This is a genomic window from Nocardia terpenica, assembly GCF_013186535.1.
Lineage (GTDB): Bacteria > Actinomycetota > Actinomycetes > Mycobacteriales > Mycobacteriaceae > Nocardia > Nocardia terpenica.
Genome location: NZ_JABMCZ010000005.1, coordinates 1,145,389 through 1,199,738, shown reverse-complemented (window position 1 = coordinate 1,199,738; position 54,350 = coordinate 1,145,389). Strand labels below are relative to the sequence as shown.

General features: G+C 65.4%; 65 protein-coding genes and 1 pseudogene (2 of these 66 only partly in view). 37 read left to right on the top strand and 29 right to left on the bottom strand.

Translation table 11 applies throughout. From position 1 onward, the window contains the following. Positions 1-1,093, bottom strand: the 5' portion of a protein-coding gene (locus HPY32_RS46405) for a thiamine pyrophosphate-dependent enzyme (RefSeq protein ID WP_197696472.1). The gene continues 749 nt to the left of window position 1, outside the view; the window shows 1,093 of its 1,842 coding nt (coding positions 1-1,093); it begins with the start codon at positions 1,091-1,093; its stop codon lies beyond the left edge, outside the window. Next, positions 1,090-1,560 (bottom strand): (Fe-S)-binding protein, encoded by a 471-nt coding sequence (locus tag HPY32_RS41300; RefSeq protein ID WP_067586930.1) that lies wholly within the window; start codon positions 1,558-1,560, stop codon positions 1,090-1,092. The genes HPY32_RS46405 and HPY32_RS41300 overlap by 4 nt, the downstream gene beginning before the upstream one ends. A gap of 188 nt (positions 1,561-1,748) precedes the next feature. Here HPY32_RS41300 and HPY32_RS45985 point away from each other — a divergent pair, with 188 nt between their 5' ends. Next, positions 1,749-1,883 carry a hypothetical protein gene (locus tag HPY32_RS45985; protein WP_269456505.1) on the top strand — a complete coding sequence of 45 codons (135 nt, stop codon included), beginning with the start codon at positions 1,749-1,751 and terminating at the stop codon, positions 1,881-1,883. A gap of 146 nt (positions 1,884-2,029) precedes the next feature. Here HPY32_RS45985 and HPY32_RS41295 read toward each other — a convergent pair whose 3' ends face one another. Then, a complete protein-coding gene (locus HPY32_RS41295; protein WP_067586933.1) occupies positions 2,030-2,677 on the bottom strand; it encodes a TetR/AcrR family transcriptional regulator in 648 nt (215 codons plus the stop codon). Between the two features lie 89 nt (positions 2,678-2,766). Between HPY32_RS41295 and HPY32_RS41290 the strand changes: the two genes are divergently transcribed. Next, positions 2,767-3,570 carry a class I SAM-dependent methyltransferase gene (locus HPY32_RS41290; RefSeq protein ID WP_067586935.1) on the top strand — a complete coding sequence of 268 codons (804 nt, stop codon included), beginning with the start codon at positions 2,767-2,769 and terminating at the stop codon, positions 3,568-3,570. Between the two features lie 123 nt (positions 3,571-3,693). Here HPY32_RS41290 and HPY32_RS41285 read toward each other — a convergent pair whose 3' ends face one another. Both HPY32_RS41285 and HPY32_RS41280 read right to left on the bottom strand, forming a co-directional pair. Beyond that, positions 3,694-4,299, bottom strand: coding sequence for a dihydrofolate reductase family protein (locus HPY32_RS41285; RefSeq protein WP_067586938.1), 606 nt, complete (start codon positions 4,297-4,299; stop codon positions 3,694-3,696). A 22-nt stretch (positions 4,300-4,321) separates the two neighbouring features. Further along, the gene (locus tag HPY32_RS41280) at positions 4,322-5,299 is read right to left on the bottom strand and encodes an acetoacetate decarboxylase family protein (protein WP_067586940.1); all 978 of its coding nucleotides are present in this window, start codon (positions 5,297-5,299) and stop codon (positions 4,322-4,324) included. 149 nt (positions 5,300-5,448) lie between these two features. Between HPY32_RS41280 and HPY32_RS41275 the strand changes: the two genes are divergently transcribed. The 3 genes from HPY32_RS41275 to HPY32_RS41265 all read left to right on the top strand — a co-directional run bounded on the left by HPY32_RS41275 (position 5,449) and on the right by HPY32_RS41265 (position 6,879). After that, on the top strand, positions 5,449-6,039 hold the full coding sequence (locus tag HPY32_RS41275; RefSeq protein WP_171983290.1) for a TetR/AcrR family transcriptional regulator: 591 nt from the start codon (positions 5,449-5,451) through the stop codon (positions 6,037-6,039). Positions 6,040-6,378: 339 nt separating this feature from the next. Further along, the gene (locus HPY32_RS41270) at positions 6,379-6,648 is read left to right on the top strand and encodes a hypothetical protein (RefSeq protein WP_171983289.1); all 270 of its coding nucleotides are present in this window, start codon (positions 6,379-6,381) and stop codon (positions 6,646-6,648) included. Positions 6,649-6,654: 6 nt separating this feature from the next. Beyond that, positions 6,655-6,879 (top strand): hypothetical protein, encoded by a 225-nt coding sequence (locus tag HPY32_RS41265; RefSeq protein WP_067586955.1) that lies wholly within the window; start codon positions 6,655-6,657, stop codon positions 6,877-6,879. Positions 6,880-6,957: 78 nt separating this feature from the next. On the opposite strand, the gene HPY32_RS41260 is transcribed toward HPY32_RS41265, so the two are convergent. After that, entirely contained in the window at positions 6,958-7,245 is a 288-nt protein-coding gene (locus tag HPY32_RS41260) for a hypothetical protein (RefSeq protein WP_067586960.1), read from the bottom strand. Between the two features lie 393 nt (positions 7,246-7,638). Here HPY32_RS41260 and HPY32_RS45980 point away from each other — a divergent pair, with 393 nt between their 5' ends. Together HPY32_RS45980 and HPY32_RS41255 are read left to right on the top strand one after the other, a co-directional pair. Further along, on the top strand, positions 7,639-7,770 hold the full coding sequence (locus HPY32_RS45980) for a hypothetical protein (RefSeq protein ID WP_267466726.1): 132 nt from the start codon (positions 7,639-7,641) through the stop codon (positions 7,768-7,770). A gap of 407 nt (positions 7,771-8,177) precedes the next feature. Then, positions 8,178-9,113: an alpha/beta hydrolase family protein gene (locus tag HPY32_RS41255; protein ID WP_067586962.1), complete on the top strand. Its 936-nt coding sequence runs from the start codon at positions 8,178-8,180 to the stop codon at positions 9,111-9,113. 152 nt (positions 9,114-9,265) lie between these two features. On the opposite strand, the gene HPY32_RS46400 is transcribed toward HPY32_RS41255, so the two are convergent. Further along, on the bottom strand, positions 9,266-9,937 hold the full coding sequence (locus HPY32_RS46400; protein ID WP_216676726.1) for a transcriptional regulator: 672 nt from the start codon (positions 9,935-9,937) through the stop codon (positions 9,266-9,268). Positions 9,938-10,202: 265 nt separating this feature from the next. Between HPY32_RS46400 and HPY32_RS41245 the strand changes: the two genes are divergently transcribed. From HPY32_RS41245 to HPY32_RS41235, 3 genes are read left to right on the top strand one after another with little or no spacing between them, the layout of a single operon-like run. Beyond that, entirely contained in the window at positions 10,203-10,850 is a 648-nt protein-coding gene (locus tag HPY32_RS41245; protein ID WP_067586967.1) for a DedA family protein, read from the top strand. Between the two features lie 20 nt (positions 10,851-10,870). Further along, the gene (locus tag HPY32_RS46395) at positions 10,871-12,016 is read left to right on the top strand and encodes a sensor histidine kinase (RefSeq protein ID WP_067595622.1); all 1,146 of its coding nucleotides are present in this window, start codon (positions 10,871-10,873) and stop codon (positions 12,014-12,016) included. Then, positions 12,007-12,651: a response regulator transcription factor gene (locus tag HPY32_RS41235; RefSeq protein ID WP_067586974.1), complete on the top strand. Its 645-nt coding sequence runs from the start codon at positions 12,007-12,009 to the stop codon at positions 12,649-12,651. Before HPY32_RS46395 ends, HPY32_RS41235 begins: the two co-directional genes overlap by 10 nt. 76 nt (positions 12,652-12,727) lie before the next feature. On the opposite strand, the gene HPY32_RS45405 is transcribed toward HPY32_RS41235, so the two are convergent. Beyond that, entirely contained in the window at positions 12,728-12,865 is a 138-nt protein-coding gene (locus tag HPY32_RS45405; RefSeq protein WP_231951605.1) for a hypothetical protein, read from the bottom strand. Positions 12,866-13,065: 200 nt separating this feature from the next. Between HPY32_RS45405 and HPY32_RS41225 the strand changes: the two genes are divergently transcribed. Further along, on the top strand, positions 13,066-13,467 hold the full coding sequence (locus HPY32_RS41225) for a hypothetical protein (RefSeq protein WP_216676724.1): 402 nt from the start codon (positions 13,066-13,068) through the stop codon (positions 13,465-13,467). Between the two features lie 18 nt (positions 13,468-13,485). Next, positions 13,486-14,025, top strand: coding sequence for a DEAD/DEAH box helicase family protein (locus HPY32_RS41220; RefSeq protein WP_067586979.1), 540 nt, complete (start codon positions 13,486-13,488; stop codon positions 14,023-14,025). Here the strand turns inward: HPY32_RS41220 and HPY32_RS41215 are convergent. The 3 genes from HPY32_RS41215 to HPY32_RS41205 are packed head-to-tail and all read right to left on the bottom strand — an operon-like array spanning position 14,015 to position 16,541. After that, complete coding sequence (locus HPY32_RS41215) at positions 14,015-14,923, bottom strand: alpha/beta fold hydrolase (RefSeq protein WP_082871279.1); 909 nt, start codon at positions 14,921-14,923, stop codon at positions 14,015-14,017. The two genes, HPY32_RS41220 and HPY32_RS41215, sit on opposite strands and share 11 nt — an antisense overlap. After that, positions 14,920-15,876 carry an MBL fold metallo-hydrolase gene (locus HPY32_RS41210; protein ID WP_067586981.1) on the bottom strand — a complete coding sequence of 319 codons (957 nt, stop codon included), beginning with the start codon at positions 15,874-15,876 and terminating at the stop codon, positions 14,920-14,922. The genes HPY32_RS41215 and HPY32_RS41210 overlap by 4 nt, the downstream gene beginning before the upstream one ends. After that, positions 15,876-16,541 carry a TetR/AcrR family transcriptional regulator gene (locus HPY32_RS41205; protein WP_067586983.1) on the bottom strand — a complete coding sequence of 222 codons (666 nt, stop codon included), beginning with the start codon at positions 16,539-16,541 and terminating at the stop codon, positions 15,876-15,878. The genes HPY32_RS41210 and HPY32_RS41205 overlap by 1 nt, the downstream gene beginning before the upstream one ends. Positions 16,542-16,949: 408 nt before the next feature. Here HPY32_RS41205 and HPY32_RS41200 point away from each other — a divergent pair, with 408 nt between their 5' ends. From HPY32_RS41200 to HPY32_RS41180, 5 genes are all read left to right on the top strand, one after another. Next, positions 16,950-17,306 (top strand): alcohol dehydrogenase catalytic domain-containing protein, encoded by a 357-nt coding sequence (locus HPY32_RS41200; protein WP_156674398.1) that lies wholly within the window; start codon positions 16,950-16,952, stop codon positions 17,304-17,306. Positions 17,307-18,363: 1,057 nt separating this feature from the next. Continuing rightward, complete coding sequence (locus tag HPY32_RS41195) at positions 18,364-18,645, top strand: hypothetical protein (RefSeq protein ID WP_082871280.1); 282 nt, start codon at positions 18,364-18,366, stop codon at positions 18,643-18,645. Positions 18,646-18,650: 5 nt separating this feature from the next. Further along, a complete protein-coding gene (locus tag HPY32_RS41190; RefSeq protein ID WP_067586995.1) occupies positions 18,651-20,291 on the top strand; it encodes an alpha/beta hydrolase in 1,641 nt (546 codons plus the stop codon). 8 nt (positions 20,292-20,299) lie between these two features. Next, positions 20,300-20,854 carry a hypothetical protein gene (locus HPY32_RS41185; RefSeq protein ID WP_156674399.1) on the top strand — a complete coding sequence of 185 codons (555 nt, stop codon included), beginning with the start codon at positions 20,300-20,302 and terminating at the stop codon, positions 20,852-20,854. 39 nt (positions 20,855-20,893) lie between these two features. Beyond that, on the top strand, positions 20,894-21,280 hold the full coding sequence (locus HPY32_RS41180) for a hypothetical protein (protein ID WP_067587003.1): 387 nt from the start codon (positions 20,894-20,896) through the stop codon (positions 21,278-21,280). A gap of 3 nt (positions 21,281-21,283) precedes the next feature. Here HPY32_RS41180 and HPY32_RS41175 read toward each other — a convergent pair whose 3' ends face one another. The 3 genes from HPY32_RS41175 to HPY32_RS41165 form a co-directional block, all read right to left on the bottom strand. Continuing rightward, positions 21,284-21,733 (bottom strand): DUF3558 family protein, encoded by a 450-nt coding sequence (locus HPY32_RS41175; protein WP_067587006.1) that lies wholly within the window; start codon positions 21,731-21,733, stop codon positions 21,284-21,286. A 53-nt stretch (positions 21,734-21,786) separates the two neighbouring features. Beyond that, positions 21,787-22,230, bottom strand: a complete 444-nt coding sequence (locus HPY32_RS41170; RefSeq protein ID WP_082871281.1) for a hypothetical protein — start codon at positions 22,228-22,230, stop codon at positions 21,787-21,789. Positions 22,231-22,318: 88 nt separating this feature from the next. Beyond that, the gene (locus HPY32_RS41165; protein ID WP_067587013.1) at positions 22,319-22,528 is read right to left on the bottom strand and encodes a hypothetical protein; all 210 of its coding nucleotides are present in this window, start codon (positions 22,526-22,528) and stop codon (positions 22,319-22,321) included. Between the two features lie 399 nt (positions 22,529-22,927). Between HPY32_RS41165 and HPY32_RS41160 the strand changes: the two genes are divergently transcribed. Next, complete coding sequence (locus tag HPY32_RS41160) at positions 22,928-23,908, top strand: helix-turn-helix domain-containing protein (protein WP_269456506.1); 981 nt, start codon at positions 22,928-22,930, stop codon at positions 23,906-23,908. Then, positions 23,905-24,117 (top strand): DUF397 domain-containing protein, encoded by a 213-nt coding sequence (locus tag HPY32_RS41155; protein WP_082871283.1) that lies wholly within the window; start codon positions 23,905-23,907, stop codon positions 24,115-24,117. The genes HPY32_RS41160 and HPY32_RS41155 overlap by 4 nt, the downstream gene beginning before the upstream one ends. Before the next feature lie 728 nt (positions 24,118-24,845). On the opposite strand, the gene HPY32_RS41150 is transcribed toward HPY32_RS41155, so the two are convergent. The 5 genes from HPY32_RS41150 to HPY32_RS41130 form a co-directional block, all read right to left on the bottom strand. Further along, the gene (locus HPY32_RS41150) at positions 24,846-25,418 is read right to left on the bottom strand and encodes an AAA family ATPase (protein WP_197696475.1); all 573 of its coding nucleotides are present in this window, start codon (positions 25,416-25,418) and stop codon (positions 24,846-24,848) included. 497 nt (positions 25,419-25,915) lie between these two features. Further along, positions 25,916-26,575 (bottom strand): arsenate reductase ArsC, encoded by a 660-nt coding sequence (locus HPY32_RS41145; protein ID WP_067587018.1) that lies wholly within the window; start codon positions 26,573-26,575, stop codon positions 25,916-25,918. Positions 26,576-26,590: 15 nt separating this feature from the next. Next, positions 26,591-27,664, bottom strand: a complete 1,074-nt coding sequence (gene arsB / locus HPY32_RS41140; RefSeq protein WP_067587020.1) for an ACR3 family arsenite efflux transporter — start codon at positions 27,662-27,664, stop codon at positions 26,591-26,593. Next, positions 27,661-27,930 (bottom strand): ArsR/SmtB family transcription factor, encoded by a 270-nt coding sequence (locus HPY32_RS41135; protein ID WP_228787241.1) that lies wholly within the window; start codon positions 27,928-27,930, stop codon positions 27,661-27,663. Before HPY32_RS41135 ends, arsB begins: the two co-directional genes overlap by 4 nt. Positions 27,931-28,108: 178 nt before the next feature. Beyond that, a complete protein-coding gene (locus HPY32_RS41130; protein ID WP_067595631.1) occupies positions 28,109-28,582 on the bottom strand; it encodes an ArsI/CadI family heavy metal resistance metalloenzyme in 474 nt (157 codons plus the stop codon). Between the two features lie 100 nt (positions 28,583-28,682). Here HPY32_RS41130 and HPY32_RS41125 point away from each other — a divergent pair, with 100 nt between their 5' ends. Beyond that, the gene (locus HPY32_RS41125) at positions 28,683-29,042 is read left to right on the top strand and encodes an Rv2640c family ArsR-like transcriptional regulator (RefSeq protein ID WP_067587028.1); all 360 of its coding nucleotides are present in this window, start codon (positions 28,683-28,685) and stop codon (positions 29,040-29,042) included. Positions 29,043-29,282: 240 nt separating this feature from the next. After that, on the top strand, positions 29,283-30,227 hold the full coding sequence (locus HPY32_RS41120) for a class I SAM-dependent methyltransferase (RefSeq protein WP_231951607.1): 945 nt from the start codon (positions 29,283-29,285) through the stop codon (positions 30,225-30,227). Positions 30,228-30,359: 132 nt separating this feature from the next. On the opposite strand, the gene HPY32_RS44225 is transcribed toward HPY32_RS41120, so the two are convergent. Further along, on the bottom strand, positions 30,360-31,007 hold the full coding sequence (locus HPY32_RS44225; RefSeq protein WP_197696476.1) for an MFS transporter: 648 nt from the start codon (positions 31,005-31,007) through the stop codon (positions 30,360-30,362). A gap of 63 nt (positions 31,008-31,070) precedes the next feature. After that, on the bottom strand, positions 31,071-31,535 hold the full coding sequence (locus HPY32_RS44220; protein ID WP_197696477.1) for an MFS transporter: 465 nt from the start codon (positions 31,533-31,535) through the stop codon (positions 31,071-31,073). Positions 31,536-31,648: 113 nt separating this feature from the next. On the opposite strand from HPY32_RS44220, the gene HPY32_RS41110 reads away from it, so the two are divergent. After that, entirely contained in the window at positions 31,649-31,969 is a 321-nt protein-coding gene (locus tag HPY32_RS41110; RefSeq protein ID WP_067587032.1) for an ArsR/SmtB family transcription factor, read from the top strand. Further along, positions 31,966-32,176 (top strand): annotated as a pseudogene (locus HPY32_RS45400) (MerR family transcriptional regulator). The gene HPY32_RS41110 and the pseudogene HPY32_RS45400 overlap by 4 nt, the downstream one beginning before the upstream one ends. 215 nt (positions 32,177-32,391) lie before the next feature. Here the strand turns inward: HPY32_RS45400 and HPY32_RS41105 are convergent. Together HPY32_RS41105 and HPY32_RS41100 are read right to left on the bottom strand one after the other, a co-directional pair. Beyond that, positions 32,392-32,802 carry a VOC family protein gene (locus tag HPY32_RS41105; protein ID WP_067587034.1) on the bottom strand — a complete coding sequence of 137 codons (411 nt, stop codon included), beginning with the start codon at positions 32,800-32,802 and terminating at the stop codon, positions 32,392-32,394. Between the two features lie 37 nt (positions 32,803-32,839). Further along, entirely contained in the window at positions 32,840-33,193 is a 354-nt protein-coding gene (locus HPY32_RS41100; RefSeq protein ID WP_067587036.1) for a TfoX/Sxy family protein, read from the bottom strand. Positions 33,194-33,292: 99 nt separating this feature from the next. On the opposite strand from HPY32_RS41100, the gene HPY32_RS41095 reads away from it, so the two are divergent. Together HPY32_RS41095 and HPY32_RS41090 are read left to right on the top strand one after the other, a co-directional pair. After that, positions 33,293-34,309, top strand: a complete 1,017-nt coding sequence (locus HPY32_RS41095) for a helix-turn-helix transcriptional regulator (RefSeq protein ID WP_067587038.1) — start codon at positions 33,293-33,295, stop codon at positions 34,307-34,309. Positions 34,310-34,546: 237 nt separating this feature from the next. Then, positions 34,547-35,716, top strand: a complete 1,170-nt coding sequence (locus HPY32_RS41090; protein WP_156674401.1) for an IS110 family RNA-guided transposase — start codon at positions 34,547-34,549, stop codon at positions 35,714-35,716. Between the two features lie 968 nt (positions 35,717-36,684). On the opposite strand, the gene HPY32_RS41085 is transcribed toward HPY32_RS41090, so the two are convergent. The 3 genes from HPY32_RS41085 to HPY32_RS41075 all read right to left on the bottom strand — a co-directional run bounded on the left by HPY32_RS41085 (position 36,685) and on the right by HPY32_RS41075 (position 39,101). Beyond that, entirely contained in the window at positions 36,685-37,278 is a 594-nt protein-coding gene (locus HPY32_RS41085; RefSeq protein ID WP_067587043.1) for a hypothetical protein, read from the bottom strand. Positions 37,279-37,786: 508 nt separating this feature from the next. Then, complete coding sequence (locus tag HPY32_RS46705; protein WP_216676847.1) at positions 37,787-38,308, bottom strand: polysaccharide pyruvyl transferase family protein; 522 nt, start codon at positions 38,306-38,308, stop codon at positions 37,787-37,789. A 292-nt stretch (positions 38,309-38,600) separates the two neighbouring features. Next, complete coding sequence (locus HPY32_RS41075) at positions 38,601-39,101, bottom strand: RICIN domain-containing protein (RefSeq protein WP_067587045.1); 501 nt, start codon at positions 39,099-39,101, stop codon at positions 38,601-38,603. Positions 39,102-39,457: 356 nt separating this feature from the next. Between HPY32_RS41075 and HPY32_RS41070 the strand changes: the two genes are divergently transcribed. Together HPY32_RS41070 and HPY32_RS41065 are read left to right on the top strand one after the other, a co-directional pair. Then, positions 39,458-39,820, top strand: a complete 363-nt coding sequence (locus HPY32_RS41070) for a hypothetical protein (protein WP_156674402.1) — start codon at positions 39,458-39,460, stop codon at positions 39,818-39,820. A gap of 175 nt (positions 39,821-39,995) precedes the next feature. Further along, positions 39,996-40,424: a VOC family protein gene (locus tag HPY32_RS41065; RefSeq protein WP_067587052.1), complete on the top strand. Its 429-nt coding sequence runs from the start codon at positions 39,996-39,998 to the stop codon at positions 40,422-40,424. 329 nt (positions 40,425-40,753) lie between these two features. Here the strand turns inward: HPY32_RS41065 and HPY32_RS41060 are convergent, their stop codons facing one another. After that, positions 40,754-41,125 carry a MerR family transcriptional regulator gene (locus tag HPY32_RS41060; RefSeq protein ID WP_067587054.1) on the bottom strand — a complete coding sequence of 124 codons (372 nt, stop codon included), beginning with the start codon at positions 41,123-41,125 and terminating at the stop codon, positions 40,754-40,756. Positions 41,126-41,174: 49 nt separating this feature from the next. Here HPY32_RS41060 and HPY32_RS41055 point away from each other — a divergent pair, with 49 nt between their 5' ends. The 3 genes from HPY32_RS41055 to HPY32_RS41045 all read left to right on the top strand — a co-directional run bounded on the left by HPY32_RS41055 (position 41,175) and on the right by HPY32_RS41045 (position 43,960). Further along, on the top strand, positions 41,175-41,840 hold the full coding sequence (locus HPY32_RS41055) for an NAD(P)H-dependent oxidoreductase (RefSeq protein ID WP_067587056.1): 666 nt from the start codon (positions 41,175-41,177) through the stop codon (positions 41,838-41,840). A 445-nt stretch (positions 41,841-42,285) separates the two neighbouring features. Continuing rightward, complete coding sequence (locus tag HPY32_RS41050) at positions 42,286-43,266, top strand: zinc-binding dehydrogenase (RefSeq protein ID WP_309247578.1); 981 nt, start codon at positions 42,286-42,288, stop codon at positions 43,264-43,266. Between the two features lies 1 nt (position 43,267). After that, the gene (locus HPY32_RS41045; protein WP_067587062.1) at positions 43,268-43,960 is read left to right on the top strand and encodes an LLM class flavin-dependent oxidoreductase; all 693 of its coding nucleotides are present in this window, start codon (positions 43,268-43,270) and stop codon (positions 43,958-43,960) included. Between the two features lie 726 nt (positions 43,961-44,686). Here HPY32_RS41045 and HPY32_RS41040 read toward each other — a convergent pair. After that, the gene (locus tag HPY32_RS41040) at positions 44,687-45,286 is read right to left on the bottom strand and encodes a TetR-like C-terminal domain-containing protein (RefSeq protein WP_067595633.1); all 600 of its coding nucleotides are present in this window, start codon (positions 45,284-45,286) and stop codon (positions 44,687-44,689) included. A gap of 113 nt (positions 45,287-45,399) precedes the next feature. On the opposite strand from HPY32_RS41040, the gene HPY32_RS41035 reads away from it, so the two are divergent. From HPY32_RS41035 to HPY32_RS41005, 7 genes are all read left to right on the top strand, one after another. After that, on the top strand, positions 45,400-46,506 hold the full coding sequence (locus tag HPY32_RS41035) for an alkene reductase (RefSeq protein ID WP_067587065.1): 1,107 nt from the start codon (positions 45,400-45,402) through the stop codon (positions 46,504-46,506). 409 nt (positions 46,507-46,915) lie between these two features. After that, a complete protein-coding gene (locus HPY32_RS44215) occupies positions 46,916-47,236 on the top strand; it encodes a tyrosine-type recombinase/integrase (protein WP_067587068.1) in 321 nt (106 codons plus the stop codon). Between the two features lie 89 nt (positions 47,237-47,325). Further along, positions 47,326-48,798, top strand: coding sequence for a tyrosine-type recombinase/integrase (locus HPY32_RS41025; protein ID WP_067587071.1), 1,473 nt, complete (start codon positions 47,326-47,328; stop codon positions 48,796-48,798). Further along, positions 48,798-50,519 carry a hypothetical protein gene (locus tag HPY32_RS41020; RefSeq protein ID WP_067587074.1) on the top strand — a complete coding sequence of 574 codons (1,722 nt, stop codon included), beginning with the start codon at positions 48,798-48,800 and terminating at the stop codon, positions 50,517-50,519. Before HPY32_RS41025 ends, HPY32_RS41020 begins: the two co-directional genes overlap by 1 nt. Next, complete coding sequence (locus HPY32_RS41015) at positions 50,516-52,702, top strand: site-specific integrase (protein ID WP_067587077.1); 2,187 nt, start codon at positions 50,516-50,518, stop codon at positions 52,700-52,702. The genes HPY32_RS41020 and HPY32_RS41015 overlap by 4 nt, the downstream gene beginning before the upstream one ends. After that, entirely contained in the window at positions 52,699-53,157 is a 459-nt protein-coding gene (locus HPY32_RS41010) for a PilN family protein (RefSeq protein ID WP_067587080.1), read from the top strand. The genes HPY32_RS41015 and HPY32_RS41010 overlap by 4 nt, the downstream gene beginning before the upstream one ends. Positions 53,158-53,319: 162 nt before the next feature. After that, on the top strand, positions 53,320-53,469 hold the full coding sequence (locus HPY32_RS41005; protein WP_082871287.1) for a hypothetical protein: 150 nt from the start codon (positions 53,320-53,322) through the stop codon (positions 53,467-53,469). A gap of 79 nt (positions 53,470-53,548) precedes the next feature. Here the strand turns inward: HPY32_RS41005 and HPY32_RS46890 are convergent. Continuing rightward, a protein-coding gene (locus HPY32_RS46890; RefSeq protein WP_444939652.1) for an IS630 family transposase occupies positions 53,549-54,350 on the bottom strand; the annotation gives its coding sequence in 2 pieces (ribosomal slippage) (positions 53,549-54,084 and positions 54,084-54,350; 1,074 coding nt in all) (it continues 271 nt past the right edge of the window).

The window sequence follows — 54,350 nt, the reverse complement described above, 5'->3', positions numbered from 1 at the left end:
TGCGTGTCCCGCGTTCTTCCATCAGCTCCCACCAGTCGCGCATGCCGCGCCGGGCCTCCGCCAGGAAGCTGCGATCCTCGTTGCGGGGCAACAGCATCGCCAGCTCCGCGAGGGTCGCCCGAGCATCGCCGCACAACGCGACGTCCACCGGGTGCCGTAGTCCCATGCGCTCGGGCTTGTCATCGATCTGCACGCAGACCGCCTGCCCCGGAGCCGGATAGAACTCGGTGTAGGGCATGGTGCTGCCGACGATCAGCAACGCATCGCAGTTCTGCAGAGCGTCCTCGCTGGGTCGGCTGCCGACCAGTGCGATCGGACCGGTGGTGTACGGGCTGTCGTCGGGCACGCAGTCCTTGCCCAACTGGCCCTTGATGATCGGGGCGCCCAGCTTCTCGGCCACCTGCTCCAGTTCGGCGCCGGCGCCGCGGGCACCGGCCCCGGCCAGGATCGCGACCTTGGTCCGGCCGGTCAGCGCCCCGGCGGCCCGCCGCACCAGCTCTCGCTCCGGAACCCGCACCGGCGGTTGGTAAGTCGCCGAGGTGTGTCCGGGCACGTTGCGCTGGAAGCGGGTACCGGAGTCGGCGTCGGCGGCCTGGAAGTCGATCGGGAAGGTCAGATGTGCCGGACCACGGTGGGTCAGTGCCGTGCGGCAGGCGTAGTCGGTCACGTTGAGCACGTGCTGCGGACCCATGATGCGGGCGTTGTAGATGGCCAGATCGTTCATCACGTAGTCGGTGTTGATGTCCTGCAGGTAGGACGTGCCGACCAGGTCGTGATAGGTCATGCCGGTGATCGCCAGCAGCGGCGCCTGCTCCACCTTCGCATCGAGCATCCCGTTCATCAAGTGGATCGCCCCCGGGCCGGAGGTGGAGAAGCAGACACCCAGTTTGCCGGTGAACTTCGCGTAGCCGACCGCCGCCATCGCGGCGACCTCCTCGTGACGCACGTGAATGTAGCGAATATCGTTGTGCCGCTTGCGTAATGCGTCCATCAGGCCGTTGATGCCGTCGCCCGGCAGGCCGAAGATGGTATCGACGCCCCAGTCGATCAGCCGATCTACCATGACATCGGCGGCGGTGTGCTGTTCGGTCACGGATACTTCCCCTTCTCCTCATGGATGGCCAGTCGAATCGCCTCGGCCAGGTGCCAGGGCCGCCGGCCGGTTGCCTGGGTGATCTGCTCGCGGCAACTGAAACCGTTGGCGATTACGCATGTTTCGGGCCCGGCCCGACGCACCTCGGGCAGGATCACCCGCTCACCGGCCGCCATCGACACCCGGTAACGCTCCCCGCTCTCGAACCCGAAACTGCCTGCCATTCCGCAACATCCGGAGTCCGGGTAGCGGGCGTTCATACCCATCGCGGTGAGCAGGACGCGATCGGCGTCCGGACGCAACACCGCATGGTCGTGACAGTGGGTCTGTACCAGCGCTTCTCGTGGCAGTGCCGGCGGGCGGTAGTCGCGTTCGGTGAGGAATTCGCCGAGGGTGCGAGCGGCTCGGGCGAGCCGAAGGGCGTCGAGGTCGTCGGGAAACAGGTTGCCCAGCTCGTCGCGGAACACGCACTTCCCCCGCTACACATTCCCGCAGTGCGTCGACCAGCCGCCTTCGCTCAACCTCCCGCATTCGCCACTCCTTCGCCGCCGGGCTCGGTGACAGTGGCGCGATACCCGCGGTCGGGGCAGCGAAACGAAGCCGCCCGAACCAGCAGCCCGGCGGCCGCCAGGCCGTCTCGGATCTGGATGCCGCAGTGGCCGAAATCGGTTCGCGCGGTGTCGATCCGGGGCCGTTTGTGCTCGTCGGTCCGGAAGGTGCGGCGCGCCGCAGGGCCCCGTTCACCGATCCGGACGGCAACTCGGTGTTCGTCATCGAGATCGCGGAGTGACGCCTGGGACGGGTCACCAACCCGCGTTCGCTCCCGCAGCGGTGTCATCGCAACACTTCATCGCTCGAGGTGGGCGGGAAGGTTTTTGGGGGTCGGTGAGTCAGGGCGCGGGCCGGATGATGGCGTGGAGGGGATGCGTTGCCGGGCTACGTGTTCGAGGTGGCTGGCTCTGCTGTCGCCCGTTGTCTGTCGGTGGGGGCCGCCGGGTTGCACAGGCGCATTGTGCTGTCCCGGAGCAGGGTTGCCGCCTCGGTGGCGGTGAGTTGTCCGGCGGTGACTTGGTCGGCGGCGGTGCGGCAGAGTCCGAGGATGGCGGCGACGAGCCAGGTGGTGGGGAGGGTGCGGTCGAAGTCGCCCGTGTGTTGGCCACGCTGGATCAGCCGTTCGAGCCGTATAGCCACGTCTCGGTCGGCGGCGGTGTCGATCGATCGGGAGATTCGGGTCAGGGCCGGATCGAGGAGGAAGGGGTATCGATCGAGAATTTGCCAGCAGATGTCGAGGAATCGGACCAGCGCGTCGGCGGGCGGGCGGTCATCGAGATCGGCGGCGGCGATCGCGACGAGGGCTTCGGCTGCGGCGGCCTCGACAACGGCGAGGATCAGCGCATCGCGGGAGGGGAAGTGGGCGTAGACGGTCTGACGGGTGACACCGGCCGCGGTGGCGAGGTCGTCCATGCTGGCGTCGGGGCGCTCGCCGAGCACGGTGCGGGCCGCTTCGACAATCGCCTCGATACTGCGCCGGGCATCGGACCGGCGGCGACGGGTCGGCGTAGCGGGATCGAGCGTGTCTGCCATCAGCGCAAAGATAGCTGCCGCATCGGAACATTGACAAGCTGTAAGAAATCGCTAACCCTTACAGCATGTCAAAGATTCGGGACAGTGAGATGGCTCGTCGCGACACGATCGTGCGGACGCTTCGTCGGCACAACGCCGATTACGGGATCGACGGGGACTTCAATGCCGTGTCGGCGCGGGTGCAAGCGGCGGGTATCGCAACCGGGTGCGCGGCCCTGCTGGTGTCGACGTGGGTGTGCCTGGCCAGAGGTAAGCCGCGTATCGCGGCGGGGTTGAGCGTGGCGAACGCGTTGATCATCGAGACGGTGGCGTTCTACGTGCACACCTCCCGGGCCGGGAAATTCGCCGCGTGGGCGCGGATCCTGGCTGGGCTGGGGCTGTCTGGTGACGAGAGGCTGCTCGACCTCGGCTGCGGGCGTGGCGCGGTGCTGCTGGCGGCGGCGAAGCTGCTGCCGCGGGGGCGTGCGATCGGCGTGGATGTGTGGCGCGCCGACCAGACCGACAATTCGGCGCAGGTCACCCTCTCGAACGCGGCGCTCGAGAATGTCGCGGACCGGGTCGAGGTACAGACCGCCGACATCACGCGGCTTCCGTTCGAGGACAACAGTTTCGACGTGATCGTCAGCAGTCTGGTCATCCACAACATCGCATCCCGGGCGGGCAGGCAACAGGCCGTCGCGGAGGCGGCCCGGGTACTTCGGCCCGGAGGCAGGCTCGTCATCGCCGATCTGCTCGCGACCCGCCGACACGCCCGCTACTTGCGCGAACTCGGTTTCGACGACGTGCTACGTCGAAACCTCGGCTGGCGAATGTGGTGGGGCGGCCCATGGTTCCCCACCCACCTGGTCACCGCGACAAAACCTACAGCGAGCCTCACCGAATCGACCGCGTGAGGACCAGCCCGCCGCGTCGGGCGACCCTCGCTGAAGGGAGCCAGGGCCACCGCCGATACCACTGTGCAAAAGCCGAGCCGGATGCTGGGCCTGGTGGCGGTCCAGACGGGCGGCTGGGTGACGTCACGCAGGGGTGCCGAGGGGTGGGTGCTCGAGTACGCGGGGCTTGTACTCGACCAGTTGGATGCGGCCGTCGAAGGTGCGGTGTTCGATCATGTCGAGGGCAACGTCGGGGTAGCCGTCGTAGATGCGTTCTGCGCCGGTGGCGCCGGTGATGACCGGGAATATCACGACGCGGAATCGGTCGACGAGTCCGGCTCGTAGCAGGGACCGGCACAGGCTCAGGCTGCCGATCGTGCTGAGGAGTCCCGAGCCGCTCGACTTCATGGCGCGGACCGTCTCGACGGCGTCGTCGCGGACGAGGGTGGAGTTGGCCCACGTCAGTGGCTCCTCGAGGGAGGAGGAGAACACCACCTTGGATGCTCGCGTGAGCCCGTCGACCGATGCTTCTTCTTCGGGCCGGAACTCGTCTTGGCCATTGGGGACCTCGCCGGCGGCGAAGCCGGACATCAGGCGGTAGGTGTTGGCTCCCATCAGGTGGGTGGCCTCGGGCTGCTCGCCGAGCCATGCGAGGTACTCCGGGCCCTCGAGGCCCCAGAACCCGGGCCACCCCTCTCCCGATGCATAGCCGTCGAGCGAGGTGATGAAGTCGACGAGAAGCTCCGACATGGCGATGTCCTTTCCTGGGGTGTCATGAGCTTTGACCGGTCGGGAACCACAAACTCATCGGCCGCGCTGCGGGGTAACGAGAACCCGATGCTGGGTCGGAGGGCTCGTGGTCGGTGAGTTCGCGGCCGGTGGCCATATCGAGTTCGGCCGATCCTGTGGTGAGGACCGCGGCGAGGGGCTGCAGCAGGGGCAGGGCGCGGATGCTGGTGATCAGTGGTGCGGACCCTACGTGTACCGCGGGATCGGGTTGGTGGACAATGACTTCGCCGTCGCCGTCCCAGGCGCGGTCGATGGTCACCGTGTGCCGGTAGATGGTGGGGTGGGCCATGATGATGCCGTCGTTTCGGGCGTTGGGGATCTGTTTGTAGCCGAGCACGTGGTTGGCCGCGCCTCGTCGGCGTAGCTCGTCGAGCTCGGTGCCGTGCAGTTGCTGACCGGTTCGGAAGCGCAATTCGATCAGGGGCCGTCCGGCCTCCGACAGCGTTGCGCGGTGTTCGCCGTCGGTGTGGGATTGGTGGTGGATGTCGGCTCCCAGTTTTGCGACACCGAAGACTTCCCGGCCGAGGATGACGGCGGTGAAGTCGTTCTCCCACAACGCGAGCCAGTGCACTCCCTCGTAGGCCCGACCGGCGTGGGTGATCCGGCACGGCACACTGACCCCGACGGCATCGTGGCTGGAATTGAGTGCCCAGTCCAGCTGGTCGGAGAACCGATAGCGGAACTGCACCATCGGGGGGTCGGCCGGTTCGAAACCCTCCGGCAGCAGCCCGGCCAGGGCCGCTTTGTCGGTGAGGTAGGTCAGGGTGAAGATCAGCTCGCGCGGAAACCGGGCGACGCCGGGGACCGGACCTGTGGGATTCGGGATCAGGGGGTGGTGGGGTCGAGTTGTCGTGTTCTGCGGCATGCTCCGAACACGTGCGCGGAGTCCCGCCGGTCGCCACCGCAACCGGGCATCGGGAGCCTCGGCGAACCGGTCGTCCGGAGTCGGCCATTGCGCCATGGAAGTATCCCTTCACAAACCACAGTTATCGAACTTGTTGTTCGTTATCGGATAATCTGTCCGCCGGGCGGGGCAGGTCAACGCACAATCGCGGGCCGCTGTCCGGTATCGGACACCGCGCCCGCGATTGTCCGGAAAGGTGAATGTCTGTGGGAGCCAGACCCGATCGCCGGGTACGTCGTACCCGCACCGCGGTCGAGGACGCGCTGATCGCGCTCGTGATCGAGAAGGGGTATCACGCCGTCACCGTCGGCGAGATCATCGAGCGGGCCGACGTCAGCCGCTCGACCTTCTACACCCATTACACCGACAAGCAGGCCGTGCTGCTGGCATGTCTGGACCGGTTACACCGCTTGCTGGGACCGCCTCCGGACACCGGTACCCAACAGCGAGTGTTCGGCGAAGGCTTGTTCGCCCACGTCGATGAGCATCGAGCGCTCTACCGGGCATTCACCGGACGACGCGCCCCGGTGACACAGGTCCAAGCCCGCCTCGAACAACTCCTCACCCGTACCCTGCGGCAACGCCTCACCGGTCTCCTCGCCGCCGACGCCACACCACCGGTACCGCCGGACATCGTCGTCCGCGCGACCGTCGGCGCCTACCTCGCACTACTCACCGCCTGGCTCGACGACGAGCTACCCACCAAGCCCTCCGCCACAGACATGGAGTCGCTGTTCCACACATTCGCCGAACCCGCCATCACCACAGCACTCGGACTACCCCACGGCACGCTCTGACGGTGTCGAGCTTCTGTACGCGCGGATGGCCATCGATGGAGTGCAAGAGCCAACCCGGCCCCGCACACCACCCTCGGGACGATCCACTTCAGGCATCAGCGCACTCGCCCGAACCCGCGGCACTACCTGATGTCGTGAGATCGATTGGTGGCCAACGACTACGGCTCACCCGAACGCCCGGAACGCGGCATTTCCGGACGTGTCGGCGGGTGGCTCGGTCGGTGTCTATCTTGGTGGTGATCATGTTGTAGTTGCAGTGTCGATGAGCTGGCGGCGCTCGGTGAGCCGGTCGACCTGGTCGGCCACGACGTCGGCGGCAGCACGGTCGTCGGTGTGGCCATGGCCAGGCCGGACCTGTTGCGCACCTGGGCCAGTGACTCTTTGGGTGTGTTCGATCCGGACTACGAGTGGCACGGCCTGGCGCGGGAATGGCAGACACCCGGGGTCGGCGAGAAGGCGATCGCGGAGTGGATGGGCGGCTCGGCCGACGATCGTGTCGAGCGCATGGTCGCGGTGGGGCTCAGCAGGCCGGTCGCCGCCCGCCTCGCCGACTCCCAGGGACCGCAGATGGGTCGTGCGATCCTGGCCTTCTACCGCTCCGCCGCCTAGCCGGTGATGGCCGACCTGGGCCGTCACCTGTCCGCCGCAGCCGAACGCCCTGGGCTGGCCATCCTCGGCACCGAAGACCCTTTCGGCGGCTCGGAGGAGATGCGTCGCCGGTCCGCGGCCCGCGCGGGTGCTCGCGTCGCCACCCTGGACGGTCTCGGCCACTACTGGATGGTGCAGGACCCGGTCCGCAGCGCACGAGTACTCACCTCGTTCTGGGCCGAACACGACTGACCCATTCGCCGGTTCCGGCCCGGTCGAACGCTCGGGTCGCGGCAATGTCGTGCGTGGGCCTCGAGGCCCTGCGGTACCTCAGTCGAACACCACGCCGCGCAGCCGAGCCGTGTACTGGGCAGCTCGCTGCATCGCATCGCTGGCCGCATCCAACTCGATCAGCACTTCCTCCAACACTTCCCGAGCCCCAGCGACGCAGTAGCCCGGGGTGGTAAGAGCACCGGCACCAACGGTATCGATGATCAGCCCTGACTCGGGGAGCGCCGCATATCCGTCGGATAATTCAGCGACTGCGCGGCGCAGCTCACTCAACTGCGCCAGCAACTGCCCGCGCTTACCTTCGAGCTCGATCGGATCCTCCGGCACGGACTCCAGTCTGCATCATTGTGTGGACGCGGGCGTTCTGGAATCGAGATCGCCATGATCATGCGGATCGGACACTCGATCGTGCGGTGCTGGTTCAGGATTCCGGGCCCGGCCACCTCGATCTCGACATCGATTCCGGACCGGATCACATTCGGCTCTAGATTGCGATCGAGGATTTCCTGCGCGGTGAGCAACAGCTGATGCGAACTGCGTTTGATGGTCTCCTGCCACGTTGCCAGGTCCTCCCGCATCGCGCGTAGGTCCGGCAGATCGGCTGGGTGAAACATCGACTCCCGAGGAGTCGATTCGACCAGCGTGGAGTCCAATCACGCACCTGGCTACGTTATGCACTCCGATCACGCACCTGCCGTAGCTTTGCTCGTCGGAATTCTCGTGCTCACCACCCTCGTGGTGGTGACACTTCGGTGGCGCGGCAAGTCCTGGCTTGTGGTGGTGCTCGGTGGTGTGGCCGCGGTGGTCATCGGCTATGTCGTGGGCCTGGAGGCGATCTTTCTGATGTGGTGAATTCCGTTGCCGCGGAGTCGATCACCGTGTTCGCGCCCCTTCCCGAATCTCGAGCTTCTGCTACGTCGGTCGGGCGAAGACCGGGTGCGGACGGTGGTGTGTGATCGCGGGTATGGCGATTGTGTTGGGGACGCCGGGAGCCGACGGTTGAGCGAGGCTGTCGGGGTCGCGACCGCGCGGCACCCGCATACCAGCCTCGCCTCGGATTCGGTCATCTATTCGAAGGTGCATGACGAACTGTGACGCCAGCGCGGCGTTCGCGCTGGATCATTCGTGATGGCGACTTCGGTACCACCGGAACCTCTTTCGATGCCGACGAAGCGAGAAGAGTCGCCCTTGCCAATCGGAACGCCGCTCCGTATATTCGGAGCAGCGCTCCGATTAGGAGCTTGTCGAAAGGAAAACCCATGCCTGCACCCACCCCGAGCGCCGTTCCGGCCCTGACCACTCCGATCGTCAGCGTCAAGCCGATCGTCCTGGCCGCACCGCGGCGCGGCGATGACCTGCAGGTACGGCTGTCGGCGCCCGTCGTCGGCACCGGCTTGCCGGTCGTCGTTTTCGCGCACGGTTTCGGTCAGTCGATGTCGTCCTATGACCCGCTGGTCGATTTCTGGGCCGGCAGTGGCTTTGTCGTCATCCAGCCCACGTTCCTCGACTCGCAGACCCTCGGCATCACCCCCGCCGACCCGCGATATCCGGATATCTGGCGCTACCGAGTCCAGGATGTCGAGCGCGTCCTGGACGAACTCGCCCTCATCGTCGCCGCGATCCCCGGTCTCGGTGACCGCATCGACCGCGACCGCATCGCCGTCGCGGGACACTCCTGGGGAGCGCAGACCGTCGGCATGCTTCTCGGTGCACGCGTCATCGGCGCCGACGGGCAGCCCGGGCCCGACAAGACCGATCCTCGCGTCAAAGCCGGTGTGCTGCTTGCCGCGACAGGCATCGGTGGCGACGACCTGACCCCGTTCGCCACCGAGAACTTCCCCTTCATGAGCCCGCACTTCGACGGCCTGACCACACCGACGCTGGTGATCGCGGGCGACCGCGACCAGTCCGCGCTCTCGACTCGCGGCCCCGACTGGTTCACCGACGTCTACACCTACAGCCCTGGTGCCCAGAGCTTGCTCACCGTGTTCGGCGCCGAGCACTCGCTCGGCGGAATCCACGCCTACCGGGCCACGGACACCACCGATGAAAGCCCCGAGCGCGTCGCTGTGATCCGCGAGGCTTCTTGGGCCTATCTCCGCACTGCCCTCGGGATCGACGACACGGCATGGAAGCAACTGCAATCCGAACTCGCACAGACCGCTAACCCTGCCGGGCGCATCGACAACAAGTAAGACGCAAGCAGCGCTGGAGCGACGCGCCGGCAACTCTCGGATGCAAGCGGTGCGGTCGCGGATCCCGAACGTGCGCTCGTGCTGAGCTATCTGCGCCCTTATGTTTGCGCGGAGGCGCGCGGTGGCATCGCTGCTCTTCTTCCCGGTGGAGATCAGGGTCCAGGAGACGGTGAGTCTGTCTCGCTTGCCGCCTGCCGCGCCTGTTGCGCGAGTGCGGTGAGAGTGTTCAAGTGTTCGTGATACGCCGTGCGGCCACTGTCGGTCAATGCGAGCCATGTCCTCGGCTTGCGCCCGACATACCCCTTCGTGATCGTGATGTATCCGGCCGCCTCGAGTACGGTCATCGCCTTCGACAATGTGGACTTGTTCATCTCACACAGGTCGGTGATCATGCCGAACTCCGCCTCGCGGCATCCGTCCAGAAACGCAACCACTTTCAGACGCGGTAGCGCAGCCAGCATCTCGCTCAGTTCCGCCACTACGCCGCCCGTGGCTGTGTCAGCTGAAACCACATCCACGCGCCCATGATCACGGCCGACGCCGTGTTCATCCATCCGGGCATGGCACCGACAACGTGACGCCGACAAACGGCGGCAGCCAACCCAAAGCCACTCGCTTCCATCGCTGCACTCGGCCAGAGACCGGGTAACGACACCACCGTTCCTCCATTCTCGAAGCACCCACGTCATGAAGGCGCCGAATGCGAGTGTCACCACGATTCCGGCAACTCCACGAATGGTGATCGTGCGATCGATAGGCATATCGATCGCGTCGCCGATGAGGAAGAAGAAGCCGAAACACAGCAGTGCTCCTACCGATGGCACCCAGCGGGGCCGAGCGGGCGCACTGCGGGCTCGGCGGGTGGTGGCCGAGGCGATGTCGAGTGTGAACTGAACAGGGGGTGCCAGCCAGTGTCTCGAAAGTGTTCTGGCTCAGTGAATCTGGCTAATCGTGGATGGGTGAGGTTCAGCTGCCGGGGGATGCCGTCCCCGCTGGAATGGGTGCTCGGACCGACTTGTGGTTTTCCGCAGTTTGTTTCGGTGGTCGACCGCATGGTCCGCGGCGGCGCCGATTCCTAGCGTTGCTGCTATGAATGCAGCGAGCAGCGCAGCGGAGCCGGTCGGCGGGATCGCCGGATGGGCGGTTCACGTCATGGAGTCCTTGGGCGCGGCTGGTGCCGGTCTGGCCAATGCTGTGGACACAGTCCTTCCGTTCGTCCCGAGCGAGGTCATCCTCCCGGTCGCGGGGTTCACCGCCGGACAGGGCCGGATGAGCGTGGTGGCCGTGATCGTGTGGACCACGATCGGGTCTGTCGTCGGCTCTCTGGTGGTGTATTTCGTCGGCGCGGCGCTCGGTCGCGACCGCACCCGGCGGATCGCGGCGAGAATCCCGCTCGTCAAGGCGCACGAGATCGACAGGGCCGAGGCGTGGTTCGCGCGGCACGGTGCCAAGACGGTGTTCTTCGCCCGGATGGTGCCGGTGTTCCGGAGCCTGATCTCGGTTCCGGCGGGCATCGAACGGATGTCGCCGGTGGTGTTCGTGGGCCTGACCGCCCTGGGCAGCCTCATCTGGAACTCCGTGTTCGTGCTGGCGGGGTTCTGGCTGGGCGACAATTGGCGACTGGTGGAGCAGTACGGGGGGATGGTGTCGAAGGGGGTCGTTGCGGTGGTCGTGCTGCTGGTCGGCTACTTCGTCGTCTCCCGGCTGACACGTTCCAAGGCCCGCCACCGGTCATGATCGGTTTAGGCTCGCTGGTCGTGAGCAGAGTGACGGTGCGCGGTGTGGTGGCGACCGGTGTCCGGTCGGTGGCCGGGCTCGCGCTGGGCACGGTGTCTGCCGTGGTCGGGCTGGTCTTGCTGCTGTTGGCCGCGCCGGTGCTGGCCGTCGGCCCCATTTCCCGGCCGCTGTCCGCCGCTGCCCTGCGGCTGGCGCATCTGGAACGCCAGCGGGTGGCTGTGCTGCTGGGCGGGGACGGCGCGGGAGAGTTCAGCGCGGGCCGCGCCGTCCGTTATCTCGCAAGTCGTTGGCCCGTCGGGCTGCTCGGCGGCGGCGCCCTCACCATTCTGGGCTTCGGCGTCGCGACCACCGCCGAGGCGCTGACAGGGTGGTTGCGGGGAGAGCAGCCGGACGGGATCACCCCGACTTGGCCGATCGTCGCCTACCTGTGCACCGTGGGGGTGCTCGCGCTGTTCCTCGATCTGGCCGGGCTCGCCGCCGTCGCTGCCCTGGAGCGTCGTCTCGTCCGCCGGTTCCTCGGTCCGAGCGAGCGTGAAGTGATGCGGCGTCGGATCGACCAGCTGTCGGCGAGCCGCGCCGGGATCGTGGAGGCCGTGGACGCCGAACGCCGCCGTATCGAACGGGACCTGCACGATGGTCTCCAGCAGCGGCTGGTCGCCATGGCGATGCTGCTCGGCCGGGCCCGGCGCAGCAACTCGGAGGAGCTGTACGCGCAGGCTCACGAGGAATCGCAGCGCGCGCTGGACGAACTGCGCCAGGTCGCGTGGCGGGTCTACCCCGCCAATCTGGACGAGTTGGGACTGGAGGAGGCGCTGGCGACCGTGGCGGAGCGTTCGACCGTACCGGTACGGATCCGATGCGACCTCGCCGAGCGCCCGGCACCCCGGATCGAGACGGCCGCCTACTTCACCGTTCGCGAGGCCGTCACCAACGCCGCCAAACACGCCGGAGCCTCCCGTATCGACGTCGATATCGCGGTCGTGCCCGACGAAACCGTCCCCGTGCTGAGCGTCCGTATCGCCGACAACGGGGCGGGCGGCGCCGACCCGAGCGGCAGCGGCCTGGCCGGTCTGGCTCGCCGGATCGCCGCGTTCGACGGCCGTTTCACCGTGCTCAGCCCGCGCGGCGGCCCGACCCTCGTCGAGGCGGAGCTGCCATGCGCGTGATCCTCGCCGAGGACTCCACCCTGCTGCGCGAGGGGCTGGTCCGGCTGCTGGCGGAGGAGGGCCACGAGGTCACCGCGGCCACCGAGGACGCGGACACGCTGCTGGCGGCGGTGGCCGCCGCGCCGCCGGACGTCGTCGTGGTCGACGTGCGGATGCCGCCGACCCACACCGACGAGGGGCTGCGCGCCGCGCTGACGATCCGGCGCGACCATCCGGGGGTGGGAGTGCTGATGCTGTCGCAGTACGTCGAGAAGCGCTACGCCATGAAACTGCTGTCCTCGGACACGCAGGGTGTCGGCTACCTGCTCAAGGACCGGGTCGCCCGGGTGGAGGAGTTCCTGGACGCGTTGGAGCGCGTCCGGTCGGGCGGCGCGGCATTCGACCCGGAGGTGGTGCGTCAACTACTCGCCCGCACCAGCCACGTCGACGCGCTGGAGCGGCTCACCGAACGGGAACGCACCGTGCTCGCGCACATGGCGCAGGGCCACACCAACGCCTCGATCGCCGAGCAGCTGTACGTGTCGCAAAGCGCCGTCGAGAAGCACTGCAATGCGATCTTCGACAAGCTGGAGCTACCACAGACCGGCGGCTACAGCCGCCGCGTCCTCGCGGTGCTGCACTATCTGAAATCCTGACCCACAGAAGATCAGGCCCGGCTCAATGAGCATGGCGAACCTCCGGTCGAACGAGCCTGCCGTCAGATCCGCCAGATCAATCGAGTCTCGACTGAAAGCAGATGAGGGCGGCGGCGTATGCCCATCCCCATCCGTGTCGTAGCCATTGGTTGATGGCGGCGATACCGACGGTGGCCGGGTAGCGGACGGCGAGTTTGTCGAATCTGATTGCCACGGCACGGTTTTCCTTCAGCTGGCCGATACCGCACTCGACGGCGTGACGCTCTTGTATCGTTCGGCGTCGAAACCGGGTGGGCGCCCGCCGCCCGAGCCCTTCTTCTCGGGGGCGGCGCAGCCACGGGCGGCCCGGTTGATGGCAAAGCCCCAGCCGGCTCGGCGGGCGGTAAATTCCCAGCCCACCGCCAGGTAGATGATATGGGTTCGCCACGAGCACGATTCGCCGTCAGGCTGGTGGAACTCTTCAACGCCGCGGGCAATCCGACGCTGCAGCGGGTTGAAGCCGCAGCAGTGGCGCGGCTGCGCGCCGCCCAGCCGACCGCTCGCACCAGCTCCTCGGTGCAGCGCATCAGCGATTGGCGTTCCGGACGCAATGTTCCGGCCCGATTCGAGCCCCTCGCGCCGGTGCTCGCGACCTTGATCGACATGGCCAAGGCGAAAGAGGAGAAGTCCGCCCCGGTACCCCCGTACCTGCTCGACCTCTCGGCCTGGCGACGCCTGTGGAAAGAAGCGGCGGCGGCGTTCCCACCCGACCAACCGAAGCGTCTTCCCCACGTGCACGCGTGGTGCCGAAAACTGGAGTGGATCGTGCAAATCTGAGCTGTACAGTCTGCCACTGTGATTGAGCACGAGTGCCGCAGGCTGCTGATCGTGACCGGCCAGGAAGGCGCCGGAAAAACCACGGTCGTCCGCGCACTGCGAGAACATCTGTCGTGTGGCGCGGTGCTCGACGCCGAAGACATCGGCCAGGTGACCCCGTGGACCATGGACGACGCCTTCAGGGAAATGTTTCACCGCAACGTGGCTGCCGTGGTAACGAACTTCTGGGCGGCTGGCTATCCGAATGTCGTCGCGGGGAGTTTCGTCAGTGGCTACGACGACTTTCTCGCCTTCCGGCGACTGCTCTCCGAGGCGGTGACCTTCGGCGTGGTCCAGTTGTTGGCAAGCAAACCCACCCGCGACCGACGTCGCATCGCACGTATGAAACCGTCTTCGGCCGAATGGCGTGACCACGTCGACCGGGTCGATCCCGAGGATGTGACGTTGCGCCGCCACGGCGATGAGTACCGCTTCCTCGCAGTGATGACCGACGGGCAGCCACTGTCCGAGACGCTGGGGACCATCACCGCAGCGTTTCCCGAGGTGTTCACCCATTGACGGACCGGTGTAGGCCGTCGACCATCTCTGCCTCTGTCGTTTCGCAGAGAGAGGTGGCGAACGAGGAAGGGCCCAGTAGTCCGGTGAGCCACAGTTCAAGGTCGGGCCTGCCGCCCGCAATCGGGGAACAGGCGTCTAACAGGTGCCGCTCATGTGAGAAAGGATTCCACGGTGGCGGCGAGGGCGACCGGGTTTCGTGCATGGGGTAATGACCGGCATCGGCCAGTACCTGTAGTTGGAAGTTTGGGTAGATGTCGGGCCAGATGCTGCGGATCTGGTGTTCGGAGGTCGCTTGATCATGCTTGCCCGCAATGACTTTCACGGGAGTCGGAATGCCAGCGACGTCGGCGGTGAGGTCGTCGTGAACGAACGAGTCGGCGTAGGCGGCGAATGCGGCTGGTGTCGATCCGCGACATGATGCCCGCACCATGTAGTTCAGCCATCCGGCACCGGCCCGGCGGCCGGTGGAATAGTCCACCAGCTCCCGGCGGGCGCGCGGTGAATGTACCGCGTTCTCGAACAGTGTTCGCTGGCTGGCGTCGAGCTGGACGGGTCCGGGTGGGGTGGGGGCGAGGGCGGCGAGTCGGCGAACTCGGTGCGGAGCGTCGGCCATGGCCTGCTGGGCGGCTTTCGCGCCCATCGAGTGCCCGAGGAGGCAGAATTCGTCCCAGCCGAGCTGGTCGGCCAACGCGATGATGTCGCGGGCCCATTCGCGCATGGAGTACTCGCCGGCTACCGAACGCCGCGCGCCGTATCCACGAGCGTCCAGCAGCGCATAGGTGAATTGTTCGCCGTCGAGATAGTCGCGGAAGCATCCCCAGGCCCCGCTGGGGACCAGCCAATCGTGTGCCGCGATCACCCGGACAGCGCCGGTTCCGACGAGCCGCGCGGGGATCATCGGACCAACGCTGCGCGGACGCCGTCCATCCAGCGGTAGGTGAGCAGGATGTTGAGCCGGTGCAGCGACGCCGCCAATGCGCGGAACGGCTCGGTGGCGGGCAGTTCGATGTCCCAGGTGGGCAACTCGTCGTAGAGCTCCTCGACCGGAACACCCGCCTCATGGGCGCGGCCAACCGCGGCCGCGAGGTGTTCGCAGTAGGAGATCAGTCCGGATATGCCGGGTTCGGCGGCGCCGAGGAAACCGTGCCCCGGCACCAGCGTGTCCAGCGGAAGGATGGCCTGCATGGTGCGCAATGTCCGGGCATAGCCGAGCGGATCGCCGATCAGCATCATCGGCACGACTCCGGCGGGCATGGCGAAGTTGCCGGTCCAGGCCACCCTGGCATCGGGGACGTGGACGATGGTGTCGCCGGACCCGTTGCCCGGCCCCAGATGCCACAGGTGCACGACCCGGCCGCCGAGATCGATCTCGCAGAACCGATCGAACACCACGTCCGGACGCCGCCAGGTGTGCACGGTATCGAGTCCGTTGTCGCCGTACATGCTCTCGGTCCGGATTCGTTTCTCCGCCGAGAGATCGGTCATCGCGGCCTTGTTCAGCCGCGAGGAGAAGATCGTCACCGCATCGGGGAACGCGGCGTTGCCGAAGGTGTGATCGCCGTGGAATGTGGTGTTGGCGAGGTATCTGATCGGTGTGCCGGTCAGCTCGGCGGCCACGTCCTGGATGTGGCGGCCGATCCCGGGAGTGATCCCGGAGTCCACGACCAGCGCCGCGCGCTCACCCACGATCAGTCCGTTGTTGTCCTTGGGGAATTGGTTGGCCATCAGCGCCCAGGCGCCCTCGCCGACTTCCTGTGGCTGCAGGCGCAGGCCCTCGGGACTGAGATTCGGTGCGACGAATCCGGTTGGCCTTTCGTCGAATTCGGTGACGACGGGCAGGTGGCAGTACATCAGTTGGTCCTCTCGGGGATGGTGACACACGTCAGGAAGAACGACACGTGGTCGGCGACCAGCACGCGGGCCGCCGCCAGGTCGGACTCGCCGGTGTAGGCACGCAAATGCAGCAGGCGCGGAATCTGCAACGGCGCGAACAGTTCCCACACCAGCTGCCGGGCCGGGATGTCGGCGCGGACGAGACCGTCGCGCTGCCACCGCAGAAACGGTTCTCCGAGCCGATCTCTGGCCGCTTCGATCGCGAGCGCCAAGCCGCCGGGCCCGCCGTCGCCGGTGCCGTCGCGCAGCAGCACGCTCAGGAAGCGCCGCGCCCTCGGCTCGGACCAGCCATCCATCACCCGTGCGACCAACTCCGGCACCGCTTGTCGCGGACCTGCCGCACACAGCGACGCCACATCGATCCCCAGCGCTTCGAACGACGCCGGTCCCGCTTCATCGAACAGGGCGTCGTAGATCGCCTGCTTGCTCGCGAAATGCCCATAGATCGCGCTGTCACGCACTCCGATATCGGCGGCGATCTGCCGCACCGTGGTCGCCGCAAACCCTTGGCGCGCAAAGCGTTCCAAAGCCGCACCCAACAGCAGATCCCGGGTGGCGACACCGTCACTCTTGGGCGGGCGGCCACGCCGCCTGGGTTGCGACGGCTCGCTGGACTCGATCATGACATGAATTTAATGAGCGCTCACTAAATTTGTCAACAGATCACTACGGAGTCGTTCCCTATGTGGGTGCGTTGGAAATGCCGAGATCGGCTGTCCGCGTTGATCTTCGGACCGCACGGCGTGCGGCATGCGTCAAGATTTTTCGGTGAAGTTAGGACGGTTCTGTCCCATCTCCTCGGCGTACTCGGATCATGAGCGAGATCGAATCGACTGTGGGACGGTCGGATCAGGCCGACTTCACCGACCACAACGATCCGAACGCGCGCAGCGACGTTTCCATGCACTGCCTCTATCCGAGATGTTCTCGGCGCGTTGGTTTTTCGGGAATCCCGCATGGTTGCTTCGGACCGCGCGTTCGGCTGATTTCAGGATGTTCCTGTGGTGCTTGGTAAGTCGTAGGCTGGCTCGGTGCGTGCTGTGTGGTTGGACAAGGTCGGTGGGCCTTGGCGGGTTACCGAGGTGCCCGACCCGTCGGTGGTCCCGGGCGGTGTTCTGGTGGACGTGCTGGCGGTCCGGGTACCGTCGTACACCCGCCAGGTATTGAACGGGGACCTGGGCTATGACCTGCCGGTCCCGCTCGTTCCTGGCCCGACCTGCATCGGACGGGTCGTGGCGGTGGCCGAGGATGTGTTCGGGATCGAGGTCGGCGGGGTGGTGTTGTGCAACTCGCTGTATTCCTCGGCGGAGGTGCTCGGCTCCCCGGATGAGATCCTCATCGGCTGGACCGGTACCGGCACCGCCGTTCGGTGTTTCGAGCAGGACTGAGGCGATCTGCGGATGAGTCATTGGCAACACTCCTAACGTCGCGGTCGTATCTATCTCTTACGCAAATAATGGGCAAACCAACCTTCTTCAACGGCGTCGATACGACGTGGCAAGCCCCGGAGGGGCGCGGCAGTGATTTGGCGAATTGGAACAGTGGCCGCTCGATCGTCCGGGTCCGACGTCCACCTATGATGCCGGACCCGGACAGTTCATCTATTCGTCGAGGTATTCAACAGTGATCGAATTGGGGAGCCGCTTTGTAATCCAAAAGCTGTGAGCATTAGCATGTCCAGCAGCGGCCGCTATCCGGCGGGCTTCGCTGATAACTATGTCATCTGCGGTTGAACGGTCGCAGAGCACCGTGACTGACTGCCACAGGGGCATGGTGGATATCTCCTTGTTCGCGGCACAGTATGTGCCAACTCAGATCATCTCGCACCTGTCAACTTTGCAGACCATCAGGTCTGTTTCGGAAATTCTGGACGGCCCCGACAGGACTGTCGGCATGAGCAAAATACACCGTAGGGCACCACTTGTGCGGTGGGCGGATCAGTAGTCGGTGCTTTTGCCCTGTAGTGGTTCGGTTCCCCATCCTGGTTCTGCGCCGGGGTGCCCGCCCGGGAGCGGAGCGGAGGGCGGGCGCACCGGGCGGCGCGCGCATGCGCGCCGCTCTTGGTTCTGTAGAGGGAAATTCGGCAAGTTCTCTGTTGGGTTACGGTCTTTTCTCTTTCTTTTCTTCCTTCCGGGGTCCCAACTCCTATCTGCTACATGAAGTGATCAAGGTTGCGGCACAACCTATTTCGCGAATCTGCACGGAACACCGAACATCACGCGACACGCCTCGGAAGGCACCCCGCGAAGGGTTCCAGGGCTAGGCATCCGAATCCGCCACGAGACAGGACGACGACAGGCGAGCCCAGCGTCCAAGAGGCTGAGCAGGCGGACGCAAATACGGGTTCCTACCTTCGGCGGATGCCCTGGTCAGGGGCGACATGCTAGTGTCCGCAGGAGGCTTTGCGGGTTGGAACTCGGTTCTTCAGGGGGATCGTTGGGCTACATGCTTCAGGTCGACCAGGACACGCTGCATCAGCTCGGCGGCGCACTGGCCGGACACGCCGACGCTATCGGCCAAATCACGATCTCGGCCGCAGTCACGATGCCCGATTCGCCGGTGCAGGCATTGTCGACGCAGGCCAGGGATGCCGTGATCAAGGCATATGGTGTCATCGGCGGTAACGTTCGGCAGATGTCGGAGGCGTCGCAGTCGGCGGCCAAGACTTACGAAGAAGTCGATCAGTTGTTCGCTGGTCAGCTACGTCGCTATAGCAGCGGTGGGTAGCCGCGATGACCACGATCAGCCATGTGCGGCAATGCAATCCGCAATCGATGGTCAACTTTGCCGCCGATCTGGCTGCGCAAAACGGCACCTTCACGGCTCGTGTGGAGCAGATGGACCACGATGTCGTCTCCGCTATGAACAGTTGGCAGGGGGAGGCGGCCGCGGCGGCATCGGCGCGGGGACTGTCGCAGAAGCTGGCGGGTAATCATCTCGGGGAGACGGTCGTTGCGCTCGCCGACCACTTCAACGGCTACGGCAGCGAACTCGACGGCTACCGGACAACACTGCTGAACATTGTCGACCACGACCTCCCGCACGCTGGCATGGTCGTCGACGACGGCGGCAATGTCACTGCGCCGATGATGCCGTCGAAAACGGGTGCGTCGACCGCGCCGCTCGCGGTCGTGCTGATACAGCAGGCGTTGGATGCGCAGGCATCGGGTTTTCAGACTCGGATCAAGACCTTGCTGGTCCAGTTCGGGGATGCGGAAGCCAAAGCGGCACAAGCAATTACGTCCGAGCTTCAGCACCTGGGCGAGTACGAGAAGACGCCGGACGGGCCACCGGTCCGCTCGCAGGTCCAAGATATCCTCGACGGCAGGGCACAGCTGCCGACAGACCCGAAGCAACTGCACGACTTCTGGGAAACTCTGACCCCGGCAGAGAAGGACGCGCTGTGGCGGCATGATCAATACCTCGGTAATCGAGATGGTCTGCCGGTGGTCGACCGCGATCACTACAACCGGATGAAGTTGCAGGACGAACTTGCTCGCGCTCAAGCCGGTGACCCCGCGGTCAAGAACAGGCTTGACGATCTCCATACGGTCGTGTCCTCGATCAGCGGGCCTGATCGCTACCTTATGCTGCTCGACACTCAAACCGGTCACAATGCGCACGCAGCGGTATCCATCGGTAATCCCGATACTGCCGACCATGTTGCCACCTACGTGCCCGGCACGGGAGCGCAGCCATCCAAGATGTCCGACGATATGCTGAGGTCTCAGAAAATGTTCGACAGGGGCCGAGCGAGTGGTGCGGAACATCCCGCGGTGATTGCATGGATCGGATACGACACGCCCCCTACGCCGGTGGATGTCGGGCAGCATTTGGACCCGTTCAACTGGGACGTGAATGATGCGTCGAACCGCAAGTACGCCGATGCGGGAGTCTCCGCGCTGGACCGGTTCCAGGATGGCTTACGAGCCTCACACGATGGCGCACCGTCGTACAATTCGGTAGTGGCGCACAGTTACGGCACCACACTCGTGGGCGACGCGGCGGCTCACGGGCGCAGCATCAATGCTGACGCGGTGGCACTTGTAGCCAGCCCGGGGACTACGGTGAACCATGCCTCCGACCTCCATTTGACGGGTGTCCCGCAAGATCAGGTGCCGAACCACGTATTCGCTACCAAGGCACAGCACGATATGATTCAGATGGCATTGCTGGCCGATCCGTTCGGTGCCAGTCCGACAAATCCCGAGTTCGGAGCGCAGGTGTTCGCATCAGATCCCGGTCAGGATGGCCATACCGGTTACACCACCGCAGCGCACAGTCAATACTGGGATTTCGTCAACGGGAAACCGTGTAAGTCTCTGGTCAATCTCGGCGACATCATCGCCGGACACACCCCTACGGTGAAATGATGTCACGGATGTGGTCTAAAGCGCTTGCCGCCTCGGCAATAGCCGCAATGGTGCTACTGCCGACTGGATGCGCACACGAGGAGCACAAGGAGGCAAAATCAGTGGACCCATCGCTCACCGAAGAAGCGGCCCGTCAACGGATTTTCGGCTACCTCGAGAAGACTGCCGACGAGACCGGGATCGGATTCTCGATGTCTCCTGATGGGGATAATCATGGTTCCCCGTTTCAGCCAGCGGGGCCGATGCCGTGTTACGACGGCTACCAGGAGCACGGACCGCATCAGGTGCAAGTGAGTTACTGGGTTGTCGGGGTTCCAGCGGGTCAGACTGCACAGTATTTCGCGCGACTTCGGCAGACTTGGACGGGGTGGGGTTGGAAGCTGGACTCGGAGGCCACGTCGACGCTGGCAGGGCTGGGCACGCCGGACAACTACACATTCGTCTTGCAGGATGCCGGAAAGGGTGATGGCTGGTTGAGCGTCACGGCGGCCTCGCCATGCTTTCCTTACTCGGGAATGGGTTCGAAGACACCGCAGCCGACAGTGATCCAGCGTCCGTCATGAAAGTGACCGGGCCGGTCCGATTCGATTAAGGGTTCGCTGATGGCTCAGCATGACAGTGACTTCGGAGACCTCGGTGCGAAGGTGCAGCGCGCACACTACGCGATACAGCAGATCCGCGGAGTCGGCGTGGTGAACGGCATTCGGGTGATCGTGGACGCCGAGGATCGGTTGCTGTCGGTCACCGTGGACGACGAGAAGACAATCCTTGCTGCCTACGAGGCGGCGATCCAAGACAAGCAACCCAAGCTCGAGGAAGCCACACGCGAGTTGCGTGCCGATCCTCGCTTCGAAGCCATATCCACGTTCGCACAAGCGAACTCGGCGCAGGAAGAAGCGGAGCGGGCTCGGCGGCAACAGAAGCTCGAGGAAGCCGAAGACCGCTACTTCGAGGAACGCCACCGTCGAGGCTGGTTCGACCGCGGTTAGCCGTCAGTCGGGCAGCCACGGAACCACAATCTTCGCAACCTCGACAACTCGGTCGCACGGGACGACAGGGCTCCGCGAGTCCAGTCGAGTCACGGTGATGCTGTAGGAGCCCTGGGGTGAGGGAAAGATCAGGTGGCATTGATCGCCGGTCCGGTCGGATGTCGGGCGATAGCGCAGACCCTGGCGCCCCGCGATCGTGACCGGCACGAATTCGGCTCGGGCTTCTCCGCGTTCGAAGTCGCCGACTGTGGAGACTTGGGACCACACATCGACCGCGTAGGTCCGCAGGGTGTCGTGGCCGCCGTATCGTTTGAACCCGTGGAGGTGGGTGAAACCAGCGATGTTCGAGCTGAGCGTGGCGGGGTCGACGCCGATCCGCCGCCATACGTCGTGGGTGATCTTGCGAGGGTCCCAGAGCGGTTCTTCGGGGTCCCTCTGATCGGTAACCTTCATTATTTCCTCTCGACCGGCAGGGAATTATCGGTCAACGTTCTTGGGGGAAGCCACTATTCGCTCAACCACTGTTCGATCTGGTCGAGTGTTGGTGCCGAATGGATACGCTCGCCGTCTTCTTTGTCCAGCAATGACCATCCGTGCGTCGACTGCGTAGTGCGCACAAGGCGGTAACCTGCATGTGCTGCTCGCTCGATAAGAGGCTCCACTCGCGGGGTCTCCCTCTTTTCAAGCTTTGCTCGCCGGGCTTGGATCAGTTCGTCGGCGAGGCAGCCCTTTTCGGTGATGGCCCACACGGTCTCCTGCCCGATCCTCTTCTGTACGAGGCCGAGCCGTTCGAGCGAAGCGAGGCTGCTGTCTGCGGCGCTCTTGCCTTGCGCGGACTCGTCGGCGGCGAGCGCGCTCACGGTCAGACCGGACATGCCAGCCTCGGCCAACCGCCGCAGATTCCGCTGCTGGGCCGGGCTGTAACCGAGAATGATGCTTGGCCTGGTCATCGAGGTAAGACACTCCTGTTCGTGTGATCGTTCGAAGATTTCCGGGAAGCTGCTCGGCCGGGGGAGGGATTGACCCGCGGGCCTGCACTCACTGATCGGGATCGGTGTTGCGGCGCACGACCCACTGTTCGAGCCGATCCAGTGTGCCGCTGCATATAACGGCCCCGGCCGGGTCGATCAGGTTCCACCCGTAAGGCGGATTCGGTTCTCGCTCAACGTGATAGCCGCTTCCGGCAGCGTCTTCGATCCGGCACAGCCAATCCCTGACATCGGGGATCTCGCCGGAGTGACGAGTCATCGGTCGTCGCGTCCGTTGCCGAGTGCCAGCTCAGCTCCCCACATGCGGAACGTCGGCCGGAACCAGGTGCCCAGCCTGGACAAGTCGAAGCTTTGCCTGGCGCTTCACGGGGCAGATCGTCACCGGACAATCAAGGTGTTCCTGCATGATCGAATGCGCTTTCTCCGGCGTCATTATGGGAAGTTCGCTGTGGTCCGTAATCGGAAGCCCGTACATGTCTTCGACTCCAGCGGTTCGGCGAGGTGATCTTGGTTGCCTCGGTAGCTGGGGCCTAGCCGCTGCCGTCGCGTTCGGGCCGGACGGGTGAGGTGGTGGGAATCTCCCAGCTACTGGGGTGCCTCCATGTCTACGCGGATTTCATAGCTGCTGGAATCGCAATCTTCCGCTTCCGGCCTAGAAGTGCGACGATTCCTGCGCAGGCGGACCCGAGGGGGACGCCTCTATAGCGGGACCCTTCCAGAAATCGATGAAACCGATAGTGAGGGAAACGAATTGACAACTGGATCCACACTCGCGCGGCGCGGACTCGGGCGTGAGCTGAAGCGACTCCGGGAGCGCGCCAAGGTGAACCTGACCCAGGCCAGTCGACTCATAGGCGTGTCACCGCAGACCATTGGCCGCATGGAGGACGGTCTGCCCACCAAGGTATCCGACCTGTACATCAACACCCTGTGCGACGGCTACCGGGCCACCAAACGAGAGCGCGAGGTGGTCATGGATCTGGCTCTGGAGGTTCGTACCACGCAGCAGCGAGGCGGCGGCTGGTGGAGGCCGTATGCGAACGAACTGAAGGCGAAATTCGATCACTACATGGCTCTGGAGGAAGCGGCGCAAAGCTTTACCACTTGGCGGCTCAATGCCGTCCCTGGGCTGGTCCAGACTCTCGAGTACCGTCGCGCGATCACATGGACCGAGTCACCCGACATGCCGCCGGAACAGGTGGACAAGCGCGTCGAGATGTTCATCCGGCGTCAGGCCCGATTGAAAGATCCTGATTTCAGGATGGAAGTTCTCCTGTCGGAGTTCGCTCTCCGGGACCAGATCGGCGGCCCGAGTGTGATGCACGAGCAGCTGCATTACCTCCTGGAGGCGTCCGAGCTGCCTAATGTGACCATCCGCATCGTGCCGTTCGACGCCTCTGGGCATCTGGGCTCGATCGTTGGATCGTTTGCGCTGCTGGAGTTTCCGCGACTGCCTGCAACCGGACTGATCGCGCCGCCCGTAGTCTACGTGGAGGGATATGCGGGAGACCTCTACCTGGAGTTGGAGGCGGACGTCGACCGTTATCGCCATGCGTTGCAAGAGATCGGCCGGGTAGCGTTGGGTGAAGCCGAGTCCAGGGCGTTCATCCTGGCGGTAGCAAAGGAGTATGGCGAATGAACGTTGACCTGTCTGAGGCGAAGTGGATCAAGTCGAGCCGTAGCACCAGTTCGGGCGGGGAATGCGTGGAGGTGGCCCACCTGGGCGGTGGTCATGTCGGAGTCAGGGACAGCAAGAACCCGTCCGGTCCCGCGCTCGTCTTCACCTCCTCGGAGTGGACGGCTTTCACGAGTGGAGTAAAGGACGGCGGGTTCAACATCCCCGCGTGACGAAAGAGTAAGCCCCCCAGTGCCTTTCGGCGCTATGGGGGGTTTACTCATGTTCGGATCAGGCTCGACGGTTGGTTGGCAGTAGTTCTATTTGATGGGAAGCATCGGCGGTTCGAGGTCTCAAAATGGGAAGTGCGAGCTGTAAAATTGTGTGCCGCAAGCAAGTTCAACGACGCGACGAAATATTCTGCCTCTCACGGCTGTAGGTACGCCCACTGAACCGGCGTCTTTTTGTGGGCGGGGTGGTTCGTGCCGAGAGTCTGATACTGGAGCCTGGGTGTCCTGCCGCTCTGGTCTGGCTCGGGCCGACACCCGTGCGCTCGGGAGCGTCGATCAGGTTCGGCGTGCAACGACGACGGGTCGACAAGCTGGGGGATGGCAATGATCATCATAAATCGGTGTTCTGGCGGGTTTTTGGGTTGTACTCACTCCCGTTTCCCTATCAGTACTCTGCGATGAACGCGTATTTGGTGCGAGTTCACCCCCCGTCCGGCCGACAGAGTGCCTGTAAGAACACGATTTTGCAGCGAGTTCGCCCCTGTTTGCGTGCCAATGCATGCATCTGACAGGAGATGCCCTGGGAGGCCATCGATTTGACGCAAACAGCGTCAAACGATTTCTATGACAGCCGTTACTCCTATAAAGCGGCGCCCATGCTGCGGGTAATCGAGGATTCCGGCCAGGTCACCATGGTTCGCCTAGCGTACCGCCGCGCTGCCGCTGAGGGTTCATGCCATCCGATAGTTCAGACTGGCCACGAGTCGCTCATAGGTACCTTCCGGGTCTCCCCACATATTGGTTAGAACCACAGCGGAGGGGCGTTCCTCGAGTACCGCCAGCAGTTTGTCGTATATCCCCGCCAGGAACAGTGAGCCGCCCTCCAGTTCGATCACCCTGGCGCTATGTTGAATCCATTCGTCATCATTTTCTTTGGTGCGGCGTTCGAATCTTTCGATAGCGCTCTTCCGGGAGTCCAGCAGCACCACCTCGCGAAATTTCGCGTTCGCTCGGCGCGCGGCTTCCTCGAACTCCTTGATCTCGTGGATCGTGGCGAGGCACTGCGGGAGCAGGACATCATGCCCACCTCGCAGATGGCTGGTAGCCATGGCCAGCGCCACCGGTCGAAGCAGCCGGTGAGTCTGCGTCTCACGATCCTGCCACCCTCCGACGAGCCGATGAAGGTAGTCGATGTCGAGGCGCAATGTGCCGGGATGGCGCGACGCATACATCTCGGCGATAGTCGACTTGCCGATTCCGGGCGGTCCGTTGAGATGGACCAGCTGCGGCACGGACGACGTCATCGGCGGCATCCCGACGTTCGCCGGTCAGTAGTCGGCATTTCCCATCGCCCGCCGCATATCGGATTCCAGGGCCCACGCAATGTCGTCGAGTAGGTCTTCGTGCTGTCCCACTGTGGTACGCCGCCATTGCCCGGAGCCGTCATGTCGCCGCCTTGCTCGATCCTCGATGATACCTACGCAACATAGCACCAGGATCCCGACCGTTACGCCCAAACACGTTGCAGCCCAACATCCTCAAGAGTTCCACCGACCTCTGCGCCGACCAAATGCAGTTGGCCGCTGATGGTTTCGTGAACAGCGGTGCGACACGCGGTACTCGAGCGATCTTGTATCGACCATCCCGGGATCGATTCGACATCACCCGGACGCACTCGACTCGGCATGGGTGTGCGTTGGAGGCCATGCCGCTCAACTGTTCTGGATGTTCGACCAACGCGCGCCATCGGGCATGAGGGGACGTTGCGTCCGAGTTGGTAGATGTCGAGCACTTGGGTCTTTCAGTCGACGGGGATGTTCAACTCGTCGAGCAGGCCACGGACGCGGTTGCCGATCTGTTCGCGGATGCCGCGCACGACGTCGAGGGGTTGGCCGTCTGGGTCGGGCAGGTCCCAGTTCTCGTAGCGGCGGCCGGGGTAGATGGGGCAGGCGTCGCCGCAGCCCATGGTGATGATGACGTCGGCGGCGTGCAGGATTTCCTCGGTCCAGGGTTTGGGGTATTCGCGGGCGATGTCGATGCCGACCTCGGCCATGGCTTCGACCGCGACCGGGTTGATTTCGTGGCCGGGTTCGGAGCCGCCGGACCAGGCGACGGCGTGGTCTCCGGCGAGGTGGGTGAAATAGCCGAGTGCCATGTGGGAGCGTCCGGCGTTGTGGGTGCACAGGAACAGCACCGTGGGCTTGCCGGTCGGCATCTTGCCTTCCGCCTTGGCGAGGGCGTGCAGGCGTTGGCGGGCGAAGCGTTCGGCCAGCAGGGGCAGGAAGTTGACAACGGTAGCGCGGGAGGCGGATTGGTGGAACGAGGAGTACAGGTAGCTTTCGATGGTCTCGGTGCCGAAGAAGTTGGCGAACTCGCGGTTCAGCCGGGTCGCGGCGGTCTTCAACGCGAGTCGGTGGTCGATGGTGAGGGTGTTGGCGTGCGCGAGCGAGTTGTCGGTCATGGTGGTGCTCCGGTTTTAGTGCTGAACATCGTTGCGGGAGAGGCGGTTTCGTAACACGAGAGAAACGTAGACGAGTCCGACGAGGACAGGGACCTCGATGAGGGGCCCGACGACTCCGGCGAGGGCTTGGCCGGAGGAGGCGCCGTAGGTGGCGATCGCGACGGCGATGGCGAGTTCGAAGTTGTTGCCCGCGGCGGTGAACGCCATCGTGGTGGTACGCGCGTACCCGAGGTGCAGGAGTGCGCCGAGTAGGTAGCCGCCGCCCCACATGAGCGCGAAGTACGCCAGCAGCGGCAGCGCGATTCTTACGACATCGACGGGGTGGGCGGTGATCTGGCGGCCCTGCAGGGCGAACAGGATCACGATCGTGAACAGCAGCCCGTACAGTGCCCACGGCCCGAGCCGGGGCAGCAGGGTGGATTCGTACCACGTTCGGCCCCTGGCCTTTTCGCCGAGGCGGCGGGTGCCGAATCCGGCCAGCAACGGGATACCGAGGAAGATCAGCACCGATTTCGCGATCTGCCACGGCGAGGTGTGGATCGCGGTCTGCGCCAACCCGAGCCAGCCCGGCAGCGCCGACAGGTAGAGCCAGCCGAGGACCGCGAACATGACGACCTGGAAGATCGAGTTGAGCGCGACCAGCACGGCGGCGGCTTCACGGTCGCCGCAGGCGAGGTCGTTCCAGATGATCACCATCGCGATGCAGCGGGCCAGACCGACGATGATCAGTCCGGTCCGGTATGCGGGCAGATCCGGCAGCAACAGCCACGCCAGGGCGAACATCAACGCGGGGCCGATCACCCAGTTCAGCACGAGCGATCCGAGCAGGAGGCGGCGGTCGCCGGTGACGGCGTCGAGGCGGTCGTAGCGGACCTTCGCGAGCACCGGGTACATCATCACCAGCAGACCGACCGCGATCGGGAGCGAGATCCCGTCCACCTGCACCGCCGACAACCCGGCACCCAGGCCGGGGACCAGACGGCCCAGCAGCAGGCCCGCGACCATGGCGGCCCCGATCCACACGGGCAGGAACCGGTCCAGGGTGGACAGCTTGCCGACGACCGCAGCGGGCTCCGACGTGGTGGTCACGCGGTCACCGCCGCACCGGCCTCGATCGCCAGCAGCTGCGAAAGCCGTTGCAGCGCTTCGGGTACCACTCGGTAGTACACCCAGGACGCGCGGCGTTCGCTGGTCAGCAATCCGGCCTCGCGCAGCACTTTCAGATGGTGGGAGATGGTGGGCTGGCTGACGTCGATGCCGTCGGACACATCGCACACGCACGCCTCCTGCCCGACCCTGGACGCGATCGCCGACAGCAGCCGCAGCCGCACCGGGTCCGACAGTGCCTTGAACATCGTGGCCAGCTCGGTCGCGGTCTCGGCGTCCAGGGATGGGCGGGTGCGGGGCGTGGCCGCACACGCTGGTGTGGCCACGCCGATCGGCGGCAACTGCGACTTCGACATACATCGATATTGGCAACCATCGATATCGGAGACAAGCGAACGGCCGGTGAACTCGCCCACCGATCCAGCGTTACGAGCAGCAGCCGGAACCGGACGCGACCGCCTTGGCCTCGGCGTCGCTGCCGCAGCACGCCTGCACGGCTTCGGTGTCGCCGAGTTCGGGTGTGGTGCCGAAGGATTCACTGTCGGCGAGGACGGTGTAGACCTCCCAGCGTTCGGTGTCGGGTGCGGTGACCCAGACCTTGTCCTGGATGGCGAAGCAACACGTGGTCGCGATCTGCTCCTCGGTGAACAGGCCCGCCTGCGACAGGCGTGCGATCTCGGCGTGCACTTGGTCGGAGGATTCGACCTCGACGCCGAGGTGGTTGACGCTGCCGCCGTGCCCGGTGTTCTCGATGAGCACCAGCTTCAGCGGCGGCTCGGAGATGGCGAAGTTCGCGTAACCGGGCTTGCGCTTGGCGGGTTCGGTGTTGAACAAGGTCGAGTAGAACCGGACCGCCTGGTCGATGTCGTCGACGTTGAGGGCGAGTTGGACGCGAGACATGACGAGAACCTCCACTTGTGAGGCATATGTCGAAGAACTGACGGCACGAGTGTGCACCACATTTTCGACATATGTCAATGAAGTCGGTAGGGTTGGTTCCATGCCCAAGGCGTTGCCCGTGATCGACATGTCCACCCCCGTCTGCTGCCCACCGGTGGCCGCCGGGCCGGTCGACGACGCCGCCGCGCTCGAGGTGGCGTTGCGGCTCAAGGCGATTGCCGATCCGGTGCGGGTGAAGCTGATGTCACTGCTGCTGACCAGCCCCCTCGGCGAACAGAACAGCGGAGACCTCGCCACCGCGGTCGGGTTGTCGGAATCGACGGTCAGCCATCACCTGAGCCAGCTCCGCACCGCCGGTCTGATCGAATCCGAACGACGCGGCATGAACACCTACCACCGCGCCCGCCGCGACGCACTATCCGCCCTGTGTGTCGTCTTGGACCCCAACTGCTGCCGCTGACCTTCGGCAACCGTGCATTCGATCTGAGCCAACATCGAGGAATTGGGCACCACGGAACAAGTCCTCAGCGCCGGTAAATTCGGCACTATTTTGCAATTGACGGGACATAGCGTCGGGGTAACTAGATAGGTCGACCCCGATTCTGGCTCGGCTCGGGCTGGCCCGCGGGGTCTCGGCTTATTCATGCTGGGTCGAGTCGGCGGGTCTGGGGGGTTCTGGTGGCGTCCCGGGCGTGGTGGCGTGCAGGCGGCTGTGATGGTGGCGTGCCCGGTCGTTGTGGAGGATTCTGGTGGCGAGCAGATCGTGGCTGCCGGGCGATCTGGCGGCGAGGAGGAATGCGTGGAAAGCGCGCCGAGCAGGACGGCGATGTTTGCGGCCGTGTCGCGTGGATTGTTTCGCCTGGAGACGGCGTCGCCGTGGGTACTGGACGATGCGCTGGCCCTGGTGCTTGTCGGCCCGGTGTGGCAGCAGCTGCGAGACCGGTTCGATCCGCTGTTTCCCGGCGCGGTCCGTCGCGAGTCCCGCGCGGCTGTCTGCACCCGCAGCCGGTACGCCGAGGACCGGCTGGCTGCTGGTGCCTTCACGCAGTACGTGATTCTTGGGGCGGGGCTCGACTCGTTCGCGTGGCGGCGGCCGGATCTGCTCGGGTCGCTGACGGTGTTCGAGGTTGATCACCCTGCCTCCCAGGCATGGAAGCGCGAGCGGGTCAGGGTGCTCGGCCTGCCGCTCGGCGACTCGCAGGTATTCGTGCCGGTTGATTTCGAGGCCGAACCGGTTCGGGATGCGCTGGGCCTGGCCGGGTTCGACTGGGCGCGTCCGGCGATGTTCTGCTGGACGGGCGTGGCTCCCTATCTGACGGCACAGGCGATCGAGTCGACGTTGCGCACGATCGCGGCGGCTGCTGCCGGGTCCGAGGTGGTGTTCTCCTACCGGGCCGAGGACTGTGCGCTCGACGACGTGGGGACCGAATTCGCCCGGATCTACACGCCGATCGCGGCTTCTGTCGGCGAGCCTGTGCAGCCTGGCTGGCCGGTATCCGAGATCGAGAGGCTGATCGGCCGGTGCGGTCTGAAGGTCGTGGACCATCCGGCACGTGCAGACCTCCAGCAGCGATACTTCGCCGGCCGTACCGATGGCCTGCGGCCCTACACCTTCGAGACCCTGGTGGCCGCGCGGGTCACCTGAGCGAGCGCAGGCCACGCCTGGCAGCTTCACCGTCTGCGAGGGCCAGGCGGCGACCGTACGGCAGAGGAGTACGGCCGCCAGCGGATCACGGCGGACGCCCAGAGCGCCTGTCGTCATTGCCTTTTCGCGGACTCACGCCTTCGTTGTGGTCGGCTCTCGCGTGGGAGTGGTCTTTGCCGTGGGTCGGCGAGTGGTGATCAGGGTGAGGGTGAGTGCCACGGTGGTGAGGCCGGCGGCGGGCAGTGCGAGGCGGGTGGGGGCGATCCAGGTTTGGGCGAGCCCGCCGAGCGCGCCGCCGATCGCGACCCCGGCGTAGACCGACGCCGAGTTGAGGGCGAGCAGGATCGGTGACGCGGCCGGGGCGTGCGCGACGAGACGGTGTTGTTGCGGGATGAGAGGTACTCCCACGCAGATGCCCCAGACCGCGGCCCACACGATGGTGGTTGCCAGGTTGGCTGTTGCCCAGGGGCCGACGGCCAGCACGACCACCGTCGCGGCGAGGCCGATCAGCAGGACGCGCTCGGGAATGTAACGGTCGGTGAGCCGCCCGGCGAGGATGGTTCCGATCAATGTGCCGACGCCCCACGCGAACAGGATGCCGGTCAGTGTCGGTACGGATCCGTGGGTCACGTCGTTGAACGCTGCCCCGATGTACACGTAGAGAACATAGGTTCCGGCCAGTGCCAGCACGGTGACGCTCAGGACACCGAGAACCCATGGCTGCTTCAGTGGAGCGAGCCGCTGCCCGAGCGTGGCCGTCGGGAGGGAAACCTTGGGCATGCCGAACGCGATGCCGAGGCAGGCGATGAGCCCGAGTGCGGCGACCGCCCATAGCGTCAGATGCTAGTCGGTGCCGCCGATCAGTGTGCCGAGTGGCAGGCCCAGCGCGGTGGCCGTGGTCAGCCCGCCCATTACGAAGGCAAGGGCCGCGCCGCGACGTTGCGGCGGTGCGACGGCGGCGGCGGTGCTGGACGCCGCCGAGGTGATGATCCCGGCTCCGGCGGCGGTGACGATTCGGGCGGCCATGACCGCGCCGTAGCCGGTTCCCAGTGCGGTGGCAGCGTTTCCGACCACGAAGATGCTCAGCGCCAGGATCAGGGCCGTGCGCCGGTTCAGTCCGCTCGTGGCCGCGCCGAGGACGGGGGAGGCCACCGCGAAGGTCACGGCGAAGACGGTAACGAGCTGTCCCGCAGCGGGAGTGGTGGTACCCAGGTCCTCGGCGATGGCGGGCAGCAGACCCGCGATGACGAAACCGTCGACGCCGACGGCGAATGTCGCCAGCGCCAAGGGAAATAGCCGCTTGTACACAATCAACCTTCCCTACGATGGTTGGGGAACCGTCAAACTATCATTGGTTGGATGATTGTCCAATAGTCAAACGTTGCGCTAGGCTGGCTCACTGTGAAGGCGCAGGTGACCTGATGCGTGAGCTACCGCATCCCGCGACCGAGGACATCCGGCTGACCCAGCTCATGCACGCGCTGTCGGACCCGGCGCGGCTGGAGATCGTGGCCCGGCTCGCCGAAGGCGATGAGAACTGCACCGTCATCGGCAACGGTATCGAGCTGCACAAGTCGACACTGTCGCACCACTATCGCGTTCTCCGCGAGGCCGGACTCACCAGAACCACCGCGGATGGCCGGTCCCGCCTGGTCCGATTGCGCCGCGACGACCTGAACGACCGGTTTCCCGGACTGCTCGATTCGGTGTTGACCGCACTGCGGACCACGACACGGACCTGACCCTGAACCCGACCACACAGGCATTCCTGCGCCGCCTCGACGAGGCCGAACTGATCACCCCGCAACGCTCCACCGGTGGACACCGTCGCTTCTCGCGCTACCAACTGTGCATCGCCGCACGCCCGTGAACTCGTCGACCGCGGCACACCCCTGGAAGCCGCCTGCCGCATCATCACCCTCCAAGACCAACTCACCCAACAAGACTGACCGACCACCCACCACCCTCGCCCCCACTCACCGACCGAAGCACACGACCGGCGCCCACCCATCGACACGTGGATGCGTTGGAAACGCCATGGCGCCCAACTAGTCTGGACGACTGACCAGCGAGCGATATGTGGCATTATGGAGCGTTCGTGAGGCGTATTCGGCCCGGAGGGTGAGAGTTCGTGTCCGGGCCGAATTCTGTTCCGCCGGTGGGTTTATCGGGTGGGTTGCAGGATTTCGTACCAGCTGCCGGAGTCGTCGCGGAAGGTGGCCGACAGGCCCCATGGCCGCGGTTGCGGCTCGTGGAGGAAGGTGACGCCGCGGGTGGTGAGTTCTTTGTAGGTGGTGTGGCAGTCGGTGACGGTGAAGGTGCAGCCGATCAGGACGCCCTTGGCGATCAACGTGGTGAGTTGTTCGGCGGATTCGGGGTCCAGTGATGGTGGTCCGGGCACCATCAGGGTGAGTTGGGTGTCGGGCTGGTTCGGGGCGCCGACGGTGAGCCAGCGCATGCCCGGACCCATGGTGATGTCGGCGCGGACCTCGAGGCCGAGGGTGTCGGTGAAGAACTTCTTGGCCGAGTCCTGGTCGAGTACCCAGGCGGTGGCGGTGTTGATTGCTGTGATCATGGGTGGTTTCCCGTCGTGAATATGCCTGTGCTGTGGTCTATTTCGTCTTGGTGCCCTTGGTCCTGGGCTTCTTCGGCGGCAGGTCGCAGGTGACGTCGAAGGCCCATTCCAGCCAGTAGTCCAGGACGTCGTCGTCGAGGATTTCCTCATCCAGCAGCACCCAGCCGTTCTGCGGTGTGCCGCGCATGATCACCGGCTTCGCACCGGGCCGTGCGAGCGCGTCGGTCATGCGGTCCGGGCCCACGCGCACCATCAGGCCCTCGTCGTAGAGATTGGCCATCGCGTTGTCCTGCCACAGGAACGTCAGGCCCGCGAACATTTTCTTCGCGGTCACCCCGCGCGGGGCCAGCCGTTCGGTGATGCGGTCGGCGAGTACCTCGTCGTATGCCATGTCGCCCTCGCTTTCTGGATGCCGATCGAATGGGACCGAAACCGACGGTAGAAGCCGTTCAGGACAGAACTTGTCACCAATGCCTGGCACTCTGTGAAAATGACCCACGACCTGCCCGCGCGGATGCTGCGACTGCTGTCGCTGCTGCAAACCCGGCGCTGCTGGGCCGGGCACGAGCTGGCCGAACGCCTCGGAGTCACCCTACGCACGGTCCGCCGCGACATCGATCGGCTGCGCGAGATGGGCTACCCCGTCGACGCCACCACCGGACCCGCCGGTGGCTACCGGCTCACCTCCGGTACCGACCTGCCCCCGCTGCTCCTCGACGACGACGAAGCCGTCGCCGTCGCCCTCGCCCTGCGCACCGCCTCCAGCGGCATCACCGGCCTACAGGACACCGCCGGGCAAGCGCTCGCCAAACTCGAGCACGTCCTGCCTGCCCGGCTACGGCACCGCGTCACCGCCGTGAACGCCGCGACCGCCCCGATGGGGCCGCTGCCCTGGACTCCCGGCCCTCGCACCGATCCCGCCGTGCTGGCCACCCTCGCCGCCGCCTGCCGCGACCACGAAATCATCAGCTTCGACTACCGCACCCGCCACGGCAGCATCGATCGGCGACGCACCGAACCCCACACCCTGGTGTTCGTCACCGACCACTGGTACCTACTCGGCTACGACACCCACCACACCGACTGGCGGATCTACCGCGCCGACCGCATCACCGACCCCACCGCCACCGGACACCGCACCACCGCCCGCGAACTGCCCACCCCCGACCCAGCGGCCTACGTCGCCGCCCGGCTGGCCGCCGCGCCCACCCGCTACCGGCTCCGGGTCACCGCCCCGATCGACGCCGCCACCGCCACCGCCCGCGCCTACGCCCTCCCCGAACGCGTCCACGCCATCGACGACCACACCAGCACCCTCGACCTCGCCTCCGACAACCCCCGCGACATCGCCGCCCAACTCCTCGGCCTCGCCCCCGACGCCACCGTCACCGGAACCCCCGACCTCGCACCGCATCTCGAACAACTCGGCCGATTCCTCCTCGACACCGCCCACACCCTGACCACACCACCAACCAACTGCCGGGGCACAGATAATCGGACGCATTAAAGACACACAATTCGGCTCCTTAGAAACTTGTGTCACGGCCGATGCCCGGCCAGGCTCGGTCGAGGTATTCGGCGGGACGCTCTCAATTCGGCTGTCCACCAGCGGGTGTGACTCTCTTTTGGCGTGCGTCCTCGCCGGATACCGGGCGAGGTAGTGGCTCGAGAGGGGTCTGCCCAGCTCGAAGGAGCGTTGCCCTCCTCGCTGCACTGTCGTTGGTCGGCGGAGGAGGACACAGCCTTGACATCGGTCGTGATCGGTATGGATCCACACAAGCGGACGGCGACGATCGAGGTACTCGATCGCACGGAATCGGTGGTCGGCCAGGGCCGATTCGCCACCGACACCGCGGGGTATCGGGACATGCTCGCCTACGGGCGCCGGCACCGGGAGCGGGTGTGGGCGGTGGAGGGCTGCCACGGGATCGGCAAGCACCTGGCCCAAAGGCTGGTCGCCGACGGGGAATCCGTGGTCGACGTGCCACCCAAGCTGTCGGCGCGAGTACGGCTGTTGTCCACCGGGCAGGGCCGCAAGACCGACGCCACCGATGCGCACTCGATAGCGATCGCGGCGCTGCATGCGCAGGGCTTGGCGCAGGTGCGGCCCGATGATCACGTGGTGGCGTTGCGGATGCTGGCCGACCGCCGTGACGAACTCGGGGCGGCCCGCACCGGTACCGTCAGCCGCCTGCATCGGCTGCTGCTGGAGCTGATTCCCGGTGGCGCCAAACAGTTCCTGTCGGTCACCCAGGCCCGCGCGCTGCTCGCCAGCGTGCGGCCCCGCGACATCGTCGGCAAGACCCGGCGCCGGCTGGCGTCGGAATTGATCGGCGAACTCGCGGCGCTGGACAAGAAGATCAAGGCCGCCGATCGGGAGCTCACCGCGTTGCTCGCCGCGACCGGCACCAACCTGACCAGCTTGCACGGGATCGGACCATCCGCAGCGTCACGACTGCTCGGCGATATCGGCGACATTCACCGGTTCGCCAGCGCCGCACGGTTCGCCTCCTGGAACGGCACCGCACCCATCGATGCCTCCAGCGGCGACCACCGGCGGCATCGGTTGTCCCGCAAAGGAAACCGGCGCATCAACAGGGTGTTGCACATTATGGCGATCGTGCAGTTGCGTCACGACACCACCGGCCGCGCCTACTACCGACGCAAACTCGCCGAGGGGAAACCCCCGATGGAAGCGTTGCGCAGCCTGAAACGACGCCTGTCCGACGTGGTCTACAAACAAATGATCCATGACACGCAACGAAATTCGGAAGCGAGCCCGGAAGGGCAGACGGGGGCGACTCTGACATCCAGCGCGGCCGACCAATCCCCGGCGATCGACACTTCGGACAAGCCACTTCCCGGACCCGCCACCAGCGACACTACGCCGTCTCCGGCCACCCTCTTGACATAGAGGGGTGCCATGAGCGCGCATTGGGAGACCATGTCGGCCAACCGATCTGAACGATCGACCAACGCCCGCCCCGCGGCATGAGCGGACGTCGACTAGGTGACTTTTCACCTCGCCGAGGGCACGCCGCCGACAGACTTGTTGAACACCAACCGTTTCGACACGTTTGTTGAGCACCGCGCCCAGGCCGGTCGACTTGGTGATTCGGTGTGCCTCGCAGCGGTGAGTGGCGGTGTTTCCCGTCGTCAGGTGGCGCCTCCGATCGTGAAACCAGGGGTATGGACCGCGTGGTGAAGAGGTGGGCCGGCGAACCGGCCCGGCAAACCCCGTCCCCGGGGTCAAGAGGGGCATCGCACCACATGCGCGCGCACGTGATGAAAGATTCCAGCGCCGGTGACCGCGCCAGCCCACTGACGCCGACATTTTCGCCGACATTTCGGCCGCCATGGAGCGCGTCGCCCGCGACCTGCGTGACGCCGCCGCCCTGCATCAGATCACTCAACTCGGGAACGAGCACCGGACTCCGCCCTGAACCGGCGCGGACCTCGCCGCCCGGGCCGGGGCGGACGTGGCCGCGATCCAGGCCATCCTCGCTGGCCTCGACTACCGAACCGTGCCCGGCATCGGCCAGCCCTGACACCCCACACGCCCGCAGCCGCCGGAAGGGGCATCGGAGGTTCCCGCCGACGGGCTGTGAGCCGCATCCGATATCGCTAGGGCACCGGCGACCCGACGGGTGGTGCCCCGATGGGATAGTCGACCACTCCATTCCCAGCCACCGCCGCTACCCGGGTGGCGACCGGTCGGAAGACGATCGGCCGTAACCGGTCCGGAATGTCGGCAGCTCACCGACGGACTCGACCACCGCACCCGCGCGTACCACTACTGACGGCGCCTTCTTACTGATCGGGCGGCATGAACAGGGGGTTCCCGGCCGCGGCGGCTGGGCCCGGCCGGGAGGGTTTCGCTGGTCAGTGGGTGAAGGTCACCGCGGAGGCGTTGGCGGTGAGCTGGGTGACGCCAGTGGCGCAGTTGCCTTGCAGGGTGACGATGAGCGGGACTGCGTTGATGGTGTCACCTTTGAAGAGGCCATCGGTGATGGTGGCGCTGATCTGGATCGGCGAGTCGACGGCCAGCGGGGTGATGGCGACGGTGAAGTCGAAGCTGCTCTTCGTGCCGTCGGCCCAGTCGATGGTGCCATTCTTGCCGGTGATGGCGAGATTGGCGCAGGTCGCGTTCGTCGCCGAGCCCCGTGCCTGGTCGACCGACCCGATGCCGTGCGGACTGGTTGAGCCGTCGCCCAGCACGCAATTGGACAGCAATGCCGACCCGAGCGCGTCGATGTTCTGCGGAGCCAAGGTGACTCCCGGGGCGAGGGTGAACCCGAACGCGGCCGCACAGGTCATGTCGACGGTGGCGGCGTGCGCTTCGGTGGGGTCGGCGATGCTGCCGTATCCCATTCCCGCGAACGCGAGCAGGAAGGCCGCCGCAAGAACGTGCAGCCGGCGTGCAGAAAAACGAACGGGCATCGCGCCGGTGGTGGCGGCGCTGTGGTGAATGTTCATGACGTAGAAAACCTCGTAGAATTAGTTGAATGTTACGGATCCACGTTTCCGTGAGGCTTGATCCGGGACAAAACGTCCCGCCATGCGGATACGTCGATCCTGATCCGAATGTCGAGACCCGAATTGAACGGCAGAACCTCACTGTGAGGTTCTGGGTATGCGCAGCCGATGCGCTCACCAGCAGACCCGAGACCCGAACGCCCAGTACGCAAACGGCCCCGGCGACCGGAAATCAAGTGATACGCTTCATATTCTGTCCTCGTCTATCGGGAAGGGTTTTTGGGGAGGACATCTCATTGTCGTCTCTTACGCAAAAGAGTTCAACGATGTCGATGGAAGTGAATGCCGATCTGTAACCCCGGGTGTATCACATATACACTGTGCCGTGTAATATTAGGGGAAGCAGGAGTTGGAAACTGGGCGCGCGCATTTTATTACCCCTATTCGGTGCCCTCGTTCGTCCGCTCGTCATTGGTGCCACCTGGCAGTGCGGAAACACCACCACCCATCACTGCGAGTCACAGTGATCCGGTCCGGCTGGGCTGGTGTTCAACCCGATCTCAACGCTCTGGCGCTGCGCCCGGCGATGGATCGTTGCATCCATCCGATCCGGGAACCGAGGAGATCTCCCGTGGCCGGTATCGCGCAGCCAGGCGTTCGGTGTTCGCCCTGCTGGCAAACTCCGCGCAGAAGACCAGGGGGTCCGGTGGCGGCATGTCGAAGACCGAGTAGTAGTCCCGGAACTTCCATCCCCCGAGAGGCTGCACAGGGAAATCACCCACTGATTAGGCACCTGGAAGCTGTCGGCGACAGCAAGACCGTGCAGCGTCGAGGAGAAGACGAACTCGCAGGATGCGATCTGCTTGATCACCTCTATTGGGTGGCGCCGTACTTCGATCACCTTGATCTTGGGGAACAGTTCCCCCGCTCGATGGATCCGCAGGTCCTTCTGGCTCCACAGATGAGGGACCAGCCCACGAACGCGTCCTTGTTCGGGCTGTACCGGCGGCGTGCTGGCCGGGGTGTCCAGCTCGACGGATGAGGTCGCGGACGGCGATGATGGTATCGACGAGGTCGAAGACGGCGTCGATGACTTTCTCCCGGCGTTCGTATCTTCATCGCTGTCCCAGGCCCAAATGGCATGCGACTGACGAGGTCATCGCGTAGACGTAGTCATACCTGTCGGAGTCATACCTGTCGGACAACCACCCTCCATCACTGGAGAAGCTGGAGGAGCCGCAACGGCTCTCGCCTCGACGACCGAACCGTAAGCGGCTACCTGCCACTCGCTGGCCCCTCGAGGCCGAGACACGGTGAGAAGATCAGTTCGATACCGGGGTCACCCGCCATTGCTGGTCGCGTGCGGCCGGGTCGCAGGGCGGTGCCTGGAATACGTTGCCGCCGTGAGTCTCCGACTTGTGAATTACCCTGAGACAGCGGGGTGTCCCATGGTCGTCGATGCGGATCTGGCCGGTGCCGTCTGCGCCCTGACCAGGCACGTACTCCCACCTGGCCGGGTTCTTGCAGCTCGACAAGTACACGTAGTAGTACTGGCCGGGTAGGAGGCATCCCTTGGATTGTTTGCCTTTCGGTGTCTGCAACCGGGACGGTCCCGTTCCATCGATCGCCTGCCAGGTCTCCGAGTTCGACCGGGGGGCACACGGTTTCACGTCTTCCAGGGGTGCGTCCCTGTTTGTCGACAGGCACTTGCCGGGGTAGGCGACACTTTCGATCGTGAACCCCGTGCCGGTGTCGGGCCAGTCCGCCGACGCCGTCGCGGTCGGCAGGCCCGCGGCCAGACAGATCGAGCCGACGACGAACACCGGACGCCCTACGCTGCGTCGCATACCCATGAGGCGAAACCACACTCCATCCCTGATCGGCTCCCCGAGCGGACACTCAGTCACACAACTATTCGGAACGGAACCGACCAAGGATTGCTTCACAACGGAAACGGCGGGCGGCGACCGGCCACGCGGAGGAGGCGGAAATTGGCTGTCGAGCGGCTTGGTCGGTCCCGGTCGTGAGGTTACTTCCGTTGCGAACCAATCCTCGGTTGGTTCTGTAGCGAATGGCTTTGGAGGACTGATCGGTCGATCACTTCGACGTGACCGACGTAAGCCGATTGAAAGCGGAGTGGATGAAGCGCATTGCTGTGAGGACCCGTAGGACTCTGCGGATGGCCGCGACGGCGGCCGGTACGGTGGCTCTGTTTGTCGCGATAGCGCCACCGGCGGCGGCGAATTGGGGAGGTTGCTCAGGCCAGGTCTGTTTGGAAGTCGAGGGTTCGGGACTGTACGTGGCCCGCTTGACGGTCACTCCTGCGCCGGGGGCGAAGTTCTACGGTCGTATGCATCTCTACGGTCCTGGCATCAAGGGCGACAGTGCGTTGATGAACTGGCACAAAGGGTCTCGGTACAGCGTCGGGGTGGGCCACGGAGTGAACAACCACACGAAGTTCTGCGCCGAGGGTGGGGAGCACGACGCATCGGGCACGGTCAAGCGGGGCGTCGGTCGGGCCTGCGTCGACGTCCACCAGTGACGTAGAGGGTGGTAGCTGGCAAGACCGGGTATTCATGTGGTCTGGGAGGTTGCAGTTGGGGTGGCGGTCGAGGCTGGTGTGCATCGTGTGTTTGTGAGACACGCAACCCTGGACCTCGAGTGGGCTCGAGGTTGCACGATGGTTGCGACACCGTATCCGAGGAGGGAAGCGAACTGTGCCGAAACTTGACCGGATCATAGAGTCCGCGTTGTATGTCGACGATCTCGGTCGTGCCCGCGAGTTCTATACCGATGTGTTGCAGCTGAATCCGATTCTCGACGCGGATCCGTTGTGCGCGTTCGACATCGGGGGCGACAATGTGCTGCTGCTGTTCCGCCGCGGCGGATCGCTCGAACCGAAGGTGCTGCCGGGACCGGTTCTGCCGAACGGCGAGATCCCGTCCCACGACGGCAGCGGCCGGTTACATGTGTGCTTCGCCGTCTCCGAGGATCAACTGACCGAGTGGGAAACCCACCTGAATGCGCACAACATCCCGATCGAAGGCCGGACCAACTGGGCACGCGGCGGTCGCAGCATCTACTTCCGGGATCCCGACGAGCACCTCCTCGAACTCATGACACCGGGTAACTGGCCGAACTACTGAACCTCCCGACCAGCGTGAGTGCCCAGCTCAAACATCGGATCAGCCGCTATCCGCTCATCGGCTAGTTGGAGACTGGTATCAGGATCGAATCCCGGCCAGGATCGGTCCAGGTGCCCGGTGGGGTGCTCTCACATGCGGGCTGCCCGCCGTGTGTTTGGTGTGGCTCTCCAATTGGCTTGCCTCCCATCGGGTGCCGTGCCGGGAGTGGTTCGAAAGGTGGTTTGCCAGCGGCTCGAACATTATCGGATGTCCTGAGCCGCAGATGATCTCGTCCGACGACTGCTCGCCCAGCGGCTAGCGTCCGGCAGTGGTGAGGGGGCGCAGCGAGCTCAGCTCGCGTCGACCTCGGCTCGGAGTTTCAGCAGGTTGGCTTTCTCGGTGCGGAGCCGGTCGATGGCGGTATCGAGTTGGCGGGTGCGTTCGTCGAGTTGCGCCAGCACGGCCGCGCGGTCGTGGTCGGTGGCGGTCTGCGGTGCGCCGCAGACGATGTGCAGCATCGTGTGGGCCTCCGACAGGGAGAGGCCGGAGGCGAGCAGGCAGCGAATGTCCTCGACCGTCTCGATGTCCTCGGCGCGGTAATGCCGGTAGCCGTTGGCGTCTCGCCCCGGTACCAGCACCCCGGCGTTCTCGTAGTGCCGCAACATCCGCGGGCTCGCCCCGGTGATCCGGCTCAGCTCCCCGATTCGCACCGTACCGCCCATCCTCGATAACCTTGACATTGACGTTGGTGTCAGACTTTACCGTGGCCGAATGACGAACGAACGGACCCGACCGCACGTTGTCCTGGTGGTCTCGCACCCGAATCACGACTCGGCGACCTGGGCCATCACCCACGCGGTCGAGCAAGGCATACAGTCCGACGGCAGCACCACGGTCACCACCCATGACCTCACCGCGGCGGGTTTCGACCCGGTGTTCAACGCCAGCGACCTCGAGGTGCACCGGCTGCGCGGACACGTACCGGACGACGTTGCGCGCGAGCATCGGCTGCTCGAATCGGCGGACGTGGTCGCCGTCTTGTTCCCCGTCTACTGGTGGTCGATGCCCGCGCTCGCCAAGGGCTGGATCGACCGAGTCTTCAGCCGCGGCTGGGCCTACGACAACAGCGCGACGGCGACCGGAAGCGCGATCGAGGAACTGCATTTCATCGCGGTGGCCGGTGTCGGGGAAAGCAGTTTCGTCGCTCGCGGCTACAAGGACGCGATGGCCCTGCAACTGCGGCACGGGATCGCCGGGTACTCCGCCGTTGCCGAATCCTCCCTCGAGTTCCTCTTCGGCAGCGAAACCACAGACCCCAGGGTCCACGAGAACCTGGCCACGCAGGGATACCAGCTCGGTGCCCGGCTGGCACAGCGCGCCCGGACGGCGTTCGAATCAGCGACGGGAACTCCAGTCGCCGACCACACCCCCGGGTGAGCCCAGCCGCGAGCGTCGACATCGAGCTATCCGCATGCGTTGGACCGCCGACTCGAATGCCTTTACAGGGCAACCGATCAGCACCTGGTGTCTACGGTCTGCCAACGCCCGCGCAGCGGCAGAAGAGGACGTTTGCCCGGCGCAGCGTGTAGCGATGCTGCGACCCCTGCCGAGCCTCTCGCAGCACGTCTCGCGATGGTCCTATAGATCGTCAAGCCCCGACGAGTAGTCCGTCTACGTAGGTTCGCTGGCCGGTCGCTACGTCCATCGACCCGAGACGGTCGAACGTCCGCATATGCCGATGTGCGGGCGCCGGTCGTCTGCTTCGGTCGTTGAGTGGATGCGATGCGGGGACCCGGCGACATCCGGGTGGGGTGGACAAACAGTCGCTTGCAGTCTGTCTTTCGCGGGGGCTTGACCTTGAGTCTTGTTGAGGTGTGAGGGTGTGGGGACTCGATTGCGGAGGAGTGGTGAACAGGTGCGGGTTGTCGAGGTGTCGGAGTTCGGTGGGCCTGAGGTGTTACGCGTCCGGACGCGGTCGGATTGTGTTGCCGGGCCGGGGCAGGTCGTTGTCCGTGTCGCCTATTGCGGGGTGCTGTCGCTGGACATGGTGATCCGGAGCGGCCGAGGTGGTGACATGTTCGCGGTGCGGCTTCCGTATGTGCCCGGTGTCGGTGTGGCCGGTGAGGTTGCCGCGGTCGGGTCGGGGGTGGATTCTCGCTGGCTGGGCAGGCGGGTTCTGGCAGACGTCGGCGGCGGTGGATATGCGGAACAGGTGGTGACATCGACGGCGAACCTGATCCCGATTCCCGACGTGGTGGACCTGCCGACCGCGATGGCGCTGCTGCATGATGGCAGCACGGCGCTTGCGGTCTTCGAGGCGATGGCGGTGCGGGCCGGTGAATCGGTGCTCGTGCAACCGGCTGCGGGAGGACTGGGCAACCTGCTGGTGCAACTGGCACACGCCGCGGGAGCACGAGTGATCGGAGCCGCCCGCGGTCCGGACAAGTTACGCGTCGTCAAAGAACTCGGCGCCGATATCGTGGTCGACTACAGCACGCCGGGGTGGGCCGACGAGGCCGGGGCCGTCGACGTGGCGTTCGACGGTGTCGGCGGCGAGCTCGGGCGGACCGCATACCAGTTGGTGCGCGCGGGAGGACGGTTCTCCGCATACGGTTTCGCCGGTGGCACGCCGGTACTGGTGGACGCGGTCGATCCGCACGGTCGGCGCGCGCTGGGTCTCGATCAGCTCGCCGGATACGCCCCCGGCCGGGGACGGCGGACCCGGCAGATCCTGGATATGGCCGCCGACGGCGCTATTCGTGCGGTGATCGGTGCGGTGTACCCGCTGGCGGAGGCGGCGCAAGCGCATCGAGCACTGCGGTCGCGCAGGGTGACCGGCAAGGTTCTGCTGGAGGCGTGCTGATATGGCAGACCCGGCGCACCTTCGGATCGGTGTCACGCTTCCCACGCTGGGTGAGATTGCCACACAAGGCATTCCGGACGTGGCGTCCCTGGCTCGCCATGTCGAGCAACTCGGTTTCGACGCGGTACGCATTCCCGATCTGGCGATCGGCGACGGCACACCCTCACTGGATGCGACAGTGGTGGCCGCGATCGCGGCAGCAGCCACCACGTCGGTGCGGATCGAGTTCGGTGTCCGAGTCCTTCCCCTACAACCGGCGGTCACGCTGGCCGCGCAAATCATGTCCCTGCAACATCTTTCGGGTGACCGGATCCTGCTCGGTGTGGGTTCGGGAGGGTTCCCCGACAGCCCGTACTGGCGAGCGGTGGGCGCAACGGCCGCCGATCGCGCACAAGTCACCGAACATACGCTGGCCCTACTGCCCGGATTGATCGCAGGCGAGGCCATCGCAACCAACGGGACCGTTGTCGAACTCGCTCCCGGGACACACGTTCCGCCGATTCTGGTGGGCGGCAACACCGATGCCGCCATTCGGCGCGCGGTCCGTTACGGGGATGGCTGGTTGCCGTCGAGCCTCGCCCCCGAGGCTCTGGCTCGCGGCGTCGCCCGATTCGGATCGGACTCGCGGTCACACCCACCGACAGCAGCTGGCAAACCACCGTGGAACAACTCGCCGAAGCCGCAACCCTGCTGACCTGACGACACCGCCGACCACAGCCCACAACGACCGGAAGGCTGATGACCGTCCGAATTGGTTGAGCGACACCCTCTTCCGACGCGCGCTCATGCCGAGTTCCGTGCGGTTCGACAGACGTGGTCGGCGGCCGGGGCGGACGAGTGCGTTCGCCCCGGCGACGGCGTTCGACGATCAACGGGCACCGACCACTTCGCCGACACACCCGCCACCACCCCGGGCCGGTGGTATCGGGAAAAGATGGCCGCTACCTACTCCTGACCCCACGCGCGGCCGCTGCACGCCCACCGGCCGCAGCGGCCACTGCCCACCGAAACCCGCGGTTCCCCCGGTCCGCAGCGGCTACGCCGAGCGTCCGACGGCCAAATCGCCGAGTCCCATCTCGATATTCAGCAATGCACCGGAATGCCGCGGGGCGGTCGTTCGGTGAGCCGTAGCCAGGGGGCCACCTCGAGAACATCCGGAATTGCCGATTTCCGGTTGTCCAGCACGCCCTCCAGCGTGGATCGCTCCCAAACCCGGCGGGAAAAGTAGCAGCTCTGCGGGTCCTACGAAGCGCGAGTTAGATCACCTCGACACTGGCGTCGGATCCGCACGGCTGTCGGGCGCGGCGTCCCGACTGTTCGACTGGGCACACCGAGGCGATCGGGTACCCGCGGACGTCTCGGCTGCCCCCTTTCGCGACTCGACGCCTCAACGCGCACCGCGGCGGCGCGATCTCCGGTGTCATCGGGTTGCGCACAACCCGATCAGAACGAGGTCTACGACCTTCTCTGCCAAGTCTGCAGCCGAGGTGATGTGGGTGTCGGTCCCGGATGGCGGCCATAGGGCGGGGCTGATGAGAACTGTTGTGGCCCAAGCGGAATCGAGGTCAGCGCGCAACTCTCCGGTGGCAATCCCGCGGTGCACGGTATCGATGAGCGCCTGTCGGCGCGGCCTGACGACGGTGTTCTCGTATGCCTGTGAAAGCTCGGGAAATGCATGACGCTCGGCGAGTAACGCCTGCAGCAGCCGCCCGTCACGCGGATGCTGGGACCGCTCGGCGGTGATCTTCACCAGCGCTACCAAGTCGTCTCGAATCTCGTTGCCCAGTCGAGGCAGTGGGCGTGCGATCGCGGCGAGCGTGTCCAGTAGCAGCGACTGTTTGGTGGGCCAGCGTCGGTAGACGGTATTGCGGCCCACTCGCGCACGCGCGGCTACCGCGACGAACGACAGATCCGACAGGGTGACGCCCTCGGCGATCAGGTCGAGAACGGCTTCGATGATCACGCGGTCGGCGTCCGCGTCGCGTGGTCTGCCGAGAGTGGTCGAAGGGTTCCGATTCACCTGGTTCGCCTCCTGCCGCGAGATACGGAGCACTTGTGCTCCGAAAGTGTAGCCGCTACTGTCGGAGACGACTTTCGGAGCAGTGCTGTATCGAAAAGAAAGGGGCCGGTCATATGCCCACCGCATTCGACCCGATAGACCTCGGCGGGATGACCCTGTCGAACCGCATCGCGATGGCGCCGCTGACTCGGCGCCGCGCCTACGGCGAGGGACTTTCCGCTACACCGTTGATGGCCGAGTACTACTCTCAGCGCGCCTCTGCGGGTCTGATCATCGCGGAAGCGTTGCAGCCCAGCCGGATCGGTCAGGGCTACACCGATACGCCGGGTCTGCACGACGAGCGCCAGGTGCAATCGTGGCGTCCGGTCACCGACGCTGTGCATGCCGCCGGTGGGCGGATCTATGCGCAGCTGATGCACGCGGGCCGCAGCAGCCACCCCGATCTGCTGGGCGACGGCCTACACCCGGTTGCCCCATCGGGGGTCGCGGCAGCAGGTGTCGTCCGGATCAGCGGCACCGAACCCGCAGTACGCAAACCGTATCCGGTACCGACCGAACTTGCTGTCGCCGATATCGGCCGCACGATCGCCGACTTCGCTGACGCGGCAGACAACGCAATCCGAGCAGGTTTCGATGGAGTGGAGCTGCATGGCGCCTACGGGTATCTCATTCAACAGTTCTTGTCCGACAACGCCAACCGGCGTGACGACCGTTACGGGAAAACCATCGACGGCCGTATCCGATTCGTGCTGGAATTGATCGACGCGGTCGCCGACCGGATCGGACCGCGGCGACTGGCATTGCGAATCTCACCCGGCTGCACGGCCTTCGGGATCCGTGAGTCCGACATCGACACGCTGTACACCAGTTTGGTCGGGCGGTTGCGAAACGACCTGTCCTATCTCCATGTGTTCGAATTTCCCGGCCACCGTGCATTGACCCAGAAGTTGCGGACGCTGTGGGCGGGCACTTTCATGCTCAATCCGCACGAGACCGGCGACAGCGGACCCGCAGGCCCCGACGATCTATCCCTGATCAACGACGGCTCCGCAGACATACTGGCCTTCGGCACGCTGTTCATCGCCAACCCCGACCTCGTCGCACGGCTACGCGCCGGTGGCCCATTCACCCCCGCCAACCCGACCACCTTCTATCGCGGCGACCATCGCGGCTACACCGACTACCCGACCCTGCCCCAACCAACCGCCAGCAACCACTGAACGACTCCCAGGCGAGAGCCTGTCACCCGCGAACAAACAGGGAGAACCGTTCATCACCCTGATGTGACGGTCCCGGCTTATCAGGTCAGCCATGCACGCACCATAATGCCGCGGGTCGCGGGTCTTCTGGTCGCTGGGTGTTCGCGCGCATCGTGAGAGATGGTGTCGGTTGGATGCGTGAAGTCCGACGCTACAAACCCGCCACGGTCGCCCGCAGGATGGCGGTGATCGCCGGTTTCTACCGCACCTGCGTCATCGACGGCGTCCTCGACCACTCACCCGCCGAATACGTCCGACGCCCGCGAGTCGCGAACGAGTCACCGACACTGGGACTTTCGCATCTGCAATTCGAGGCGCTGCTGTCGGCGGCCGGGACTCGGCCAACCGGTTCGACTTCGCCTTGGTGGTCATGCCGGGCTTGCTCGGGTTACGGATCTTCGAAGCCTGCGGCTGCGATATCAGTGATCTCGGTGAGGAACACGGGCACCGGGTGCTGCGCGTGGTCGGCAAGGGCAGCAAGGTCGTGTTGATCCCGCTTCCACCGGCGGTCGGACGCGCTATCGACCGCGCGATCGGCGACCGCGACATCGGCCCGATCCTGCTGAACACCCGAGGGTGTCGCATGGACCGGCACTGCGCCACCCGCCGACTCCGCCGACTCGCGCAGGTGTCGGTGGTGCGGCTCCCGCGGATGCATCCGCACATGCTGCGCCACATTGTCTCTGCTTAGTTCCCGTGTTGCGATAAGCCTGGAAGGGGCTGGTGGCCTGGGTGTTTGGCCGTTGCGGCGGGCGTGTGGCGTTTCTACAGTCGGCGTCCATGATCTTGAGTTACTTCACCTCGGCGGGCTGGCAGTCCTGGGACGTCGAGTACCGGCCGGTGATCCCGGAAGGGATGCCGGTCTTGATCGACGACGACCTGCTGTTGGAGGATGGCCCGGCCGCGCCGCGCCCGGCGGCGGTGATCAACCAGTGGTTGCGGCTGCTTCCGGCCAGCGGGGCGCCGGCGCCGAGTTCGTGGGAGAACTACGCGCGGGCGGTGAAGGAGTGGACGGAGTTCCTCGCCGAACATGGTGTGGGACTGTTCGATTCGCGGGATCGGCTCAAGGCCGGGCTGAGTCGCTACGCTGAGCACCGCGCCGCTGGACCGATCCGGGCAAGGTTCGCGGCGTCCACGTGGGGCCAGCACATGAGTATCTTGTCGATGTTCTACCGGTGGGCGATGGAGGAGGGACTCGCCGCCGCCGAACCGTTCACCTACCGCTCGGCACGGGCGGTGTTCGCCGGGACCGGCCGTCAGGTGCGGGTGAACCTGGCGGTGCGCCGCACCTCGAAATCGCACGTCACCATCAAGTATCTGGAACCGGACTTCATCGATTTGTTCCGCAAGGGCTTGCGCGGGCTCGCACCGGACGGCACCTGCGACACCGGGTACTCCGGGCGGGAGATGACCCGCAACGCCGCGATCGGGGACCTTGCACTGGCGACCGGGCTGCGGCTGGGCGAGTTCACGCACCTGCTGCCGTGGGAGATCCCAGCGTTGCCGCCGGCACCGACAGTGATCCCGATCCCGTTCCCGGTGCCGGCGGGAATCACCAAGGGCCGCAAGTTCCGCACCACCTGGATCTCCTACGACGCTCTGGCCGGGCTGCACGACTACCTGCAGCTCGATCGCGCCGCGGTTACCGAAGGGTCGGGTTGGCGGCCGCCGCGGCGTTGGGGTGAGCCGCTGCTGGTGAGCGATCCGGATGCGCGTGGCGGCCGGGTCAATGGTGTCCGCCGGTCGTGGGGGTCGTTGACTCCGGCGGAGCGGCGGCGGCTGGTGGCGCCCGACGGTGGGTCGTACCTGCTGGCGGTCAAGGGTGATGGTGGCCCGTTCATGGCGTGGGCGACGGTGTTCGAGCGCACCGCCGACCGGATCCGCTCCCGGTTCGAACCACGATTTCCGCACGTCCATCCGCACCGGCTCCGGCACTGCTTTTCTATGCAAACGCTGGAGTATCTGGTGACCGGCTACTACCGGCAGGCGGCAAAACTGGTGCGCGACACCGACGCCGATGCGGCGCTGGTGTTCTACCTGACCAAGGCCGATCCGCTGCTGGTGCTTCGGGATTTACTGGGGCACTCGACCGTGCTGACCACCGAAAAATACCTCAAACGTCTTGATACGACACGGATTTACCGGCAAGCCTACGAAACCGCCGGGGCGGCAGCAGGACTCACCGAGGATACCTCGGCGCAGCGGGAAGCCGACGCCGAATTCGGCAACGACACCGATCAGGAGCGGCGGTGATGCCTACCTCGGTGACCGACGAGCCGCTGGGGCTGCACTGTGTCTTCAGTGACGGCAGCACAGCGGCATTCGACCTGGCGGGACTGCCGAACTCCCGGCTGGCGCGTGATTTGGCTATCGGTCTGGTGGAACTGATCCACCCGCACGGCAGCGCTGACACCGCTGGCACTGTTGACGCCTACGCGGGTGCTCTTCGGGCGATGGTTCGGCGGCTCGCCGAGCAGGGTTTCACCGGCGGTGCGGCGGACCTGCGCCGCGGGAAGCTGGCGCAGTTCTGGATGGCCGGACCTCGTCGGCTGGAGGCGCTCACCCGCAGCCTTGTGGAAGGCTACGCACGGTCCGGCGGCTGCCTTGCCGATGGTGTGTTGGAGCTGGCGGTGGGCCGCCACTTCAACATCCAGCCCTACCGCCGTCCGCTGCCACCCTATCCGGACTCCGAGTGGCATCGCCTCACCGAAACCTGTCAGCGACTGGTCGACGAGTCCTACACGACGCACCACCGCGCACTGGCTACGAAGGTGCCAGCCGACCACTCGGTGAGACAGGGCTGGGCATATGAGAACTTCTGCTGGCTGGTGGGGCAACTCGGGCCGGTCCGCACACCAGAAGCCGCTCACGCGATGGGCTTGACCTACAGCGCATTTCAAAACCGTCGGCTACCGGACTACTACGCTGCCGTCGAGGCGATGTTCCCGCACCTGGACGTCGTCATCGCCTATCGGCTGCTGTTCGGCGTCTACTCGGGCATCGTCCCGGACGGCATCGCCGACCTGGATGTCGGTGATATCGACTGGGCCGGTGACGCGACCGTTCTGCTGTCCTATGTCAAACGGCGCACCGCCGCAGAGAGCGTCAACCTTCCGCGGCCGGCGGTCAGGCTGCTCGAGCAATGGCTGTCGCATTCGGCGCTGCTGCGGAGCTGGGTTGAGCCCGCCTATCGTGATCGCCTCTGGTTGGGGTTGAGTAAGGTCGGCCGACCTGAGCCTATTCGCGAGATCAACCGCGAAGCGATCAAGCGATGGGTCCGGCGCCACGGCTTGCGCGGCGAGGACGGCGGGCTGGTGAAGATCCATCGATCGCGCATCCGCACGACCCACCATGCGATGCGCGAGAAGAGGAACTGGACCGGCAACGCCCGCGCCACGATCGACCCGAACCACACCCCTGCGGTCGAGGGCGATCACTACCTGTCGGCGACGACCCCAGGCCAGCGGCACGCCATCGAGACCGTCGTCGAGGATGCCCAGCACGACCTGCTGCGCCGCGCACATCCACCCACGGTGATCACCGAGCAGGACGCCGCCGCACTCGCACGGGACTATCCGCAACTGGTCACGGCCATGCGCCTGGACGACCGCGCCGTCGTCGAATTGGTCGGCGGCGCACGAGATGTGTTCACCGCGGCCTGCGGTGATCAGCTGGCCGGGCTGCACGGCCCGGTCGGCAAGCCGTGTCCGGCCAGGCCCTGGGTTTGCCTGCTCTGCCCGCTGGCGGTGTTCGCGCCGCGCCACGCGGTGAACCTGCTGCGGCTCAAGGCGTTCTTCTCCCGTCAATGGCAGCAGATGCCCGCCGCGCACTTCATGGCTGTTTTCGGGCCCTACGCCACCCGGATCGACCAGATCCTGAGCCGGTTCGATCCCGGCGAGCTCACCGCCGCCGCATCCCTGGTCGCCGACACCGACGACGAAATTCCCCTTCGCCCAGAGGAACTCACCGCATGACGACAGTTGCCTTCGATAACAACGAGGAATATCTGCCATCGCCGTTCACCGGCGCCGACGTCTGCCAGCAGGCGGGTCTGACACTGCCCGAGGGCGCCCGTCGCCCGCTGTTCGATGACGACTTGTGGGATTTCACCGACGTCGTCGGGTTGGCGGTCCACATCCCGCCGTCGGTCAGGCGCTTCGACTTTTCCGTAATCAGCAATCCGCGATGGCGCCTGGTCGCCAAGGAGCTGATCATGGCGATCCTCGCACCGCAGCACCCCGTCGTCGTCGAATTGCCGAGGGCCTACCGCACACCGCTTCACCTGCGCAGTGCCAACGGGCGGCTCAACGAGCTGACCCGGTTCTTCCGCTGGCTGGACCATCGACGCATCATCTCGCTGGCCGCGGTCGACACCCACACCTGCGAGGCCTACCTGTCGTTTCGGCGCTACATTCTCGACGAGAACGGCAGCCGTGTCGGCGAGCAGGGCCCCGGGGTTCGGCGCGCTGCCGCGCAAGTCGTTGTCGACCTGGTCAATTACCGGGAACTATGCACCGGCGACCGCGTCCGCGCTGATCTGCGGCCCTGGGGCGGCGCAACCGCTTCAGCTGTCGCTGAAATGCCGTGCGGCAGAGGCGGAAACACCACTCCGCCGGTCCCGGACGAGATACTTCAGCCGACGCTGGCGGCGGCACTGCACCTGGTGCAGGTCCTGGGCCCGCACGCGGCGGCTCTGAACGAGCAGATCCGCGAACACGACCGCCTCTACGGAGCTCGCACCGAAGCGTTGCAGCCTGTCGCCTCCGCACCGGTCGAGGACATCCTGGCTGTGTTGGCCGACTACACCACGACCGGCACACCGCTGCCTCACCACGAGGACCACGCGATCACCAAAAGACTGCGGGCAGGATGGTCTACCCAGGATCCGTTGCTGCCGGTCGCCACCGGGATTCTGGCCAGGCAGGCAGGCCGCCGCAGCTTCGAGTCTCGCTGGATGCCGCAACTGCGAGGACCGCTCACCGAGGCGGTCGCGGCGGTCGGGGTCGAGAAGGTCTTCGCCCGCTATGCCGATCACGCGCCAACCGTCGACGGCGTGACGCAGCCGTGGAGCCTGCCGCTGCACCGCTTGCAGGCCGTTGCCGTGGTCGGGGTCGTCCGGACAGCCGCGATCACCGTGCTGGCGGTCTCGTCGGGGATGCGCAGCAGCGAACTGATGGAACTGTGTGTCGGTTGCCGTCGCCCGATCGAGGAACCTGTTCCCGGGCTGAAGCGCTACCGCGTCGCCGGCAAGATCGTCAAGGGCCAGCCCCTCGGCGGCGTCGACGACGAATGGGTCGTGATCGAACCCGCATTTCGTGCGGTCGAACTACTCGAACGCCTGCACGATGATCCGCGTGACGGTGTTCCGCTGTTGTCCCGCTTCGCTTTCCGGGTTCGCTACATCTGGTTCCGAAATTGGGTCAACTCCCCAGCAGGGCAGCGCCTGGGCCTGGCCCCCATCCCCGACGGCCCGGTCTCCCTGCGCATGATCAGAAGGACCGTCGCGCTCGAATTGGCCTACCGCCCGGGCGGGGTCTTGGCAGCGAAACTGCAGCTCAAACATATTGCGACCGCGACCACGGAGGGCTACGCGGCGCGACCGGGAGGGGCCCAAGCCGAGCTGCTGGCCGAGGTCAACAAGCACGAAGCCGAACGGAACCTGCAGCTGGTGCTCACCGAGTTCCATAACTACCGCAACGGCATCCTGCCCGCCGGACCCGGCGCACGCAACCTGGTCGAGTTTTTCGCCAGCATCGACACCGACCCGGACGCGGAATCGGCTGCGGCGCCCAAGATTCAGCACAATGACCGCGACATACTCAACTTGTTGTCCAAACGCGCCAAGACGCTGCACCTCGGCGTCGCGAACTACTGCTGGTTCACCGACCCCTCCCGAGCGCTCTGTCTGAAGCTGGCCGGCACCACGACCGCGAACCGGCCACTGATCGGGATGTGTGACTCGGCCCGCTGCCCGCAGGCCACCCACCACCGGATTCACCGACCCGTCTGGGCCCAGCACGCCGAAACCACCAAGACCTTCCTCGGCCAGCTCGGCAAGACCCGCACCACCGAACGCACCCGCCTGCAAACCGACTACGACCGCTCCCAGCGCGTCATCGCCAGCATCGACACCGCCACCACCGAAAAGAAGCAATGAAAATCAGCGCTGCCCAACGTGTTCAGAACGAAAACCGGATCCGCTCCGCGATGGACCGTCTGCTACGCGGCGAAATCCCACCCGGCGGAAGCTGCGACATCAAGACCCTTGCTCGCGACGCAGGCGTCGACCGCACCGCCTTCTATGGCACCAGACCCTACGCACACCTGCGCGCCGAGTTCGAACTCCGCATCCAGCAACTGCAGACCACAGGGCACACTCCCGACCCGAGGACCGCGCAGATCGACCGGTTGAAATCCGAGATCGACAGACTCAAAAACCATCTGGCTCAAGCGAACTCGACAATCGAGGAACTTTCCGACTTCCGCAGACAAGCCCTCGCGCGGCTCGCCGCGCAACATGACGAAATCCAGCGACTCCGCGCGACCGTCAACCCAGGCACGAACATCAGCCGCCTTCCAGCGGCCCGGCAGAAGATCATCGGACCATGCTGACACCAGGTGCAGTGATGTCAGTCACATCACCGAGGCGGTTATCGCCACACGGGCGACGATCTCCGTCGCGAACCTCGCACCCGGAATCGTCACAGCTCCAATACAACACGAACCCGATCGCACACGGCTTCTGCGGACACAAGCCACACCTTCGTCACCACCATGCTCGACGCCGGAGTCGACCTCCGCGACGTCCAGATCGCTGCACGCCACGCCGACCCGCGCACCACCATGCGCTACGACCGCGTTCGCACCAACCTCGACCGCCACCCCAACTACATCCTCGCCGCCTACATGGCCTCCGGCACATGACAAGTCAATACGCGGACATGCCGATGAGCGGCTGTGTGGAGCTGCGATCGCCGTTACAGAGGCTGATTTCGTGTTGTCGTCATGATCGTTTCGGGGTGGGTGTGAGTCCGGTTGCGGTGAGGCAGCCGTCGATCAGGTTGGGGTGGTAGCCGATGCGGTGCAGGTCGCTGCGCACGATGCGCATGAGGTGGTCGGGGTCGGTGATGATGCGGTTGGCCAGCCGGCCTCGCCGCAGTAGTGACCAGATGCCTTCGGTCGGATTCAGATCGGGCGCGTAGGCGGGCAGTTGGTAGACAGTGAGCCAGTCGTGGCCGGTGACGAATCGGCGCATGCCGGCGGTGAGGTGGGTGTTGAGGTTGTCCCAGCAGACCACGATCGGCCCGCCGAGTTGCCGGTGGGCGGCGATGAGCAGGTCCCGGTAGTCGGTCCAGGCGAAGCTCTTCCTGCCCGAACTATTTCGGTCGTGCCGATACGGTCGCCAGATCAGCCGGGACCGATGGCCGGGCTTGTAGCAGGTCAGCGCGGCGATCGATATCCGGCGGGTGGTTCGGCCCCGGACCCGCACGATCGGGGTGTGCCCGCGTGGCGCCCAGGTCCGTGCGGTCGGCGGCGTCATCGTGAACCCGGCTTCGTCTTCGAACACGACCCAGGCTCCGAGCGCCGCCGCGGCGGTTTTACGTGCGGCCACACGTCCTTCACCCACGTCGCGACCGCCGCGTCGTCGCGTTCGACCGCCCGGCGGGCAGGTTGCTGACGGCTCCACCCGTGCCGGTGCAACAACAACGACACCCCCTTGATCGTGTAGGAGATGTGGAACCGGCGCCCGATCACGGTCTTGATCCTGGCCAGAGTCCATTTCTGGTCCGGCCAGCCGTGCTCGG

Excerpts from the sequence above, each read along its gene's own strand:
- HPY32_RS41285 (WP_067586938.1), bottom strand. The coding sequence starts at position 4,299 with ATGTCGGAGCTTCTCGTCGACTTCATCACCTCGCTCGACGGCTATGCA.
- HPY32_RS41265 (WP_067586955.1), top strand. The coding sequence starts at position 6,655 with ATGGCCGACCTGGGCCGTCACCTGTCCGCCGCAGCCGAACGCCCTGGG.
- HPY32_RS41255 (WP_067586962.1), top strand. The coding sequence starts at position 8,178 with ATGCCTGCACCCACCCCGAGCGCCGTTCCGGCCCTGACCACTCCGATC.
- HPY32_RS41105 (WP_067587034.1), bottom strand. The coding sequence starts at position 32,802 with ATGATCACAGCAATCAACACCGCCACCGCCTGGGTACTCGACCAGGAC.
- HPY32_RS44215 (WP_067587068.1), top strand. The coding sequence starts at position 46,916 with ATGCCGGGCTTGCTCGGGTTACGGATCTTCGAAGCCTGCGGCTGCGAT.
- HPY32_RS41070 (WP_156674402.1), top strand. The coding sequence starts at position 39,458 with ATGGCCGCGACGGCGGCCGGTACGGTGGCTCTGTTTGTCGCGATAGCG.
- HPY32_RS41235 (WP_067586974.1), top strand. The coding sequence starts at position 12,007 with ATGCGCGTGATCCTCGCCGAGGACTCCACCCTGCTGCGCGAGGGGCTG.
- HPY32_RS41100 (WP_067587036.1), bottom strand. The coding sequence starts at position 33,193 with ATGGCATACGACGAGGTACTCGCCGACCGCATCACCGAACGGCTGGCC.
- HPY32_RS41020 (WP_067587074.1), top strand. The coding sequence starts at position 48,798 with ATGCCTACCTCGGTGACCGACGAGCCGCTGGGGCTGCACTGTGTCTTC.
- HPY32_RS41290 (WP_067586935.1), top strand. The coding sequence starts at position 2,767 with ATGGCTCGTCGCGACACGATCGTGCGGACGCTTCGTCGGCACAACGCC.
- HPY32_RS41135 (WP_228787241.1), bottom strand. The coding sequence starts at position 27,930 with ATGTTCAAGGCACTGTCGGACCCGGTGCGGCTGCGGCTGCTGTCGGCG.
- HPY32_RS41005 (WP_082871287.1), top strand. The coding sequence starts at position 53,320 with ATGCTCGACGCCGGAGTCGACCTCCGCGACGTCCAGATCGCTGCACGC.
- HPY32_RS41190 (WP_067586995.1), top strand. The coding sequence starts at position 18,651 with ATGACCACGATCAGCCATGTGCGGCAATGCAATCCGCAATCGATGGTC.
- HPY32_RS41215 (WP_082871279.1), bottom strand. The coding sequence starts at position 14,923 with ATGATCCCCGCGCGGCTCGTCGGAACCGGCGCTGTCCGGGTGATCGCG.
- HPY32_RS41110 (WP_067587032.1), top strand. The coding sequence starts at position 31,649 with ATGCGTGAGCTACCGCATCCCGCGACCGAGGACATCCGGCTGACCCAG.
- HPY32_RS41125 (WP_067587028.1), top strand. The coding sequence starts at position 28,683 with ATGCCCAAGGCGTTGCCCGTGATCGACATGTCCACCCCCGTCTGCTGC.
- HPY32_RS41165 (WP_067587013.1), bottom strand. The coding sequence starts at position 22,528 with ATGACTCGTCACTCCGGCGAGATCCCCGATGTCAGGGATTGGCTGTGC.
- HPY32_RS41175 (WP_067587006.1), bottom strand. The coding sequence starts at position 21,733 with ATGAAGGTTACCGATCAGAGGGACCCCGAAGAACCGCTCTGGGACCCT.
- HPY32_RS41060 (WP_067587054.1), bottom strand. The coding sequence starts at position 41,125 with ATGGGCGGTACGGTGCGAATCGGGGAGCTGAGCCGGATCACCGGGGCG.
- HPY32_RS41195 (WP_082871280.1), top strand. The coding sequence starts at position 18,364 with ATGCTTCAGGTCGACCAGGACACGCTGCATCAGCTCGGCGGCGCACTG.
- HPY32_RS41095 (WP_067587038.1), top strand. The coding sequence starts at position 33,293 with ATGACCCACGACCTGCCCGCGCGGATGCTGCGACTGCTGTCGCTGCTG.
- HPY32_RS44225 (WP_197696476.1), bottom strand. The coding sequence starts at position 31,007 with ATGCCCAAGGTTTCCCTCCCGACGGCCACGCTCGGGCAGCGGCTCGCT.
- HPY32_RS41085 (WP_067587043.1), bottom strand. The coding sequence starts at position 37,278 with ATGAACATTCACCACAGCGCCGCCACCACCGGCGCGATGCCCGTTCGT.
- HPY32_RS41245 (WP_067586967.1), top strand. The coding sequence starts at position 10,203 with ATGAATGCAGCGAGCAGCGCAGCGGAGCCGGTCGGCGGGATCGCCGGA.
- HPY32_RS41155 (WP_082871283.1), top strand. The coding sequence starts at position 23,905 with ATGAACGTTGACCTGTCTGAGGCGAAGTGGATCAAGTCGAGCCGTAGC.
- HPY32_RS41055 (WP_067587056.1), top strand. The coding sequence starts at position 41,175 with ATGACGAACGAACGGACCCGACCGCACGTTGTCCTGGTGGTCTCGCAC.
- HPY32_RS41280 (WP_067586940.1), bottom strand. The coding sequence starts at position 5,299 with ATGGCGCAATGGCCGACTCCGGACGACCGGTTCGCCGAGGCTCCCGAT.
- HPY32_RS41045 (WP_067587062.1), top strand. The coding sequence starts at position 43,268 with ATGGCAGACCCGGCGCACCTTCGGATCGGTGTCACGCTTCCCACGCTG.
- HPY32_RS41270 (WP_171983289.1), top strand. The coding sequence starts at position 6,379 with ATGGCCAGGCCGGACCTGTTGCGCACCTGGGCCAGTGACTCTTTGGGT.
- HPY32_RS41035 (WP_067587065.1), top strand. The coding sequence starts at position 45,400 with ATGCCCACCGCATTCGACCCGATAGACCTCGGCGGGATGACCCTGTCG.
- HPY32_RS41130 (WP_067595631.1), bottom strand. The coding sequence starts at position 28,582 with ATGTCTCGCGTCCAACTCGCCCTCAACGTCGACGACATCGACCAGGCG.
- HPY32_RS41295 (WP_067586933.1), bottom strand. The coding sequence starts at position 2,677 with ATGGCAGACACGCTCGATCCCGCTACGCCGACCCGTCGCCGCCGGTCC.
- HPY32_RS41010 (WP_067587080.1), top strand. The coding sequence starts at position 52,699 with ATGAAAATCAGCGCTGCCCAACGTGTTCAGAACGAAAACCGGATCCGC.
- HPY32_RS41150 (WP_197696475.1), bottom strand. The coding sequence starts at position 25,418 with ATGACGTCGTCCGTGCCGCAGCTGGTCCATCTCAACGGACCGCCCGGA.
- HPY32_RS41185 (WP_156674399.1), top strand. The coding sequence starts at position 20,300 with ATGTGGTCTAAAGCGCTTGCCGCCTCGGCAATAGCCGCAATGGTGCTA.
- HPY32_RS41205 (WP_067586983.1), bottom strand. The coding sequence starts at position 16,541 with ATGATCGAGTCCAGCGAGCCGTCGCAACCCAGGCGGCGTGGCCGCCCG.
- HPY32_RS41145 (WP_067587018.1), bottom strand. The coding sequence starts at position 26,575 with ATGACCGACAACTCGCTCGCGCACGCCAACACCCTCACCATCGACCAC.
- HPY32_RS41170 (WP_082871281.1), bottom strand. The coding sequence starts at position 22,230 with ATGACCAGGCCAAGCATCATTCTCGGTTACAGCCCGGCCCAGCAGCGG.
- HPY32_RS41225 (WP_216676724.1), top strand. The coding sequence starts at position 13,066 with ATGGGTTCGCCACGAGCACGATTCGCCGTCAGGCTGGTGGAACTCTTC.
- HPY32_RS41180 (WP_067587003.1), top strand. The coding sequence starts at position 20,894 with ATGGCTCAGCATGACAGTGACTTCGGAGACCTCGGTGCGAAGGTGCAG.
- HPY32_RS41015 (WP_067587077.1), top strand. The coding sequence starts at position 50,516 with ATGACGACAGTTGCCTTCGATAACAACGAGGAATATCTGCCATCGCCG.
- HPY32_RS41025 (WP_067587071.1), top strand. The coding sequence starts at position 47,326 with ATGATCTTGAGTTACTTCACCTCGGCGGGCTGGCAGTCCTGGGACGTC.
- HPY32_RS41210 (WP_067586981.1), bottom strand. The coding sequence starts at position 15,876 with ATGTACTGCCACCTGCCCGTCGTCACCGAATTCGACGAAAGGCCAACC.